Here is a 57,671-nt window from a genome sequence, read left to right as displayed (position 1 = left end):
TCAATTGAAAACCAGAAAGGTGGCTTTGGACGATCCTGAACTGCAATCCCAACTGGATATTATCAGGGAGCAGATTGATGATGTAGACAGGGAGATATTGGAGCTTCTCAGCCAAAGGATGAGTTTGGTTGAAAAAGTGGGCCAGTATAAAAAGCTCAACAATGTGGCCATCCTGCAAATGGAAAGATGGAATAAAGTCTTTCAGACGCGGCCCGAGTGGGCCAAGGCATTGAATCTAAAAGAGTCATTTGCCAAAGATCTTTTCAAGCTTATCCACACTGAATCTATTAAAAAGCAGACCGAGGTGATGGAGGGGAAATAAGCCTCCATTGCCCAGTTTTGAACAAAGTAGCTTTAAATCAATTTATAAGAAATGATGAAAGCGGTTATTTTTAAAATAAACAGCATACTTTTCCTAATCATTGCCTTAGCTGCGATTTTTTATCTGGGAGCGGGATTTCTCAAACCTCTGGTGTTTGCTTTCTTTTTTGCCACATTGATGAGACCGGTGGCTAATTTTATGGAAAGAAAAAGTCTGCCACGCATGCTTGCGGCGCTGTTATGTGTTTTGATTGTCTTCTTTACGATCTCAGGCCTAATAATTCTGATAGTAGCTCAATTGGGCCATTTTGCAGAAGGACTGCCTGAAATGGGTGAGCAACTGGAAGAACTCGTAGCTGCCCTACAGCAAAGTATCTCTAATATAACTGGCATATCTCCAGAAAGGCAATCCAGCTTATTTGAAGAAAGGTCAGACGGAATGGCCGAGGGTATACAGGCATGGGTGCAAAGCTTTTTGGCAGGCTTGTTCAATACTTTGGGTCACTTTTTTCTTACTATGGTTTATCTCTTCCTATTGCTGACTAACAGGGGCAGGATCCGAAAATTCATGTTGGAATACAGCGGTGATAATAAGGATACCACCCAAAGAGTGATAGAAAGGTCTGCTACGGTTTCCCATCATTATTTGTGGGGAAGGATCAAGGTGATGTCAATTTTGGGCGGCATGTACCTGATCACATTTTTGGCTTTTGACATCAGGTTTGCACTGCTATTTACAGTAGTCGGTGCACTGCTAACTATCATCCCATATATAGGCCCCCTGATGAGTGGGGTGATGCCGGTAGCATTTACCATGGTGGAAGGCGAAAGTACTTCCTTTATCCTGGCATTTGCGGCTGTAGTTTTAGTGATACAGCTTATCGAAAGCTACATACTTGAACCACTAATTATTGGAGACGAAGTAAATCTTGCTCCTTTGTATATCATCATCGCCATTGTCATCGGGGGCATGCTTTGGGGAATCTTGGGCATGATATTGTTTGTACCTCTATTTGCTATTTTCCGAATCGTGGCTGAGAACACCCCTAGGTTAAAGCCCATTGGAAGGTTAATTAGCAATAAGGAATAGGTAAGGCATTTCAAGTAATTATGCCCAATTTATCTTTTCAGGAAGTAATGGTAAATCTCGAACGCGAGACCCAGTAGCAGCGAAAACCGCATTGGCAATAGCAGCCGAAACAGGGCCTTGTGCAGCCTCCCCTGCCCCAAGGGGTTCTTCTTCGGGACGGTCGATGACATGGACTTCTATTTCGGGCACATGGGAAAAACGCATAATGGGATAGGAAGCCCAGGTGTTGCTCACAATTCCGTTGCTGTCATACTTCACTTCTTCAAATAAGGTCCAGCTTGCCGATTGGATCATCCCCCCTTCAGTTTGATTTTTCAAACCGTCAAGGTTAATTGTTTGCCCAGCATCGATCACCCCCACCATTTTCTTCACTTTAAAATCTTTGTTGCCAGGGTCGGCCTCCACCAAAGCAGCCACCGCAAAGTAGCTGGCTGCGTTTTTATACTTGGCAAAAGACAAACCCCAACCTTGATTGTTATTATTTTTGCGATTTGCCCAGTCAATTTTTTTAGCGAGTGTTTCCAACACCTCTTTGGCGCGATCATCGCCCAAATGCCTTAGCCTTATCTCCAAAGGATCGGTTCCGCTTTTATGGGCAAGCTCATCCATGAAGGATTCCAATGCAAAAATGTTCCCATATGCTCCCAGTCCCCTCATGGCGGAGGTTCTCAATGGTGTGGAAAAATCATGGTGCACAATTTCCCTGGCAAATCCATAAAGCGGAACGGCATTCCGGTAACTTCCCGCCGAAAATCCCCCAGCTTCAAATTTCTTTGGGTTTTCCAAAGTATTAGCGGCTATAAAATGACCCGCCTTTCCGCCAGGTCTGGCACTGTGGGCATCGGACCAAAGCTCGGTTTTCCAGGCTTCAATATTCCCTGAGTCGTCCACAATCCCTTTCATTTTGAAAGCCATGGCCGAGCCATAGGGCTCCCAACTGTGCTCATCCATCCGCATCCATTGAACTCGAATAGGTGGACCGGGATGTGCCGCGGCCAAAAGTGCGGCGTCGGCACCGGCATCGTCGGCCCCGTTGTGTCCATAGCAACCTGAACCAGGAACCCCGATCACACGAATATTGTCTTCACTCATTCCGAGCAGATCGGCAATAGTCCTTTTCATGGGATAAACTCCCTGGGTGTGGGACCAAATGGTAAGTTTTCCGTTGTCCATCTGGGCAATCGCACAAGAAGGTCCGATTGACCCGTGCATTTGGAAAGGGCGAGTATAAGCCGTTTCCAAAATCTCCCCCCGATCTTCCCAGCCCGAAGGAAGGCTATTCTCAATGCTATTCCCATTATCCTCCGCCCCAAACATCTTGTCAAACAACTCCTCTTGCGGTGGATCCAATACCTTTTCCTCCCATTGGGACCCCATTTGCAAGCGCTGCAATCCCTTGACAGCATCATATTCCCATTCGGCCAAAACGGCCAAAAAACTACCATCTCGGACAGTCTTGATTACGCCAGGCAATCCTTCTACCTCTTCTTTGGGAAAATTAATCAATTTAGCCCCATAAGATGGAGGACGCATTACTCTTGCGTGAATCATTCCCGGAAGGCGAAGATCCTGTACGTATAAGGTTTTTCCAGTAACCATGGCCAAAATATCTTCCCTGGGTTCTGGCCTACCAATTATTTTATAATCTTTTGGGTCTTTCTTGGGTGCCTCCCCGGTGATATTTCCCTCCAAGGATCTTCCCTGCAACACATCCCAATAGGACGCTGACTCCCCTCCATTTTGACTGATCCTCCCGTTAGAAACGGTTAAGTTATCAGGCGATGTCCCCCACTTTTCAGCCGCTTTATCTAATAATATCTTTCTTGCCTCAGCTGCGGCATTCCTTATCGTTTTGCCACTTCCCTCGATGGAATTGCTCCCTGCCGTATAGCGCTCATCTTGGGTTTTACCTGTATCGGCAATGATGATCTCCACCTTGTCCATTTCCACATCCAGTTCCTCGGCAGCTATCTGACGAAGGGCGGCCTTGATCCCCTGCCCTAGTTCCATCTTTCCTGTCAACACGGTCACCTTTCCATCAGGATTCAGCCGGATCCAAGAATCAACTGCATCCCTTCCTTTATCGACCCATTCAACCATTTCATTGGCTTGATTTGGGGTGCAAAAGGCAAGTGGGAGCAGATTAAACCCTACGAGGACCTGTCCGGATTGCTTAAGAAATTTGCGGCGGTTGATATCGGATAGTTTCATGAGGAAAAAATTATAGGGTGGAGGAATTCATTTTTTCAGAAGAAAGCTTCACGGCTTTGATGAATCTTGAATGAGTACCACATCGGCACAACACCCTTTGAAGAGCTTCTTTAATCTCTTCATCCGTTGGGTCGGGGTTTTGGTCCAAAAGTGCTTTTGCTGAAATGACCATCCCATTGACACAGTAACCGCATTGGGCAGCCTGGGTTTCGATGAAGGCCTGCTGAATGGGATGCAAATTTTCCCCATCAGCTAAAGATTCAATGGTTTGAATTTCCACTTCCTCTAGACTTCCGCAGGTTCTCATGCAACTGGGTTCGGCCTGACCATCCAGCAGTACCATACAGCTCCCGCACTGTTCGAGCCCGCAGCCATACTTTGCCCCGTTGAGTTCGAGTTCATTTCTTAAAGGATAAAGAAGTGGGGTGTTGGGGTCAATTTGAAGGGTGTGTTCCTTGCCGTTTACATTGAGGCGGATTTCCTTGATCATGGGGAGTGGTAGTTAATTGAAAAACAACAATATCCCCAAGGTAAAAAATTATGGGCAGAAAATTAAGGTGAAAAGTAAGAAGTGAGAGGTAAGAAGGTGACTTCTTACTTCTCACTTTTTACCTCTTATTTTACCTCTTACTATTTTCTTTCGAAAACCCGTTGCCCACCGATGTATGTCTCCTGTATTTTCAACTCCCTGAGAGACTCTTCTGGTGCTTCCATAAGGTCTTCGTTAAGGATGACGAAATCGGCCAGCTTACCGGGTTCGATGCTTCCTTTATAATCTTCCTCGAAGTTGGCAAAAGCTCCCCAGATAGTCATACCCCGCATGGCATCCTCACGGCTTAGCTTGTTGTCCATTTGGAAACCTTCCTCAGGCCAGTTCTCAGCATCTCTTCTGGCAACAGCCGAATGGAAACCGTACAAAGGATTGATGAATTCAACCGGGAAATCGCTTCCCAATGCCAATTTACCATTTTGATCAAGTAGATCCTGGAAAGTATAGGCAGTTTTGATTCTGTCGGGACCCAATCTGTCCTCTGCCCAATACATGTCAGATGTGGCGTGTGTAGGCTGCACGGAGGGGATGACGCTGTATTTGGCAAACTTGCCGATATCCTCACGGCTCACAATCTGTGCATGTTCAATTCTCCATCGCAAGTCATTTTCAGTTTTAAGCACTTTAGCATAAATATCAAGCAAAGTCCTGTTAGCCGAATCGCCAATACAGTGGGTGTTCATCTGAAAACCGTTCTCATGCATCTCGAAGGCCAGTTTTTCAAACTCCTCAGGGGTGTTGAGCAAAAAGCCCTGCTCATGGGGATCATCATGATAAGGCTCTAACAACGCCGCACCTCTAGAGCCTAATGCACCGTCGCCGTATATTTTAAAACTTCTTACTGTTAGGTGGTCATCTTGATAGGTCCCTTTTTCAAAATAATGCTTTCTGTTTTCCTCTGTTGGGTTGACCATGGCGTAAATCCTCATTTTAAGAGATCCATCCTTATGCATGTCATGCATCAGCTCGATGGTAGACCTGTCCAGTCCGGCGTCCACCACAGAGGTTAAACCTACCTCGAAGCAGTTTTCTTGGGCTGCTTTTAGGGCATCTCTGCTTTCTTGGTCAGTAGCTTCAGGAATATGCTTAGAGACAAGCCCGATAGCATTATCGATAAGGGTACCCGTTGGCTGGCCGTCTTTCAGGATCACTTTGCCTCCGAGAATTTCGGTATTTGCATCCACTCCACCAAGGTCCAAAGCCATTTGGTTGGCCAATGCGGCATGACCATCAACCCTAGTCAGAAGTACAGGCGTGTCAGGATAAAGTTCGTCCAGTTTTTCCTTGGATGGAAAGCTTTTGTCAGGCCAAAGGTTCTGGTCCCAACCTCTACCTAGTAGCCATTCTTGTTGCGGATGAGACTCGCGGTGGCTTTTTATCCTTTCCAACAGTTCCTCGAAGGTTTTCGCCCCGACAAGGTCCGCTACTTGCAACCCGGTACCATAGCGGTAAAAGTGAGCATGGCTATCAATCAAGCCTGGGTAAACGAATTTTCCTTCAAGGTCAGTCACTTTATCTGCTTGGAAGGCTTCCTGAATTTGGACCTTTGTGCCTACTCCGACAAACTTCCCATCTTTCACAGCAAAGGCTTCGGCCTTGCTAAAAGCTTCGTCCACGGTATAAATTTTACCGTTTAGGAAAATCTGGTCGGCCTTCTGCATCTGGGCCTGGGCGGCCGTGCCGATCCCAAAAGCTATGAGGGTATTGAGTATTATTTTATTCATATATATAGATTGTTTCTTTAAGTTTGCAAGATGATGGAACCCCAAATCAACTATTCCATGCCAGTCCTCAACCTGCCTCCCGTGGAGGTACAGGTGGATGAAATAGATGGTAAAATAAGCATTTTTGATTCACTACGAAAGAAGTATTTGGTTTTGACACCTGAGGAATGGGTGAGACAACACATTATTTTATATTTGGTACAATATAAGGAGTACCCCAGATCTCTTTTTGCTTTGGAAAAAGGACTTAAATACAACACCATGCAGAAAAGATTTGACGTGATGGTGATGGATCGGGATGGGAAACCTTTTCTTCTAGTTGAGTGTAAGGCTCCAGATGTGAAATTGACCCAGAAGACCGTGGAACAGGTAAGTGTGTACAACAAGATCCTCGGCGCCCCAAATCTTTGCATCAGCAATGGCCTTCAGCATATTTGCCTGGCTTGGGAGGAGGAAAAGGGGCAGTTTAGACAGTTATCGCAGTTCCCGGATTTCGGGTAAAAAAAGCTGCACCTCGAAAAAAAGTTTCACGCATCGCCGCAACGATAAAAACGCAAGGGCGCAGAGGCAATTGACTGAAAAATAATTTTTTATATAGATTCCATCCGACAGAACTAGAATAATTTCACGCGGCGGCGCAACGAAAAAAATCGCAAAGGGCGCAGAGATCTAGATTGAAAATCTTTCTAACCATTTAATAGTTAAAACCCTATTACTCGCTGCGGCCTTTGCGAATTTCGTTGCGAGCTTTGCGTGAAATCTTTTCAACGTAGAATTCACTCAAAACTCAAATAGGGTTTTAGCCTTTGCACCCAGTTGGGGTTGAGGATTTTGATGGCGAGGAGATCTTCGACTGATCGGTAAGGCCCGTGCTGCTCCCGGTAGGCGATAATAACTTTTGCTTGTCCGAAAGATATATAGGGGTGCTTTGACAACAAATCCACTGGGGCTGAATTGATGGGAAGTTTTTCAATTGATGTGGGCCGGAATTCAAAATGCTCCCAGATTCTGTCGTACACAGCTTCTTCAAGCCCATAAACTTCCAACAACTGCTCTTTAGAATGAAGCCCACCCATTGAATCCCTGAATTTGATGATCCTGGAAGCCATTGCCTTTCCTATTCCTGGCACAACCTGCAATGTAATGGAGTCGGTCTCAGCAAAGCCCAATTTTACATTTCCATAATCTACCTGCCTCCTTACGCTTTTAGGCAAGCTATCCTTCCCTGCCGTTAAAACCGCTAGATGACCCAAGCTTTCCCTGAATGTAGAATCTGAGTTCAAGGAAGCATTGAGGGTATCAGTAGTTTCCCAATTTGCATACCCGGCTTTTTCATCATGCAGGACTATCCGCTCATATAATATAGGAGTGGTGTAGAAAATAATAAGAAACGGAATAAGCAAAGCAAAGCCGCGAGCCTCACGCTTGCTAAACCCCAGATAAACCCTTAGGTAAAAATGTAACTTCTTAAACATCTGCCAAAAATTAAACCTTAACTGAAAAATGCCCATAGAGCAATAGGAGACATTTTTGTCTCCTATTGAAAAAACTTAGGACCAATAAGTTACGAAAAATTGGAATTATTTTCTAAAATTGTCGATTATTGTATCCGAATTCAGAACAATCCGCTTATTAGTTATTTAGACGGATTCCAAATTGAGATAAGATTGTCCAAAATATTCTTACTCTTATGTTTCTGAATTAAATTTGTGAAGCGAAACCTTTAATCCGTAATGCAAAACAAGTTTAGAGCTTTAAGTTTATCCTACAAAAGTGCACCAGTGGAAATCAGGGAATTAATTTCCTTGGACGACACTTCTATTCAGTCTCTTTTGATAAAACTTAAAGACTTTTTTAGCCTTACGGATACCTTGATCGTTTCCACTTGCAACAGGACAGAAGTCTATTACGCCCACGAACTAGATCTCAGTACCGAAATCATCAAATTGATAGGACTGGAAAAAGGCCTGGAGGATGTGGTTTCTTACATTGAATATTTTAACATTTTCAATAACGACAAGGAAGCCATTCAGCATCTCTTCAAGGTTTCCATGGGTCTAGAAGCCCAAGTAGTGGGTGACATGCAGATCTCCAATCAAATCAAACGCGCCTATCAGGCTGCTGCCGACCTTGACATGGCAGGTCCTTTTCTCCACAGGCTTATGCATACCATTTTCTTCACCAACAAAAGAGTGGTGCAGGAAACAGCCTTCCGTGATGGTGCGGCCTCGGTATCTTATGCGGCGGTGGAGCTCATCGAGGAACTTACCTCTAACACTTACCAGCCAAGAGTACTGCTGATCGGAGTGGGTGAGATCGGTGAAGATGTGGCTAAAAATATGGTTCACATTCCAGAGGCGAAAGTGACTATCACCAACAGGACCTATGAAAAAGCTCAGGCTTTAGCAGGGAACCTAGGTTATGAGGTCATCCCGTTTGAAAATTGCATTGAAGCCATGAAGGAGGCGGATGTGATCGTATCATCGATTACCAGATCCAAGCCTTTTATCACTAAGGAACTCGTAAAGACATTTGATATACAAAGCTACAAACTGTTTGTAGACCTTTCGGTACCAAGAAGCATCGAAACTTCTGTTGAGGATGTTCCTGGCGCCATGCTTTACAATGTGGATAATATCCGTAGCAAAGCTTCTGAAACCTTAGAAAGAAGATTGGCTTCCGTTCCCATGGTAGAGTCAATAATCGAGGAAAGTATCGAGGAGTTTTTCAATTGGAAAAAAGAAGCGATGGTATCCCCTACCATCAACAAGTTTAAGAACGCCTTGGAGCAAATCCGAAAAGAGGAGCTTGAAAGACATCTTAAAAATGCCGATCCAAAAGAATATGCCATCATTGACAAGATTACCAAAAGCATGATGCAGAAAATCATCAAGATCCCGGTAGTGCAGTTGAAGGCTGCCTGCAAAAGGGAAGAAGCCGATCACATGATCGATATTTTGTCAGATTTATTTGATCTGGACAAGGAATTTAGCAAAAAATAGTTATCAAATTGATTATTAAGCCTTTCAGTAAAACTGAAAGGCTTTTTTTATATCTAAACGCTGCAACTTTATTTACATTCCCACAATAAATAGCATGTTTTCATGACCCTTATTTAATACTGAAAACTTTAATTTTCCACTTAACAAAATTTCACAGTTATCGGTCGTTAAGCTTTTGAAATACAAGAGGAAAATCTTTATTTTACTATCGGATTTTAAAATAACCTAAATGTTAGTAGAAGTTTGCAAGAGGGGGGCCATGATGGCTGGATTGATTTTGGGAATACAGTCATTTTCATCGGCACAGACCTGGGAGGTTTATGACCATAACCTCAACATGACCAGGAAAATTGAGAACGACAACATCAAACTTTTGAGTGAATCGGTGAGGGTGAGTATTGTGGACCAAAAGCTGCAGCTGCTCAATCCTCAGTACAAGCCGTTTTACACCCTTAAAGGCAACAAAATATACCAGTTTCTCGAACCCTGGATAATTGTGTCAGAAGGTGAAAAATACGGTGTGTTTCACGAGTATGGCGAAGAAATACTAGCGCCTGACTTTGATGAGGTACAAACGTACTATAGCCAACTACTGGCCAAGAAGGGAAGTGCCTATTATTACTACGACCGTGGAGACAGGAAAGTACGGACCTTGGGTGCTTTTGATGAAGCGTTTTTCTCAGACAACGGGCAGATTATAGCCAAAACTCCTCAGGGATACTTTTTGCCACTCAGCAAAAACCCTAACAAAATTTACCAAAAACTTGAGGTAGTAAACGACAAAACCATCCTCGCTCAGGAAAGTACCGGCTTGGGTCTGATCAACAGGGAGGGAGAATATATCCTCGACCCTGTCATCGACAAGCTTGACCATGTGGAAGGTGATTTTTATTTCGGTTTTGATGCCCATCAATATATGCTTATCAAAGCGACAGAGCAGAAAGCAGATATCAAATACACCAGCTATCATAGGATAGCCATTGAAAATGATGTGATGCTGGAATATATTCACGGTAAGCTTCGCCGTGTAATGAAAAATGATGGAATCCTTCTTGACATCATCGGTATGGACTCGGTGCGTCGGATGGACAAAGAGCATTACAACGTTTATTTCAGAGACCATAAAGTAGGTTTATTAAATGCAGAGGGCAAATGGGACGTTTCCCCTTCAGAAAACATTACCAAAATTTTCCCAGGCAATGAGGGTCTTTATGCTGCTTTAATTGATGGTAAGTACGGCTTTGTGGACAAGGCAGGAAAATTAAGGATTGCCAACCGATACGACAGCGTGAGCAAATATACAGAGGGGCTAGCTCCCTTCAAGGTTGACAATCGCTGGGGATATTTGGACAAAAATGACCGAATCGCCATTCAGCCTCAATATGAGGAGGTGGGTGACTTCCATAGAGGTATTGCCATTGTCAAGAAAGGCGGAAAGTCTAACCTGATCGATAAAAACGGAAAAGAGTTATTGGGTAACTATTATAGAAGGATTTCTCTAACCGATGATAATTACTACCTGACTGAGGATGAAGAAATGTTTGGATTGGTCAATGCTTCAGGAAGCGAGATTTCCATACCAAAATTTGATGAAATCCGTCGGGAAAATTATGATCACATACTTGTCAAAAGAGGCAACAAATACGGATTGATGCGTGAATCAGGCGAATACAGCTTGCCGATATATTATAAAAACATCATCTATGACCGATCAAACGAACTGATTTTAGCTGAAGATGAATATATTCCGCCAGTTGTGGAGAACATAGAAGAAAGTAAGAAGAAAAAGAAAAAGGGAGCTTAAAGCTCCCTTTTTTTATGTTAATGGTTTATTTCCTATCACCTTTAGGTTTTGAACTGTCTTTACCTGTGTCAGAACCGGCAATTGAATCCCTCATGGAAGTGTCAGACTTAATGTTTTCCATCTTGTAGTAATCCATGATACCGAGTTGTCCGTTCCTGAAGGCTTCGGAAATTGCTTTTGGCACTTCCGCTTCGGCTTCGATTACTTTGGCTCTCATTTCTACGTTTCTAGCTTTCATTTCCTGTTCCAGGGCCACAGCCATGGCTCTTCTCTCTTCAGCTCTTGCCTCAGCCACTTTCAAGTCAGCAGATGCCTGATCTATCTGAAGTTTTGCACCGATGTTGGTTCCCACATCGATATCGGCGATATCAATAGATAAAATTTCAAACGCAGTACCCGCATCCAATCCTCTTTCAAGAACCAACTTAGAAATCTTATCCGGGTTTTCCAGCACGCTTTTGTGATTGTGGGCCGAACCGATGGAAGTCACGATCCCTTCCCCTACCCTTGCCAGGATGGTTTCTTCTCCAGCTCCACCGACCAATTGTGCGATGTTTGCTCTCACGGTCACCCTTGCCTTAGCGATCAACTGAATTCCATCAGCGGCAACAGCTGCCACATTGGGAGTATTGATAACTTTTGGGTTTACCGAAATCTGCACAGCTTCAAAAACATCCCTACCTGCAAGGTCGATCGCAGTGGCTTGTTTGAAGGTAATGCTGATGTTTGCCTTATCGGCAGAAATCAAAGCTCTAATTACATTGGGTACATTACCTCCCGCTAGATAATGTGTTTCCAAGTCATTTGTCGTAAGATCCAACCCGGCCTTAGTGGCCGTAATCAGGGAATTTACAATAATACTTGGTGGCACTTTTCTGATCCTCATCCCGATCAATTCACCGATCCCCACCTTCACATTGGAGAAAATGGCGGTAATCCAAAGGTTGACCGGCACAAAGTATAAGAAGATAAAAATCAATATCAGACCTGCGAAGGCCGATATCAAAATGAACATTGAATTGTCTATTTCCATAATTTATTGTTTAATAATAATTCTATTGCTTTCTAATTTAGTGATGATGACTTTGACATTTGGGGAAATAAAACCAGATTCTGACTTAACTTCATAAATTTTGTCCCCAAACTCTGCTTTGCCGTAGGGTTTAATGTCAGAAATAGTCCTTCCCTCCTGTCCTACCTCCAAGCCTAGTAGCCTATCGTCAAAACTCCGACTGGTCATCGAAGAGGTAAGGGCAAATTTACGCCAAACCCCCGAACGCAGTCCTAAAATCAAGACGAATAAATTTGCTAACAGGGCTATACCCAGAACCCAATACCCTGATTCGGTCCCCAAGTTAGCAAAGGCGTAAATTACACCTGCCGCGGTGAAGACCACTCCAAGAATCCCTACCACAGTAGTACCGGGTACAAAAATAATTTCTGTGAGGACTAGGATCAGTCCGACACTTAATAAGGTAACTAAAATCAACCAGGTCATGCGATTTACGACAATTACATGCTGAAAATAGAGCTTTTTTCCCAGTAATTAAAGTGTTGGGGGAATGAGAGAAGAAAATAATGTGAGGATGAATGATGTCGCGTGTCCGATGTGGGGTGTCCGATGTCCGATGACGGTGACAAATGGGACACAATGGGCACAAAGGAAAAAAAGGGCACGAAGCTTTGCGGTCGACAGAGGACTGTGGACTTTCGACTTACCCTGCCCGGCAAAATGGCTACTAACCAACCTCTGATGGTGGGAGTACTTTGTATCTTAGTACCCATTACTTGGTACCCGAATGAGAGGTGCAAAAAAAGAAAAGCGCGGGAAAAAAGTATCCTACCGCGCTTTTCTATATAGGGCCTAATCTATCAATATGCCTTGGCAAATAGAACTCGGCCTTGGGAAACACTCCCCGTCAGCACGCATTTGCCTTCTTCTTTTTTCTGGTCCAAAGGTATGCAGCGGATGGTAGCCTTGGTCAGTTCTTTGATCTTCTCTTCCGTTTCGGAAGTACCATCCCAATGGGCAGATACAAATCCACCTTTATTTTCCAGTACATCCTGAAACTCCTCCCATGTTTCAACATCGGTAGTCAGTTCAGCCTTAAAATCAAATGCCTTTTTATAGATGTTTTCTTGAATCTCCTTCAGCAATCCTTTGATTTTTTGATCTATTTCAACCTCGTTAAGATTGACGCTTTCTTTGGTCAGGGTATCTCTTCTGGCAAGTTCCACCGTATTGTTTGCCAAGTCCCTTGGTCCCAAGGCAATTCTTAAAGGCACTCCTTTAAGTTCGTATTCAGCAAATTTGAAACCAGGCTTATGTGTATCTCGGTTGTCGAATTTTACGGAAATCTCCAAAGCGCGGAGTTTTTTCATTATCTCTTTGGCCTTGACAGAAATGGCTTCCAATTCTTCTTCACTTCTGAAAATCGGAACAATCACCACTTGTATAGGGGCAAGTTTTGGAGGCAATACCAAGCCGTTGTCATCGGAGTGCGCCATGATCAATGCTCCCATCAATCGGGTGCTCACACCCCAGGAAGTACCCCATACGTAATCCAGACCACCTTCTTTGGTGGCAAATTTGACATCAAAGGCTTTGGCAAAATTTTGTCCCAAGAAATGAGAAGTCCCCGCTTGAAGGGCTTTCCCATCCTGCATCATGGCTTCGATACAGTAAGTTTCTTCAGCTCCCGCAAAACGCTCGTTGGCAGACTTGATACCTTTGACCACAGGCATAGCCATATAGTTCTCGGCAAATTCAGCATAGACGTCCAGCATTTGCTCTGTCTCCTCTATCGCTTCATTTTTAGTAGCGTGAGCTGTGTGGCCCTCCTGCCAAAGAAATTCAGCGGTACGCAAAAAAAGCCTGGTTCTCATTTCCCATCTCACCACATTTGCCCATTGGTTAACCAAAAGAGGCAGGTCACGGTAAGATTGGATCCAGTTTTTGTAGGTACTCCAAATGACTGTTTCTGAAGTAGGACGGACAATAAGTTCCTCCTCCAGTTTGGCTTCCGGGTCAACAATCACACTTTTGCCATCCTCGGAATTTTTTAGCCTGTAGTGAGTTACTACCGCGCATTCTTTAGCAAAGCCCTCCACGTGGCTGGCCTCCTTGGAAAGGTAGGACTTAGGGATGAAAAGCGGGAAATAGGCATTGCTGTGTCCTGTGTCTTTAAACATTTTATCCAGTTGGGCCTGCATCTTTTCCCAGATGGAATAGCCGTAAGGTTTAATGACCATACAGCCTCTGACGGCCGAATTTTCGGCCAGGTCAGCCCTTTTGACCAACTCGTTGTACCACAATGAATAATCTTCACTTCTTTTTGGAAGGCCCTTGCTCATTATTTTTATTTGTTAGTTTTAAAAAACTCTTTATATTCGTTACTCGGTTTGCGAGGGCAAATATAAATCAAAAATTTATAACCCTCTTGACCTCAACACGTATATAGTGTTAATAGTATTAAAACCAGATCCTTATGAAAAACCTAATTTCAGTTCGGTACCTTGGAGTGATAGCAGCACTTGGACTGGCCTCTTGTAGCCCGGGATACACAAGTATGTCCGGGGAATCGGATGACCTATATTTCATGGCATCCGATGCGGCAGTGGCCACTGAGTTTGCCGTGGAAGGCAATAGAGCGGACAACTTCCGGGAAATCCGTCAAGCTAACCCCGAGAACTTGGCTCAAGAGAACTTTTCGGCCAAGAATGTGAATCCAGAATATCTGGCTCGCTATCAACGCCAGGAACCAGAAGAAGAAGGATCTGTATACTTCGATGAAGCAGGTCAAGCTACGGATGGCCAAGAAGGCGACATTAATGTATATAATAATTTCCACGGAGGAGGCACCGCCCCTTATAGAGGAATGATGAACCCCTGGATGATGGGTGGCATGGGCATGATGAACCCTTGGATGGGTGGCATGGGCATGGGCATGATGAACCCAATGATGATGGGGATGTATGATCCTTGGATGATGGGCATGGGACCTATGGGCTTTGGACCAGGATTCGGCATGGGAATGGGATTCGGCATGGGTATGGGATTCGGTATGGGTTCCCGATTCGGCATGGGTTTCGGCAATCCTTGGATGATGGGCTCACGTTTCGGCATGGGAATGGGCTGGGGCATGGGTGGCTTTTATGATCCTTTCTGGGGACCATGGGGCATGAGACCAATGATGGGCATGGGCTTCGGCGGAATGTATGGAGGCGGCTGGGGTCGTCCGATATTCGTCGTTCCGGGCGGCGAATTTGGTTCCAGGCAAGCGGTGAGAGGCGCAAGACCTACAAGAGGTGCGGGCGTCGCTACTCCATCTACTAGAGCTACCGCTGCTTCACCACAAGCTTCCAGAGCTTCGGCGAGAAGAGACGCGGTAAGCAGAAATTCCACTCCTACTTCAAGAGCGGCAAGAACAAATGATTTCAGCAGATCTCAAAATGAATTATATAATGCTAGAGGCAGAACTGCTCCTGCAGCATCTGCTACACCAAGCAGAAGAGCAGCCAATTCTCCAGCAATGAACAGAGCTGGTAGCCCTACTAGCAGAAGTGCTTATACAGCTCCTAGAAACACTGGAAGAGTTGCCCCTACTAGAGGAGCTACTCCATCTAACAGAACTGTGGCACCAACCAGAGGTAGAACGTCTTCTCCAGCATATAACAGAGGCGGATCGCCATCTTATAGACAAGCACCTTCTAGAAGTGCATCTCCATCTTATAACAGAGGTGCTCAACCTTCTAGAAACACGTATAGTCCATCAAATAGGTCATCAAGTCCATCCTACTCACCTTCTAGAGGTGGTGGTAGTGTCGGAGGTTCCAGAGGCGGCGGTAGTGTCGGCGGAGGAGCATCCCGCGGTGGCGGAGGTAGAGGGGGGAGATAATTTCCCCTCTTTTTTTTTCATCTTTTTCCTCTCCCTTCCGTATAGTAAACTATCAAATTTTCAAAAGGCATAACATTTGTCATAAAATGGCATTGGGTTGCTATGTTAAAAATAAACCGATTTAGATGAAATCAATCAACAAGTGGATTTTAGGGATTGCTGCCTTGAGTTTGTTGGGAACAGAATCCTCTATGGCCCAAAGCGGGTATTATCAAGACGCCTTGAGGTTTAGCCAATTTACCTCCACTGGTTCTGCCCGGGTTATGGGCTTGGCAGGGACTCAGTATTCCCTAGGTGGAGATATTTCCAACATACATGGCAACGCAGCAGGCCTTGGCTTTTTCAGAAGGTCTGAATTCAGTATTTCCCCCTCTTATGGCGGATGGAATACAGATTCATACCTAGACAACGCCTCAGAGTTTGGGAACATCCCTACAACCAACTTTGCTTTGCCAAACCTCAGTTTAGTGATTGCCAATCCAAGAGACCCTCTCACGCCGGGTGCATTTAAAGGTGGAACGTTTGGTGTGAGCATCAACCGGACAGCTAATTTCAATAGTGAATTTGCCTTTAGAAACATAACGCCAACTTCTCTTACAGAATATTTTGCAGCAGATGCCTTTGGAGTTGCCGGTACAATTCTGGACCAAGAAAACAGCCTGAGAGGGTTAGCGTATAGTACAGCTCTGATAGCCCCTACCGTTATAGATGGAACTGAATATTTCCCAACCAACAATACTCAACCTCTTTTATATGAAGAAGTAGTGACTGAAGGTGGTATCACACAGGTAACCTTTGCCTATGGGGCCAATTTTGAACACAAGCTGTTTATAGGTGGATCCTTGGGAGTTTCCAGCATAAACTATTCTCAGTTCAAATATTTCACCGAAGACTTCGATACGCAGTTTGGTGATATGGTAGGCTATGATTTGAGAGAAAATCTCTTCATCAATGGTACAGGCGTGAATTTAAACTTGGGGGCAATTTACAAGCCTGTAGATGCTCTGAATCTTGGTTTGAATTTTCAAAGCCCTACCTGGTACAGGCTGAATGAAGAATATGATGCTAACATTATTTCTGAGTTTGTTAACCCGACTGAGACTTTTGACGCCCGCACCGATATCCTTTTAAGCACTTACAATTTACGCTCCCCGATGAAATTCAATGCCGGCGCAACCTATTTCTTAGGTAAAAATGGTTTCATCTCTGCTGACGTGGATTATGTGGATTACAGCACCATGTTCCTAAACTCAAGGGATTTCAATCCTCAATTGGACAATATGGCGATTCAGCAAACTTACGGTCAAACCTTCAACTTCAGAGGTGGTGGTGAATATCGATATGAGATGTTCCGAGTAAGGGCCGGTTATGCCTATTATGGAGATCCTTTTGATGATCCAAACTCTGAAAGGTTCCAGACCGTCATTAGTGGCGGTATAGGTGTAAGATTGCCAAAATTCTATATTGATTTGGGAATCAATCATACCCAGTTTGACCAAACCTACAGAAGCTATTCACTGATAGATGCAGCAGGTAGACAGCTAGGACCTGTTGCCGATATTCGGAATACGATCACTTCGGGAATTCTTACTGTCGGGTTTAATTTCTAAGAAAAGTGTCGGATGACGGATGACGGGATGACGGGATGACGGATGACGGGATGACGGGATGACGGGATGACGGGATGACGGGATGACGGAAAAAAAACTCAGCTTGAACGCTGAGTTTTTTTTTGCTCTATATTTTGCTGATTTGGGCCTTTAATTCCTCTTGGGATATGATCCCATTGTGTCTCCAAACTTCCTTTCCATCTTTGAATATCACAAAGACCGGAACTCCCTGAAGGTTGTAAGCCTTTCCTACCTCTTTACTGCGGTCCAGATCAATTCTTTTAACTATTGCTATTCCTTTTAAATCTTCTTCCACCTGATCAATCAAAGGGGCCATTTTACGGCAAGGAGCGCACCATACGGTATGGAAGTCAATCAAGATTGGCTTATCCGCAACCAACATGGCTTCAAACTCTTCCAAATTCCATTCCTCTATTTTATCATCCTTGGCAATGGCATCCCTGACTAGGTCGAAACCTTCATTCTCCCAATCCATAAGACCTCTCTCCAAGTGATAGATTTTATCAAAACCGTTTGATTTCAATAATTGAACGACTTCTATACTTCGGCCACCAGTGGCACAATAGACATATATCTCTTTGTTCTTGGTCAAGAGATTAATCTTATCATTGAAATCTTCATCGTAGAAATCCAAAAGGCTTGCATTCTGGATATAACCCTTCGATGCTACCTCCTCAGGCGTCCTCACGTCCAAGATAATTCCATCACCTTCCTCAATGGCTCTTTTAAATCGCTTGGCATTAACATCGTTAATATAGACAGTTGATGAAGCTTCCTGATTTTGGCTTGTGGACGGATTATGTTGGCAGGCACTGAAAATGACCGCAAGAGATAAAATGGCTAAATATAACTTCATAAGTAATTTAATTTAAGACAATATGATTATCCGCAATGATGCCAGCCTGCCTGGACGGCAAAGGCAGGTAGTCATTAATTCCTTGTTTTAAGCGACGGAAGACCGATGACCGATGACCGAAGTGGCCATGAATCTTGCCTTCAGCCATCCTTTCATTATTTGATAGTTTTTACTGGCAATAAAGCGGATATACATTTAAGGTAAAAATAGACCAGAAGCTTTTAGCTTACAAGGAAAAGTATGACACTCTACCTATTAGCAACCAAGTATTTCAGTCAATTGAACAGCAGAGATAGTATTTTCTATAACGAATTGAGCTTTTTGGTAAAATAGAAGTCTTTTTTTCAATAAGGACTCAAGTTTGGCCAATTTCTCATCTTGATCCAAACCTAAAAACATGGGCCTATTTTCTGCCTCTTCTATACGGGAAAGTAACACTTCAAGAGAAGGGTTAAGAAACACAGAAGTTCCAGCAGAATTAATTAACTCCATATTATTGTAAAAGCAGGGAGCCCCTCCCCCGGTGGCAAGTATTAACCCTTCTGGAAGACTAAGCACTTTTTCAAGTGCTGCTTTTTCCATTTCCCGAAAATACCCCTCACCGTGGTGATGGAAGATTTCGGGAATACTTAATCCGGCGGAAGCTTCAATTTCTTGGTCAAGATCAAAAAAAGAAAGCTGCAGCACTTCTGCCACAGCTTTCCCCAAAGTACTTTTGCCGGATCCAGGCATTCCTACTAAGATGATTTTATCATTACCCATATTTAGGAATTAATCATATTATTGTTGAACAGCTTTTCCACGTCTGAAACTTTAGGTGTGTTGTTGTGATGCCACTTTCCTTTGACCTTGCCGTTTTCAAGCACCATCAGCCCTGGATTGGACCTCACGATGGTTTTGACCACGGTTGCATCAGCTAGGAAATAATCAATTTCCCATCCGTAAAGTGCTAATATTGCTTGGGCTTCCTCCTCCGAAGAAGCCGATACAAAGACCACTTCAACTTCGGTGTTTTTGAAACCGCGGACCAATTCACCTATTTTGTCCATATTGCTCTCATTGATCTTACTGATGTTGCTAACCATGATCAGGACCTTGTTGCCAGTCAACATTTCCTCAGTAAAATCCCCTTGAGAATTCCAGATGGCAAAGTCAGAAATTTTAGGAAGGGCCTCCGGGTTCTTAATCGTCATTTCAACAAATTCGTACTCATCACCAGTTGGATAAGTGTCCATCACCACCCTTTCGCCGTTATGGTCCATTACGTAACTGTACTCGAGATTGGCTGAAGGCTGCATGGCCGCCGGTATGTCAGTGCCTTCTTTAAAAGCCCTAAAATCCAGGAATGGAAGGTTTTGAATAGCGTAAATGGCCAAACCTGTTGAGATAACCAGAGAAAAAACAGAAACCAGCATGGCTGGGAAACCGTTATTTGGCTTCAAGCTATTATTGAAAATGAGCAAGATGGCTATCAACACTACAAGAAACACATCCTTGAAGAAACTTTCCCAAGGGGTGAGTTTGATGGCGTCACCAAAGCAACCACAATCGGTCACTTTGTTGAAATAGGCAGAGTAAAAGGTTAAGAAAGTGAAGAATACTATTATCACTGCCAATGCCCAAGTAGTGAACTTTGGACGGTAATTGATAATCAGCATCACTCCCAATACTACCTCCACCACAACCAGAAAAACTGCAAGTGGTAGTGAGATAGCTTTTAGGCTGGCAAAGAAAGGGGCTATATCATAGCTGAATACATCGAAATACTCCTCAAACTTGATGGAGGTTCCTATGGGATCGTTGACCTTGATAAGGCCAGAGAAGATGAAAAGTCCGCCTACAATGAAGCGGACTATTAAAAGGAATATTTGCTTAATCATTTTTGTGAAATCCTAATTTAATCAAACAGAAGACGGAGTAATTGATCATGTCCTGATAGTTGGCCTCTATGCCCTCCGACACCAAAGTCTGTCCTTGGTTGTCCTCAATCTGCTTTACCCTATACAGTTTCATCAGAATAATATCGGTGATGGAAGGAATTCTCATATCCCTCCAGGCCTCACCGTAGTCATGGTTTTTGTTTTCCAACAGCGCCCGAGTAGCATTTGTCCACTTATCATAAAGTGGCTCCAATTTATTATACTCTATTTCCAACCTATCATCATCTTTCAATTCCAGCTGCATCAGTGCAATTATACAATAGTTAATGATCCCAATAAATTCATCTTGAATGGGGTCGTTCACCTTTTGGTTGCCGAGTTCTTGAATGGACCGTATGCGTTGTGCTTTGATGAAAATCTGGTCAGTAATAGAAGGAAGCCTCAAAATTCTCCAAGCAGTTCCATAATCTAAAGTTTTCTTCTTGAAAAGTTCTTTACAAAGGTGAATAACTTGATTATATTCGCTCACGGTTTCCGTTTTCAATGTATTTTTATTTAATGGTCGACAACTTTATTTCTTCTGGCATCGAAGATAATTTATTTCCCCCAAAAAAAATAACCCTTAATGTCAAAGGGAAGCTGTGGACCTTGGATAGGCCCTGGGTGATGGGGATTCTTAATGTAACTCCTGATTCTTTTTTCGCTGGAAGTAGAGCTGCTGACTCCCTACCGGAAACAGTGGATACACTTCTTGAGGAAGGAGCAGACATCATAGATATAGGGGGCTATAGCACGAGACCTGGTGCTACAGATATCAGTGAAGAGGAAGAAGCCGAACGTGTGCTTCAAGGTATAGAGGCTGTCAAAAATACAAACCAAAAGGTTTTGATCTCGGTGGACACCTTCAGGTCAGGCGTGGCAGAAAAAGCAGTAAATGCTGGTGCGGATATCGTGAACGATATATCAGGTGGAGACCTTGACCCCAACATGCTGATGACGGTGGGCAAATTAAGGACGCCCTATATCTGCATGCATATGAGGGGCAATCCCCAAGATATGGCTTCAAAAACAGATTATACCGACTTAATAGGAGAAATTTTCAGCCGTTTTCAACAAAAACTGAACCAATGTCATCAAGCTGGCATTAATGATGTAGTACTTGATCCAGGATTTGGTTTCGCGAAGACTTTAGAGCAAAACTTTCAATTGCTGCGGAATTTGGGTTATTTTAAATTTTTGAATACTCCCATATTAGTTGGTATATCCAGAAAGTCGATGATTTACAAGCTTTTGGAGACCAGCCCCGAGAATGCTCTCAATGGCACCACGGCACTACATATGGCCGCTTTGATAAATGGCGCAAACATTCTTCGGGTCCATGATGTGAAAGAAGCAAAAGAAACGATCCAATTATATAAACAACTTTACCCTTGAGTCTACTTTTCAGAATAGGATTTCTAGAAATCTCACTGGTTAATGTCCTAGACATTGCCCTGGTAAGTTTTCTTTTGTATCAGATCTACAAGCTGATGCGGGGTAGCGTTGCGATCAAGATTTTCTTGGGCTTCCTGTCCCTCTACCTTATTTATCTAGTGGTAAATGCGGCCCGCATGGAGCTTTTATCCATTATCCTGGGTCAGTTTATGGGTGTGGGTGTAATAGCAGCCATCATTCTCTTTGCCCCTGAAATTAGAAAATTCCTCCTCATTATAGGTCGGTCTTCCATCTTCTCCAATGAAAATGTATTCCGCGAGCTGCTGTTCTGGAAAAAAAGGGAAACCCAATCCTTCAACATCACCCCAATCCTGGAGGCTTCAAAATCGCTGGCAGGAACAAGTACGGGTGCCTTGATGGTAATTTCGAGAAATTCTGAACTTAAATTCTATGCGGAAAGTGGTGATTTGATTGATGCAGTGGTTTCTAAGAGACTTTTGATAAGCATTTTCAACAAATACAGTCCCTTACACGATGGAGGAGTGATTATCTATAACGGCCGAGTAAAAGCCGCAAGGTGTATCTTACCAGTTACTGAAAGGGAAATCCCCGCCCAGTTTGGACTTCGACACCGTGCGGCCATCGGGATGTCCGAAGCTACCGATTCGTTGATTCTTATCGTTTCGGAGGAAACTGGACAGGTTTCTCTAGCAAAAAACGGTAAGATCCTCCATAACCTCTCTTTTCAGGAAGTTCGTGAAATTCTCAATGAATATCTGACAGGAGTTGATGTAGATGATAAGTTTGAAGCGGTAAGTAGTTCAGAGAGAAAGAAAATTAGAAAAGCTAAGGAGTTGGAATGATGGGTGTTGGATGACCGATGATGGATGTTGGATGACGGATGTCGGATGTTGGATGACGGATGTTGGATGAGACGGGAGACGGAAGACGGGAGATGGAATAAAGAAAAGGCCATGCAGCGTTTGCTATATGGCCTTTTCTTTATGCGCATTATTCTATTCGAATATTAATCGATTACACCAAGCTCTTTCCCTACTTCAATAAACGCTTGGATAGCTTGATCTAGGTGTTGCTTTTCATGCCCGGCGGAGATTTGAACTCTGATTCGGGCCTCCCCTTTAGGAACTACCGGATAATAGAACCCGATCACATAGATACCTCTTTCCAAGAGCTTTTCAGCCATTTTCTGGGACAATGCCGCATCGTAAAGCATGATTGGAACGATGGCATGGGTACCCGGTTTGATATCAAAACCAGCTTCCTTGATCTTTTCTCGGAAGTAATTGGTATTTTCTTCCAGTTTATCTCTCAACTCGGTGGTCTCTGAAAGCAGATCAAATACCATTATGGAAGCACCGGTGATGGAAGGGGCAAGTGTGTTGCTGAACAAATATGGTCTCGAACGTTGTCTTAGCAAATCGATAATTTCCTTTCGTCCTGAAGTGAATCCACCAGATGCACCGCCTAAAGCTTTGCCCAAGGTGCCCGTGATGATATCCATCTTGCCCATTACACCTTTGAGTTCATGAACCCCTCTACCAGTTTTCCCCATGAAGCCGGTAGAATGGCATTCGTCAGACATAACCAAAGCCTTGTATTTCTCAGCAAGTTCAACAATTTTATCCAGTTGGGCGATTGTGCCGTCCATGGAGAACACCCCGTCGGTAACAATGATTTTTTGCTTGGCTCCTTTGGCGTCAGCATCTTTTAATTGAGCTTCCAAGTCCTCCATATCATTGTGTTTGAAGCGGTAGCGCATAGCCTTACAAAGTCTCACCCCGTCGATAATGGAAGCGTGATTGAGCGCATCAGAGATGATAGCGTCCTCTGGGCCCAAGATGGGTTCGAATACGCCACCATTGGCATCAAAAGCAGCAGCGTACAAAATAGTGTCCTCTGTGCCCAAGAATTCAGAAATCTTTCTCTCCAACTCTTTATGGATATCCTGGGTACCACAGATAAATCTTACGGAAGACATTCCAAAACCGTGGGTATCGATGGCTTTTTTGGCTGCCTCGATAACTTTCGGGTGGCTAGAAAGTCCCAGGTAATTATTGGCGCAGAAGTTCAAAACTTTTTTCCCGCCTTCCACCGTAATTTCGGCTGCCTGGGGGGAGGTGATTATTCTTTCTGTTTTATATAATCCGGCATCTTTGATGTCCTGAATTTCCTTTTCCAGTTTTGGCTTTAAGGTATCGTACATATTAAAGGGTTTTAATTGGTTATGGTTCTTAAAAATCGGAAAATGTTATCCTGAGAATCCCTCAATGGATTCATTGATTTTGTTAATTTTGTGCAACGAATACCCAAATATAATCAAAATTCCTGGAGCCTGATGGTTTATCCAGGCTTTGAAAAAGAGACAAAAATGGAGAAAATATTAATTATAGGAGCTGCAGGCCAGCTAGGTTCTGAACTTACCCTTTCCCTAAGCAACATGTATGGGGGTGAGCAGGTCATCGCCACGGATATAAATCAAGACGCTGGAGTTAAATTCGACTATTGCAGATTTGAAGTTCTTGACGTGATGGACAAGGCTAAATTGAGAAGTTTGGTCAAAGATGAAAAGGTGACTCAAATTTACCATTTGGCAGCTATCCTTTCCGCAACTGGAGAGAAAAACCCACTTTTTGCCTGGAACCTTAACATGGACAGCTTACTTCATGTGTTGGAGCTAGCAAAGGAGTTTAAGCTTAATAAAGTATATTGGCCTTCATCCATTGCAGTATTCGGACCAAACACCCCTATGCAAAACACACCTCAAAACTGTGTCATGGATCCAAATACGGTTTATGGTATCAGCAAGCAAGCAGGTGAGAGATGGTGTGAATATTACTTCCAAAAATACAATGTTGACGTCCGCAGTTTACGTTACCCTGGTCTGATTGGCTATAAGTCATTACCTGGGGGTGGGACGACCGATTATGCAGTGGATATCTTCCATAAAGCCATCGATGGTGAGAAGTTTGAATGTTTTCTTTCTGAAAACACCTACTTGCCTATGATGTATATGCCAGATGCCATCAAAGCTACTCTTGACTTAATGCATGCCCCGGCTGAACAGATTAAGGTAAGAAGCAGTTATAATCTTGCTGCTATCAGTTTTTCCCCAAAGGAAATTTTTGAAGCGATAAAAACTGAGTATCCGAGTTTTGAAATCAGTTATCAGCCAGATTTCAGACAAAAAATTGCGGATAGCTGGCCTGACAGCATTGACGACAGCGCAGCGAGAAAGGATTGGGGATGGCAGCATGAATACGATCTCCAAAAGATGACCGCAGATATTCTGGCCAATTTGCCAGAGTATATGGTCAATTTCAAATAGCCTATGAAAGCACCACTCTCTGCATTTGTAATCCTATGGGCCCTGTTGGCCTGCGAGTCAAAGGAAACCCACCATACCAATCCAGCCGATAGGCAAAGAGAGGAAGTTCTTCTCAGGGGGGCCGAGGAATCTAATTGGATAACTTATCAAGGATCAATCCCCTGTGCAGATTGTACGCGAATAGAAATGGAAATCAGGCTTGAGGATTTTGACCAGCAAAGAGGGGATGAGTTTGATATGTACGAAACTTATGTAGGAACGACTGATGGAGACAGAACGGTAGAAAGTTTTGGTAGCTATGAAATCCAAAGACTTCCTGGGTCGGAAGAACAAATGGTGGTGTTGAAAACTGAAAACAACCGTATGATTAGGCTGTCGATTGATGAATCAGGCAATCTTACCCTATTAGATCAACAAGGTGAGCGAATAGAATCTAATCTGAATTATACTTTAAACCGAAAATAATGAAGGGACCTTAGCGGGTCCCTTTAATTTTTTGAGGCAGGGAAGTATCATAGCCCGCAAGCCATTGGCCGTTTTCCAATTGGATAATTGGACGCTTGATCAAACTACTATTTTCCTGCAAGACAGAAATGGCAGAATTCTTTCCCTCTAAAGCCTCTTTTTGGGAATCATCCAGTTTGCGGAAAGTGGTGCCTCTCTTATTTATTACAACCGAAAGTCCAAGATTCCGGATCATTTCATCTAATAAATCCATTGAGGGAGCTTGTTTTTTATAGTCGTGAAAAACATACCCTATCTCTTCAGAATCCATCAATTTTAGAGTTTTTTTTATTGTGTCACAATTTTTGATCCCGTATATTTTTATCATATTAACTTTATTTAATAGAACAAAACTCCTAAAACAGGGTTTAATTTTGTATATTAGCGTTACACTAAATGAAAACTAAAACCCAAACTTATGATTAATTCAAAGTTATCGAAAATTTTCACTTTATCCTTCATCTTTTCTTTTGCGCTTATTTTGGGTGTTATGGCTCAGCAGCAAATGCCGCCACAACAGCAGCAGCAAGTGAATGATAACTTCACTGACGAAGAATATGAGAAGTTTGTGAAAATCAACAAAGAGATCATTCCTCTGCAGGAAGAAATGCAAGGTAAAATGATGAAAACCATTGAAGACTCCGGTTTGGATGTCGACAGATTCAATGAGTTGGCGCAGGCACAACAGGCAGGAAACATCAAAGAAGTTTCTCAAGACCCAGAGGAAATGGCTAAATTCAACGAAGCCGGTCAAAAAGTGGTCGAGATGAACCAAGAAATTGGTGAAGCGTATCAGAAAAAAATGACTGAGAACGATATGGATCAGCAAAAATTCCAAGAAATGATGATGGCTTACCAACAGAGCGAAAAGGTAAGAACCAAAATCGACAGCATGATGGACGACGAAAATTAATCCTTTCTAGGAAATCATAAAAAAGCTACCGATTAATCGGTAGCTTTTTTTTTGTGTCTAAGGTTTTAAATATCAGAAGTGGTAAATTCTATGTAGAGCATCTCATTCATAGTCTGGTCCTGCACGCGTTTGCCTATTTAATCTACGGGCTGGGGATCAGCATCATGACTTTTCACTTTGCTGATTTTGGAAATACCATATTTATTTGCTTTCTGCTAGTGACCCATATATGCCTATATATCGCTATTGAACTTACACGGGCAGGGTTGGCTCAAGACGCTGGTCAAGTTTAACATTTTGGGTCTGGTCTACTTAAACATTATAGGGATAGAGGTGCTTTTCAAGCTTTACATCTCTTTGCTCTTGTTTTAAAACACCAAAAGCTACCCGTATGGGCAGCTTTTAGATAATAGTCACAAGTAAGTTATTTTATAAAACCTCCCTTAAGGATTCTTCATTAGCTTCGATAATCCGATCCAGGTGCTCATCTGTGAGAGCGGTAGATAGGAACCAGCTTTCATACTGGGAAGGTGGCAAATAGATTCCTCTGTGCAGCATAGCTTGGAAATAACGTCCAAATAGTCCTGTGTCAGAGGTTTTGGCCGTTTCAAAATCATAAACCTCTTTGTCGGTAAAGAACAAGCTGAACATGCTACCCAAATGAGTCATCGTATAGTTCAAGCCTAACTTCTCCTGGGTAGCCTGAAAGCCTTTTAATATACGATTTCCACTTTCTTCAAGTGTGGAATAAACTGAAGGGTTATCATTTAAATACGTAAGCATGGCCATACCTGCTGCCATAGCTATAGGATTGCCTGACAATGTACCCGCTTGGTAAACAGGGCCCGCTGGGGACACATAGTCCATAATTTCCTTTTTCCCTCCATAAGCACCTACCGGCATGCCTCCTCCGATAATTTTACCCATGGTGGTGATATCAGGAGTAACACCAAAATATTCCTGCGCACCACCCCTTGAAAGTCTAAATCCAGTCATGACTTCATCAAAAATGAGTACTATACCCTCTTTGTCGCAGAGGTCTCTCAGTCCTTGTAAAAAGCCATCTTTAGGCAAAATACATCCCATGTTCCCGGCAACTGGCTCCAAGATAATAGCAGCCACTTCACCAGAATTCGCTTCCACCAACTTTCTCACTGCTTCAAGATCATTGTGAGGAGCTAGAAGGGTGTCTTTCGCTGTCCCTTTGGTCACCCCGGGACTGTCAGGCTGACCCATCGTAATGGCACCGGAACCTGCTGCAATCAGGAATGAATCTCCATGACCATGATAATTCCCTTCAAACTTTATGAATTTATCCCTTCCTGTAAATCCTCTGGCTAGGCGGATAGCGGACATGGTGGCCTCCGTTCCACTGTTTACCATTCTTACTTTTTCCACCGAAGGTACCATACTTGCAATTAGCTCTGCAATCTCGATTTCTCTTGCGGTAGGTGCCCCGAATGAGGTACCGGTTTCCACAGCTTTAAGAATTGCCTCCCTAATTTGTGGATGGTTGTGCCCCAAGATCATGGGACCCCAGCTGTTGATTAGTTCGATAAACCTATTGCCATCCTCATCAAAAAGGTAAGGCCCATCGGCTTTGTTGATAAAAAGTGGGTCTCCACCTACTGCCCTAAAGGCCCTAACGGGGGAGTTGACCCCACCGGGGATAGAATTTTGTGCCTTTGCGAAAAGGTCTTTGCTTCTTGAAATCTGCATTTTTCCTTTTATTCAATTTCCAATGCGCCCTGCTCTAATCGCATAATGGGCACATATTGATTAGCGCGTTCATTTGTAAAATCATAACCAAAGGTGAGCTTTCCTTTCTGGAAACCTGCTCTTCTTAGGTTTTGAGTAAAATCAAACCCTTTGTCTGGATTTAAGTTTTCCTGCACCCAGTATAATGTCTCATAACCCAAATGGGCAAAAATACCCGGAAAGGTCTGGTACTTATCAAAGAAGCTTTCTCTAAAGGTCTCCAGATCAGGAGACTCAAAATCTACAGTATTGTTGCCAATGAAACGGATGTTTTGATGCTCCATCATTTCGAAGCTTGCAAAATTGAAATATAGCCAGCTATCAGGCACCAAAATAGGCACCCTAGAATTGATGGATTCTATTACTCCAAATGTTGGGGATGCCACGTTTGGGTCGTCGCTCAAAACAACCACCATGTTTACTGTAGGGGAACCTCCCCTTTCAATGCCTAGGCTGGAAAAAAAGTCACGTGTATTGCGGCCTTCGATCTTTTCAGATTTGACGATCTGGAATCCTTTTCTTCTTGCATTTTCAGCAAGTTGCTTGGCTAGAAGTTCATCCTTGGCCGAAGCTGAGTAGGCTATTGCGATTTTCTTTTCTGTTGCTTTTCTTTGAGCATAATCCAATATACCCTTGCTCATAGATGTGGTGCTTGGCCGGAAAAGATAAGACTTTCCAGCTACTTCAAGATTGTCATCCAGATTGGAAAGTGGGTTTATCTGAGGTATTCCCTGACGCTCCGCAAAAAGCGAAACAAGGGAAACTTCCTCTGGATAGACGGGCCCAATTATAACATCCGCAAGTTTAAAAAATGGATCTTCCAAGATTTTTTCGGTTACCCCTACATTCCGTTCGGTGTCGAAAGTTCTAATTAGGACATCCACTCCTTCCTTCTTCGCCTCTTCCACTGCCAATTTCAGTCCCTGATAATACTCAAATACAAAGTTGTTGCCTTGAAGTCTGCTAACTCCAGATCCACCATTATAATTAAACGGTAGTACAACAGCGACCTCCAGGACTTGATTGATCTCTCTTTTTCGATCTGGCTTTTCTTCACCCTCAAGCCTAATATCCCTAACTTCATTGTAAACTCTTCTTTCTTCGGTACTCATCACAGTTTTTTCTTCCAACTGCTTTCTTAGCGCCAAAGCAAACCCTTTATTTTTCTCCCCAAAATTCCTTAAGTTCAACACCATCCAACTCAAGTTAGCATTTTGCAGAAAGTCATAAGTAGCCCTCTCAGCTTCCTGCCGAATTGCAGGATCTTTAATCTTTTCAATCTCATTAAGAGCATCTGAATTTTTGTTTTGGCTAAATAGAGCCAAAACCAATAAATACCTGGCCTCATCTTGATGTTCCCAAGCTCTGTTGTCCAGCAATGGTTCAAGGGTGCCTTTTGCCAATTCGTGCTGCTCATTTCCATAAGCCGCCCGGGCAAAGTGATAATGGGCGTAATTGGAAAGGCTTCCATATCTACGGTTGTCCAGATATGGCCGCAACACTTCCATGGCTTCCTCCCAGTTGCCATAGGAGACAAGTTGTTTTCCCCGGTTGTAGTTTTGCAAATCACGCTGCTCCTGGGCAAATAAGGCCGTGAAGGATATCAGGAAAACCGAGAGCAAGAAAAGTTTTTTCATAAATGTATTAATGTATGTAAGAGCCTCTGAAACGGCCCTGCGGTAAGGACAATAAGGAAATTCAAATATTATACCTCAATATGAAAGTCCACGAATTTAATGCATTTAATCGCATAAAAAAAGCCTGATGTTAACTATCAGGCTTTTCAAGCTTATTCCCATTCTATCGTCGCCGGCGGCTTGGAGCTGATGTCATACACCACTCTGTTTACCCCTTTGACCTTATTTATGATATCATTACTGATTTGTCCCAAGAATTCATACGGTAAGTGCACCCAGTCTGCGGTCATGCCATCTACTGAGGCTACTGCGCGGAGGGCCACTACTTTTTCGTATGTACGCTCATCACCCATTACTCCTACAGACTGTACTGGCAACAGAATCGCGCCTGCCTGCCAAACCTGGTCATAGAGCCCATGGTCTTTCAGTCCTTGAATGAAGATGTGGTCCACCTCTTGAAGAACTCTTACTTTTTCCGGAGTAATATCTCCAAGAATTCTAATGGCCAATCCGGGCCCTGGGAAAGGATGTCTTCCGACGATGTTTTCTGGAATCTCCAGCGCTCTACCCACTTCTCTTACACCATCTTTGAAAAGAGTGTTCAGTGGTTCAACTACCTGAAGTTTCATGAAATCAGGAAGTCCACCTACATTGTGGTGAGACTTGATTGTGGCTGATGGACCATTTACCGATACTGACTCGATCACATCAGGGTAGATAGTTCCTTGTCCTAACCATTTTACACCTTCAATCTTATGCGCCTCATCGTCAAAAACCTCAATAAAGGCTTTACCGATAGCTTTTCTTTTATCTTCAGGATCAGAAAGTCCGGCCAAAGCATCATAAAAACGCTGCTTGGCATCTACTCCGATCACATTCAATCCCATGTTTTCATAGGATTTCAATACTTCTTCATATTCATTTTTGCGAAGCAAACCGTTGTCTACAAAAACGCAGGTCAAGTTATCGCCAATCGCACGGTGGATCAAAGTTGCCGCCACTGAGGAGTCTACACCTCCCGAAAGTCCCATGACCACTTTGTCCTCTCCTATTTTTTGCTTCAGTTCATCAACGGTGATGTCAATAAACACATCAGAAGTCCAATCTTGGCTACAGTCACAGATCTGAACCACAAAGTTTCTAAGAAGGTTTTTACCCTCTAAAGAATGGGTTACCTCTGGATGGAATTGGATTCCGTAGGTTGCTTCGCCTTGGATTTTGTAAGCGGCAACTCGCACTGATGGAGTACTTGCAATGACATCAAAGCCGTCTGGAAGTTCTTTTATAGTGTCGCCATGAGACATCCACACTTGGGAGCCATGGGTAATTTCTTTGAATAAATCGATATGGGTATCAATATGATTGAGGTTTGCTCTACCATATTCCCTAATTTCTGAAGGGGAGATGGCTCCCCCATATTTGTGAGCCATTAGCTGGGCACCATAGCAAACGCCCAAAACCGGAAGTTTACCTCTAAACTGGTCCACATCAATATCAGGTGAGCCTTCATCTTTTACAGAGCATGGGCTGCCCGAAAGGATAATGCCTTTGATATCGGGAGTGATCTCCGGAATCTTATTAAATGGGTGAATTTCACAATAAACATTCAGTTCTCTAACTCGTCGGGCGATAAGTTGTGTGTACTGAGAACCAAAATCGAGGATCAAAATCTGTTCTGCCATGCGCAAAGTTAAACAAGCTTCTAGAAAGGAAAAAAATACTAAGCAAAAATTTCGGAATATTATTTGGACAAGTCTTCATGCGTGATGTCGATCTATATTCTAGGCTGGATCCCCTTTCCATGCATAAGCTAAGCCCTCGAATTGGGTTAAATGTGCCAGCGAATAATATCGGCATTCCAGTCACTGCTAATGCTATTGAAGCTCATATCGCACTTGTATTATTTCCATATTAAAACTAAACATGGTACGAAGATGCTATGGACGAAGTATGGACAAACTGTAAATTTGAGCTAACCGGCCATGGGAGGAGACCTAGCTCACCCCTAACTCAATATCCCTATAAGGTCTCTATAATGTCCCTATAAATTCCCTGTAAGGTCCCTATAGGATTCCTCAGCTGATTAACCCTATTTAGCTTGTTTGAATAAATTTCATGAATATCTTCAACAATCAGAGGAAAGTTGGCAACTCGCATCATTGCCGAGAATCTTAAAAATCATTCCATTAATTAACTAAAAAACCAAACCGGAGTCAAATTAACTATCCTCAAGGTTCGAATTCTCCCCTTCATAGAGTGTTTCCAGCTCAACAGCATCGATTCCCATTTCTTCCTCTAAATATTTGGCAAAAACAGCGGTGTTGCCGTGAGTCAAGAAAACTTTCTCGGCTTCGGTAGCTTGAATTGCCTGAATCAAGCCGTTCCAATCCGCATGATCGCTTAATACAAATCCAGCATCAGCAGCCTTTCTCCTACGTGTACCTCTAACATTCATCCAACCGGAACAAATGCCAGTTCGATACGGAGAAAACCTCCGCATCCAGGGTGTGCCCAATGCGGATGGGGGCGCTATAATTAAGGCTCCTTTGAATAAACTTTTCTCCATATCGGCCTCCACTCTTGGCACATCTACCACCTTGACTCCATTTGCGATCAATGCCTGATTCATGTTGTATATTGCGCCGTGACAGAAAACTTTCCCAATAGATAGGTCCAGGTTATTGATGATGCGCTGAGCCTTACCCAAGGAGTACCCTAGCAAAACAGAATTTCTTCCTTGAGAGGTATTTTTTCTCCACCAGTTGTTTATACCAGCAAAGATATCCGCCTGGCTTTCCCATTTGTAAATGGGAAGCCCAAAAGTACATTCGGAAATAAACTCATGGCATTTTACTGGCTCAAAGGGTTCGGAGAGCCCATCATCCTCCACTTTGTAATCTCCACTGGCCACAATTACTTTACCCTTGTATTCTAACCTGATTTGTGAGGAACCGGGAATATGGCCAGCGGGGTGAAAACTTATTTTTACGCCATTGATTGTAATCGGATCGTTATAACGGACGGTTTCTATGGAAATATCCTCCCCTAATCGGCGTTTCATTACCTCTTCGGAGTGGTGATGGGCCAGGTAATGCTTCATGCCCCATCGACTGTGGTCAGCATGGGCATGGGTGATCAGAGCCTTGTCCACAGGTTTCCAGGGGTCGATAAAAATATCGGCCTGAGGGCAATAAAGTCCAAATGGGGACAGCTCCAAAATTCCGCTCATTATAAACCTTTTATAGTGGACATCCCCCCATCTACATGCATGATCTGGCCAGTAACCCAGCCTGACTTGTCAGAGAGCAAAAATGCGACCGCCTCCGCAATATCTTCTGGTTTTCCATACCTGCCAAGAGGATGACGCTTGGCTGAAGCTTCTTTCTTTTCCTCGGTTGCAAGAAGTTGTTCGGCCAATTTGGTATCTGTCAGAGATGGCGCTACAGCGTTCACCCGTATGTTTGAGGACGCCCACTCTGCTGCCAGCGACCTGACCAACCCTTCCACGGCACCTTTTGCACTGGCTATACTGCTATGAAAGCCCATGCCTGTCTGTACAGCCACCGTACTGAAAAGGACCACGGAGGCATTTTTGGATTTCTTGAGACTTTTCAATGTGGCCTGAAGGACTTTTACCGCACCTAAAAAATTCAAATTCAGGTCCTCTTGAAAATCTTCCAGTGAAAATCTGTGGAAAGGTTTCAGCTGTATGGTTCCCGGGCAATAAACGAGTCCATGCACCTCTTCTGGCAAACCCTCAATTGATTCCCAGTCGCCTAATACATCCAGCTTTTCTCCTGATTCACCGGATCTGCTATAGGAAAAAATGTTCGCCCCCTGATCTTTTAGGATCTTGGCAACTGCCTTTCCTATGTCACTATTACCCCCGATGATGACTACATTCTTTTCTTCCATGCTTTTTAGATTGTTATTTCATCAATCTTTTGATTAAGGGGAATGTTTGAAAAGAAACAAAAAAAGCCGGGCATTTACGCCCGGCTTCTATTTTTATAAATCAATTCCAGAAACTATTTATCCAAAGAAAGATACTTGTAAAACTCATTTCTGGTTTGCTCGTCTTTTTCAAACTTCCCTCCATAGAAAGAAGTCACTGTATTACTGTTCACATCTTGGATGCCACGGGAAGAAACACACATGTGGTGAGCATCCAATATCACAGCCACATCTTCTGTCCCGAGGATTTCCTGAAAAGCTTTCCCAATCTGCATATTCAACCTCTCCTGAACCTGTGGTCTTTTGGCAAAGTACTGAACGATACGGTTAATTTTTGACAATCCGATTACATGACCGCTGGAAATATAGGCCACATGTGCTTTTCCAAAGATGGGCACGAAATGATGCTCGCAATGGGAATAAAAGGTAATGTCTTTTTCCACAAGCATCTGGTTATATTTGAACTTGTTTTCAAAAAGCTTGGCCTTCGGCATGTTTTTAGGATCAAGACCGCTAAAAACCTCTTTGATGTACATTTTGGCAACTCGGTGAGGGGTTCCTTTGAGACTATCATCGCTAAGATCCAATCCCATGATGTGCATGATTTCCTTGAAATGCTTTTCGATAAGCTCGATTTTAAGCTCATCGTCCATTTCAAAAGCATCTTCTCTTAAAGGAGTTTTTTGGGAGGAACCTGCGTGATCATCACCCATCTCGTCCATCTCTCGATCAAGATCCATTCCCGTCGTATTCAACAAAGTTTCTTTCTGTTTCATATAATCGAATAATTAACTCGTATTTCTTATCTATTTTTTCTCTCAGAATATTCCAAACAACCACTGCAATGTTTTCAGCGGAGGGGTTAAGATTTTTGAATTCATCTGTATCGAGGTTAAGGTTTCTATGGTCAAATTTCCTCAGCACGTGTTCCTTGATCAGGTCGCTGAGCTTTTTCATGTCGTATACATAGCCGGTCTGCGGATCGATCTCCCCCACTAGTTTCACTATAAGTTCATAGTTATGCCCATGATAATGGGGGTTGTTGCACTTTCCAAAGACTTCCTGATTTTTCTCATCGGACCAATCGGGATTATGTAATCTGTGAGCAGCATTAAAATGCTCCTTTCTATATACGGCTACTTTCATTTAAACTGGGTCAATCTCTCAAAACTTCGCAAAGCTAAACATTTTTTGAATCTACGTGGCTATAGGGAGCTTGTCTCCTATTTTTGCCACAATATTGTGCCATGGGCCAACGTTCCAAAATCATCGGTACAACACCGTTTTGCCTGATTTCGGTTCATTTCTACCAAAACTGTAGGCAGAACCGTTTGTAAAACCGCTTTGTTCAGTTTTTTCTACACCCTCAAAAAAAGGCCATGGAACCAAAACCACTTTTAAACCCTTGTAAGGGTATGATTAGAGCCCTTAGCATATTACTCGTCTTTACTATCGCCCCTATCTTCTCTTCCAATTCGTATAATTCACCCATGAGGGACAATGATGATTTGTTAGACAACAAGGCTTCAGAGGAAGAAATGTTGAGCAATATTATCTTAGAAAATCCTGAAAATTCGGAATTTACCCTGCCTCAGGGGCAAGTCCTGGACCATGCGGTGAAAGGTTACCACCAATTATTGGCTAATGGGGAAATTGAGCCTGGAAAAGTTCTGACCATTGTTGATTTCAGCATGCCCAGTACCGAAAAGAGAATGTGGGTAATCGATGTGGCGGATGGAAAAATCATTCACCAAACAGTGGTGTCCCATGGAAGAAATTCAGGAGACCTGATGGCGGAAACTTTTTCCAATGTAGAGTCTAGTTATATGAGTAGTTTAGGGTTTTATGTAACCGGTGAAACTTACCACGGTAAGCATGGTTTCAGTTTAAGGCTTGATGGCAAGGAAAAAGGCTTTAATGACCTAGCCAGACAGCGAGCAATCGTTATTCATGGAGCTGCTTATGCAAATGAAGAATTTATCACTCAAACGGGCAGACTGGGAAGAAGCTTAGGTTGCCCTGCTCTCCCGCTTGACTTGAGCGAAACGGTGATCAACCAGATTAAGGATAAAAGCTGTTTGTTTATCTATGGCAATGACGAAAACTATATCAAAAACTCACCTCTACTTTCCAAACAAAGCTGAACATAACGGCAAAAGGTAGTCCTCACGAACTACCTTTTGTTACCCAACTCGAAAAAAATTGGAGAGTTACAGCTTATTCCACAAAAAATGCCTTAGTCAAAAAATAACCCTCTCAGAGTCAAAAAATAAAAGTTTTCATCCACTCATTTTTCTACAAAAAGTCATTTGTAACCGGCAATCCCAATGCCTCTGCCAACTTTTTGTCACCTTCGTAAACATCTTCTCTCACCTGTACCCCCTTTTGGTCTTTCCAAATAGTGAGATACAAAATCCATACTTCAGGATTTTTCTTCAGATTTACATTCTTCTCATCCTCAAGCTTCATAGCCTTCGTAATTTCCTCTTCATCCCAGTGGGAGTCTTCCAAAAGCAAAGAGGCGAACTCAACGGGGTTTTCAATCCTTATACAGCCTGAACTATAGGTCCGCTCATCTTTTGAAAAATAAGAATCAGCGGGTGTATCGTGAATATAAATGCTATGATCGTTAGGAAACATGAATTTTACGCGTCCCAAGGAATTATGGTCACCGGATACTTGCTGAATTAGGTATGGAAATTCTTCCTTGCTTACATCATCCCAATTGACATCTTTCGGGTCAACTTGCTCACCATCTAGGGTCAATACCTGCATCCTATTTCTTTCCAAATAGCTTAAATCGTCTTGAATGGCTGGTATTGCATCCTCCCAGAGTATTGTTTGTGGCAAAGTCCAGGTTGGACTAAAAACCAAGTAGGACATTTTGGAATAAAAGACGGGAGTTTTACGGTATTCTTTTCCTACCACTACCTTTGACTGCAGTACAGTGTCTTCACCACTGAGATAATACAGAAAAAAATCGGGGATGTTAACAATGACTTTTTCATCCTTCCCGTCCACGAAATTGGGCAGCCATCTGAGACGTTCTAGGTTAACTTTGATTTTGGTCAAGTAGTCTTCATGCTGATAATTAATCGCTTGGAAAAAGTCCTGACCCAATATACCATCTGGGTTTAATCCATGTCTAGCCTGAAAATTTCTTATTCCATATTCTAATTCACTATCATAGAGTAGAGAATCTTCAGCATTATATTCTTCCAAGTCGGAAAACTGGATCATCCTGTTCCTGATCTTAGGAATGACCTCGTGCTGATCTCCAGGTTCAATTTTCCCAGAAAATGAAATTTTAGTATTTTTGTCGTTCTTTTTTTCAAGGGCTTCTTTTAAGAGGGCCTTGAGTTGGTTGTACCGAAAATTATCTGGACGAAGTTCATTCAGGCTTTTTTCTACCGATGTATTGTTGGAATTGAGGTCCAGCAATAGTGAATAATAGTCTGTTCTTTTAACTTCTGGATCAATTTTCCAATCAATGTTCAGGTTGGTTGGGTCGACTCTTCCCCGATCTAGATCTCTTGCCAAGCGCCAGTAGGCATTGCTCATCATCATGTCTAGCACGGCATGTAATTCTGGATCGGTGGTTTCTTTTATTTCTGTAACCAAAGATTCGATTTCATCATAGAGATAATCTTTTTTATCTAACCCTTCGAATTGGATCTCTTCTAAATAGGCCAAAAGCTCCTCTCCTTTATTGTTCACGCCTTGAGCCTTTACCCAAATAGGCTGAAAATCATTTTGGGAATAAACCTTTTGATATAGCGAATCCCTGTTGAAATCCCCTGACATTCCCTGCAACTGTTCAGAAATATCCTCATTTTTAGGATACTGACTACAGGAAAAGGCCAACAACACCAACAATCCAAATACGAGATACTTTAAGCTAGACATAAATCCAATGTTACTACATCTATCGGATGGCAAAGCTTATGCCGAAAAAATTTTTTGTGGAATTATTCCCCAGTAAACACAAAAATCCCCGTCATTTTTGACGGGGATTAAATATTTTTAAGATTTTATAATGTTTTAAACTGAAAAGTCTCCGTATTTTCTTCCTAAATCCCAGGATTCCTTCAACATTTCCAAAAAGCCTTCCATTTTGTCCAATGGTACCAAATTCGGACCGTCACTTAGTGCTTTTGAAGGTTCAGGATGGGTTTCGATGAAGAATCCATCTATCCCAGTGGCAGCTGCGGCTCTCGCCAAATAGGGTGCAAATTGACGTTGTCCCCCGCTACTGCCTCCTTGACCTCCTGGCTGTTGTACCGAATGGGTTACATCAAACACTACAGGTGCATATTGCCTCATAGTCGGAAGGGAACGCATGTCTACCACCAGGTTGTGATAACCCAGCGAGTATCCCCTTTCGGTAAGGCAAACATTGTCATTACCAGCAGCACGTACCTTACTCACCGCATATTGCATATCCTCTGGAGCCATAAACTGGCCCCTTTTAATTTTCACAGCCTTTCCTGTTTCCGCCGCAGCTAGCAACAAGTCCGTTTGACGACAGAGAAAAGCGGGAATTTGAAGTACATCTACTACTTCGGCTACTTCTTTAGCTTGGTAGCTTTCATGGATATCAGTCACCAATGGAACACCCAGTTCTTTTCCAACTCTTTGCAAAACCTCAAGTGATTTGTCCATTCCTATTGATCTAAATGAATTGGAACTGGTTCGGTTGGCTTTGTCAAAGGAGGCTTTAAATACATAAGAAAAGCCAAATCTCTCAGCCCATTCCTTTGTCTTGGTTCCGATTTCTAGACAAATATCAAAACTCTCAACAGCGCATGGGCCGGCAAAAAGCACTGGTTTTTCTTCTCCCAAAACCACCTTATCGGTGATTTTCATACTATTTGTAAACTTGTTCATTATCTCTTTTTAATTTTAATCAAGGGTTTTGGAGCTTCTGTGACGCAAGATTATGCACCACGCTTTCTAGTTTCCCCTGGCTTTCCAGTATAATATCGGCAACTTCTCTAAACACGCCTTCACCACCCTTATAAAAACTCACGTAATCTACTTTATCCTTTACATAAGGAATGGCATCATCAGGACAAGCTGAAAAACCCACATTTTTCAAAATCGGCAAATCAATGATATCATCACCGATATAGGCACATTCCTCTAAAGTCAAACCCAAAGCTTTCACCTGAGAAAGAAAAACTAGCGACTTTTCCTTGACTCCATGGAAGTGAAAGTCAAACTTGAGTTCCTCACACCTGTTTTTCACCACCACGCTGTTTCTTCCAGTAATGACTCCAATTTTGATGTCATGAGCCTTAAGAAACTGTACGATTTGCCCGTCCTTTACCTGAAATCGCTTGAATTCTGTCTTATGGTCATCATAGATCACACCACCGTCTGTCAACACTCCATCGACATCCGTGACCAGCAACTTAATTTTGGAGGCCTTTTCAAAAACTTCCTTAGCGACATGCCTAAAATATTCTCTCATGTTATTTATTTTTCTTCCAGTGAATGGAATATAGATCTAATCTTCTTTGCTCCAAGTTCCTAACACTTCCCGCCTTACGTAACTTTGTAAGCAGGTCAAGGTCCACATCTGCCACAATGGTAGTTTCGGTATTGAGTGAAGCCTCGGCAATTACCGCATCGTGTGGGAATGAGAAATCCGATGGAGAAAATATCGAGGCTTGGGAGTGCTGAATATCCATGTTTTCAACTCTTGGAAGGTTTCCCACCGAGCCTGTAATAGCAACATAACATTCATTTTCTACTGCACGAGCTTTGGCACAAGTACTTACACGGAGAAAAGCATTTTTAGTATCTGTCCAGAAAGGCACAAATAAAATGTCCATTTCCTGTTCGGCGAGGATTCTTCCAAGCTCAGGGAACTCTACATCATAACAGATCAAAATTCCGATTCGACCTGCGTCTGTATCAAAAACCTTGATGCCATTCCCACCTTGAAGACCCCAGTAAGCTTGTTCGTCAGGTGTGATGTGAAGTTTATATTGCTTGTCCACAGTACCGTCACGGCGGCAGAGGTAGGATACGTTTCTTAGTTTTTTGCCATCATATTCCGGCATACTGCCTGCGATAATGTTAACATTGTATGATAAGGCCAAATCCCTCATCCTGGTAACAATTTCCTCTGTGTAATCTGCAAGGTTACGGATGGCCTCAGAGGCATCCATATCATTGAATTCTGCCAAAAGCGGTGCGTTGAAAAACTCCGGCAAAAGGCAGAAATCAGATTTATACCCCGACACCGTATCCACGAAAAACTCCACCTGCTGCATCAGGTCATCCACGTTATTAAAACGTCGCATCTTCCACTGCACTAGGCCAAGCCTTACTATTGATTTTTTGTTGCCAATTAGCTTTTCCTCTTTCTCATAATAGATGTTGATCCATTCCAAAAGTGTCGCATAAGCGCGGCTATCGGTATCCTCGGGGAGATATTTGGTGATTACTTTTCTTACGTGAAACTCGTTTGCAATCTGAAAGGAGAGAACTGGGTCAAAAATCTCCTTGTTCTTGACCAAGTCTATATATTTCCTAGGGGTCATCTGGTCTGCATACTTACTGTAACCTGGAATCCTTCCTCCGGCGATGATAGACCGTAGATTCAGATTTTCACAAAGTTCCTTTCTGGCATCATAAAGCCTTCTTCCCAGTCTCATACCACGGTATTCTTTGTCCACAAACACGTCGGTACCATAAAGAGTATCCCCATCATCATCATGGGTATCAAATTTACCATATCCGGTAATCTGGTCATAAGTATGGTTATCCCCGAATTTGGAATAATCAACGATAAGACTAAGCGCTGCGGCTACGATCTTGCCGTTATCCTCTATACAAATCTGGCCTTCCGGAAAGGCCTTCAGCTGGTTTTTCAGTTCTTCCTTCGTCCATGCCCCACCCTGGTTTTTGTAGATGGAAGTCATGATGTCCCGGATATCGTTATAATCAGAAAGCTTAATATTTCGAAGCTTAAGCCTATGTTCTAATTCTTCTTTTTGCTTACTCATGGTTCAAAATTAAGTATTTCTTCAGGATTATTAGAAAAAATTAAAAAGGACCCTTCGGAAGTCCCGTTTTGACCAAAAATTATTCAATAACCCTGCCTTTCCATCAACTTATGTAATTTTTCAAATAATTTGCAAAATTTTCTCATTGTTAAGAGCTTTTAGTCCATTTTTGTTCATATTTTCGAGCAACTTTCGGAATAATATAATATCTTTAATAACAATTGTTTTTCATTGACTTGTGTGGAAATTTTGAAGAGAATGAAAAGGCCCTTAGCCATTTTTTTGTTGCTGCTTCCTCTCTGTTTACAGGATGCTTTTGGGCAAAGCCTTTACCGCTTCAAGTTTGAAGACCCATGGTCTATTGCCATCCACGCAGGCCCCACCCAATACTTCGGAGAGCTTTATTCCTTATGGAAATACAACGAGGGTATTCAGCCGGACTACAATGTGGCTGTGTCAGCTAAGTACACTTTCGGAACAAGGCTTCGGGCAAGATTTGACCTTACGTTTTACCAGATCTCCGGCGACGATAAAATGGCAGATCCTCGTAGTCAGCGCATCGACCGAAACCTTAATTTCAGGGCACGAAATTTTGAAGGAGCCGCCCTTATAGAATATTACCTCAAGCCCGTCAAATTATATAGCCACAATCGTTCTTTTCTTAACCCCTACATCTTTGCGGGGTTGGGGGTGAGCACCAATAATCCATATGGGTATTACAGAAACGAGTGGGTGGCCCTTCGCCCCCTTCGCACCGAAGGGCAGGCCTATCCGGGCGCAGTATTGACTTTCCCCATGGGAGTAGGCGTCAAATATAAAATCACACCTTGGGTAGATTTGTTTTTGGAGGCTAATTATAGATTCACCCTTACTGATTACTTGGATGATGTAAGTGCTTTCAATGTCAGTGATTTTTACGAGGAATTAATAACCGATTACCTGAATGCAGAGGAAGGCAACCAAATGCGGTTAAGAATGGCGATCCGAAACCCAAATTTCATGAACAGATTTGGTGATCCTGATATAGAAGCTATAGAGTCCAATGGTGGCCGGATAAGAAGAGGTAGCGGTCTAGAAAATAGATATGATGGTTTTATGACCTTTAATATTGGAATGGAAATTTACCTAACTCACGATATCTGGGACAACTGGCTGTTAAGGCACAGACGCCGAAGCTATAGGTATTGGTAAAAAGCAAAATAGGCTTTTCCGCAGTGGAAAAGCCTATTTAAGTTTAATGCAGTTCACAACTCCCGTCACAAGCTTTTTCCGGCTCTACGGGGATAGCGGTTTTTACTGTTTTGTTTTCGTTGGTTGACCAGTCTGCCATCATTTCTGGGGATGCCTTAGCATTAAGACCTTCCCCATATACGGTCGCTGTACCGTGGGTATAGAACACTTCCCAATCGACTCCCTGAGGGTCGGTAACCCAGGATTTCTGGGTTTTGGAATAACAGCAGGTACACTCCCCTTCCTCAAACACCTTCCCTTTGGCATTTTCCATATTTGCATAAACTTCCGCAAGTTCAGTTTCAGACTCAACCTGAAGCCCCAAATGCTCTATACCGTTTTCAGCATGTCCGTTGGATATTGCAAAATTAATCCTTGGATCCTCAAGCATCCACTTGGTGTAGTCTGGCTTGACTACCGTAGCTTCGGTATTGAATAAAGCATTATAAAAAGCTATGCTTTCGCTGAGGTTTTTCACTCTCACGTGAACGTGGAATCGTTTCATGGTCTTGATTTTTTTAGGTTTTAGATAATTTCTAAACCCAAGACGCCGAAGAGTAAAAAAAGACGCAAAGAATTTAAAAATAACTTCTCAAAAAATCTTTGCTGCCCAAAACATCTATTTTGGAAAAATAAAAGTCTCCCTGGTTTTCAGTTACAATAATCTTACACCCTGATTCGATTGCAGCATAATATTCAAGCCCATCCTCAAAGTCCTCCACGGATTTATCCTCTGATGCCTTTCTTACTGTATCCTGGTCGACAGGTGTAATTTTAATCTTGGAAGAAAGAAGCGAAATCTTTTTCTTGGCCACCACGGTCCCACTTTTCTTTTCTGCAAAATAAAAAGCAATGGCCAAGCAAATAGGAGACGTGTAAACTTGGAATTTGGGATGGTCAGTAAGGCTTAAGATTCGGGAAGAATAGCTGAACAGGGGATATTCCTGGTTCAACACCGACACCAGCACACAGGCATCTAAAAAGATTTTCATTTGCGGGACTTAAAGAAATCCTCCTTGAGGGATTTGCGACTGGATTTGGTGTGGTATTCAGCCTGACCTTCAGCCACGGCATGCACCCAATCAGACACGGGCAACTCATCGAGACTTTTGTAATCTCCACTGGTAATCTGAGCATACAAAAACTCTGTCAGTCTTGATAGGCTAATATTATGTGCCTCAGCAAATGCCTTAGCCTTCTCTATGGTATCTTTATCAAATGAAAGTGTGATTTTAGAATCCATGACCTTTAATTTTAAGTTATACTACAAATTTATATAATCTATACGTATTAATCAACACACTGATAATCAGACCTAAAAAAATTCACAGATTATGTTTGGCGTTTCTTTAACTCCTGTAAAGGCTTACAACTTTCTTTAACTGCAAATCCTATAAGATTCCCCTTTCTGTCTGTTTCCAAATGGCAGCAAGTCAAAAACTCCTCCCTGAGCATCTGCCTTGCACGCTGTATTCGACTCTTAGTCGTAGAAAGGTTAAGTCCTAACTTTTCGGCAATATCACTCTGCTTGATCCCATCAATGTCTGCCATCCTCAAAGGAATGGAATAAGCCTCCGGCAAATAGGCCTTCCTTGTGCTCCATCCACAATGCAGCCACATCACAGTTTGCCATCTCAGCGGATTTATTTATTGCCATAAGTGAAAATAGTTGGTGATCCAAATGCAATTAAAAATTCGATTTTACATTGAAATATAAACAGGCTTTGATTTAGCCCTCTGCTCTTTTCTTTATAGCCTGATTCATTTTGATAAAGTTATTATGGGTTTGTTCCCCAATTTTTTTCAAAATGATACCACTCAAAAGCCCTGAAAAATTTTCCCCATGGACAAGTTTAACTTGGCTTTCAGTTAGCTCCTCAATTTTAAAATAATGATGGCCATCAAAAAGGCCCTTTACCCAGAGCTTTCCTTTCCAATCAAAATATCTGTTTTCCTCTACTTTCAGAATCTGTGGTTTAAAAGTCAGAGTTCCGTCCCCATTCACCATGGTGTTGGTGAGAAAGCTGCCCTCCACCGCCCTTCCTTGGCTTTTAATTATGAATGGATTCCATTGATAGTATTTTTCAAAGTCAGTTAAAATTCCCCAAACCTTTTCCTTTGGGGCATTGATAGTGATTTCGGTTTTGATTTCCATAACATTCAAAAAAATTGAGTACCATACAAATTTAAGTGTAAGATCACTCAAATAAAAGCACTGTAAAAATCTATTTAACCCTTAAAATACCTAAGCGATAACACATTAAAACCAATGGATATTTGGAAAAAAACAAATTACAATCCTGACAATCTACTTTGTTGCTAAAATAACATACTTTCGCTAATTTAGTATATCTATTCATTTAGCCCATATGGAAAAGCCAAATTGCCCCAAATGTGAAAACCCAAAAGTTGTAAAAAGCGGCTTTTCAGGAGGAAGACAGCGCTATAAATGCAAAAAATGCAATTATCATTTTTCGGTCAACAAGATTGGGAAGTCAATTGACAAGTACTATGTAGTAAAAGCTCTGCAGCTTTACATTGAAGGAATCAGCTATCGAGAAATCGAAAGAATCTTGGGAGTAAGCCATGTTTCGGTCATGAACTGGGTGAAACAATATAAAATTAAAGCACCTGAAAATCTGGATTACCGGCCGACATACAAGGTGTTTAACCATAAAGAATTAGTCAATTTCATGAGCGAGAAGGCCAATCTAACAGATACCGGCATGTTGGTAACCGAGCTTGGGGACAAGTTTATGGTTATCAAGTGGGAAAGATTCAAAAACTAACTAACAGAAGATTCTTCTTTTAACTATATTTTTTTAACAAATATATACCTCCTGTTTTTCTTTCTTTTTACAACTTCTGAAATTAGTTCTCGCTAGTTGTTCGGGCCCGACCAATCAGTCGTAACAACAAACCCAAAATACCATGAACTCTTTCAAATACCTGCTTGGCGGCATGGTATTGCTGTTCGGACTGTGTCTGGACGGAATGGCTCAGGACACCATCCCCCTCCCCACGGAGGATATAAAATCCGGTGATTTTGTAGACCATACATATAAGCCGCTAACCTTAAAATTGAGCGACGACGGCTCGAAGTACATCAGGTTCCTTTTCTGGAACCAGATGTGGGCACGAGTGACTGAAAACAACCCAGGCACGACTTCGGTCGACGGAAGACCTTCGCGGCAATCCACCGACATAGGGATCCGCAGAGCAAGGGTACTGGCCTATGCGGAAATTTCCCCTAGGTTTTTGATTTTGACTCACTGGGGCATCAACAACCAGACTTTTATCAACGGCGGCGTGCCAGGAGGCGGGATGACTGGCAATCCGGGAAATGTAGCAGTGACCGTCAACCCCGAAACAGGCGAGGGCGCTGCAATCGGACTTTCCGCCAAAAAGCCTCAACTATTCTTCCATGATATTTGGACCGAATACAAAGTTACAGACCAGCTTTATATGGGCATGGGCCTACATTACTGGAATGGAATTTCCAGAATGACCAGCCAAAGTACCCTAAACTTCATGACAATTGATGCGCCAATTTTTAACTGGCCCTTGATAGAGCTTACCGACCAATTTGCTCGACAGTTCGGCTTCTACGCCAAAGGCCAAGTGGGCAAATGGGACTATAGGTTCGCTCTGAACAAACCATTTTCAGTTGGTCAAGGCGGAAGATATGACGAGGCTAGCCAGCGCCCTGTATCTGCAAATATAGTGAATGACAATTGGGCTACTCAAGGTTACGTTGCTTATCAATTTTTGGAAAAAGAGAACAACAAACTTCCATTCTTCGTCGGCACTTACTTAGGCACCAAAAAAGTTTTCAACATCGGAGCCGGCTGGCACCATCACCCCAAGGCTACCAGCTCGGCCAATGGCAGCGGAGAACAACAGCTTCACGATATTAGCCTAGCAAGCATTGATGCGTTTCTGGACCTGCCCCTATCAAGGGCCTCAGGCACGGCACTGACAGCCTATACAGTCTATTATAGATATGACTTCGGGCCAAATTACATGCGAAATGTGGGCATCATGAATGTTGGATATGGCGGCACGACCCAGAATGGGCCGGGAAACGCACAACCCACAATCGGCACAGGAAACATCTTTTACACAAATGCCGGACTTCTCCTGCCGTACCAAATCCTGGGCGATAAGGGCAAGCTCCAGCCATTTGGCGCCATTACCCATAAAAATTTCGAATACTTTGAAGACACCACTTGGCAGTACGACCTGGGTATGAATTATTACATCAATTCCCACCAAGCAAAAATAACCTTACAATACAGCCAAAGACCCATCTTTGAAAACTTCCGCAAATCCAGCACTGCCGGAGAGTGGATATTACAAACTCATATTTTCCTCTAATCCCAAAATAACATGACACCTAAAACAATCGAAAAAGAAAACCCAAAAGACCTTTCAGCAAAGGCATATTGGAAAAAGAATCTCAGAACCCTGCTTTACCTTTTGGTGGTCTGGTTCGTCGTCTCCTTTGGGTTCGGCATACTACTCGTCGAACCTCTTAACGAAATCAGAATGGGCGGATTCAAGCTCGGCTTCTGGTTTGCCCAACAAGGTTCCATTTACACATTTGTTGTCCTCATTTTCATCTATGTGTATCGTATGAATAAGCTAGACAAAGAGTTTGACGTGAATGAACAATAAGCAGGTTGAATTCTTAAAAAATTAATTCTCAAAACATCAAAACACCATGGAAATTTTAACTTGGACATACATATTGGTAGGCCTTTCGTTTGCCGTATACATTGGCATTGCCCTCTGGTCCCGTGCAGGGTCTACCAAAGAATTTTATATTGCCGGAGGTGGAGTCAGCCCTCTAGCCAATGGTATGGCAACCGCAGCTGACTGGATGTCGGCGGCCTCATTCATCTCAATGGCCGGCATCATCGCTTTTGTTGGATACGACGGCTCAGTATATCTCATGGGCTGGACTGGAGGCTATGTCCTCTTGGCCCTTTTGCTTGCTCCCTACTTAAGAAAATTCGGCAAATTCACCGTTCCTGATTTTGTTGGCGACCGCTATTATTCCAACAAAGCGCGAGTGGTGGCCGTAATCTGCGCACTTTTCATCTCCTTCACCTATGTGGCAGGACAGATGAGGGGCGTAGGCATCGTGTTTTCCAGATACCTTGAAGTGGACATCAACACAGGGGTGATTATCGGGATGTGTATTGTGTTCTTTTACGCTGTGCTCGGCGGGATGAAGGGCATCACATATACCCAGGTAGCCCAGTATTGCGTGCTGATATTTGCCTATATGGTGCCAGCAATTTTCGTCTCCATTCAGCTCACGGGCAACCCAATCCCGCAACTGGGTCTGGGAGACACTGTGGCAGATGGCACGCATTTGCTCGACAAACTTGATGGTGTGTTAACTGAACTAGGGTTCACCGCATATACAAGCGGACAGAAAGACATGACCGATATTTTTGCCATTACTTTGGCACTAATGGTAGGTACCGCTGGCTTGCCACACGTAATTGTCAGGTTTTTTACAGTTCCTAAGGTTAAGGACGCAAGGCTTTCGGCTGGTTATGCTTTGGTATTTATTGCTATCCTTTACACTACAGCCCCAGCGGTTGCCGCATTTGGCATCTATAACACTATTGAAACCGTTGCTAACAAACCTGTTGACGAGTTGCCCGCTTGGGTTGACACATGGAGCAAAACCAACCTAATCATGGTCAATGACAAAGATGGGGATGGAATTGTAAATTACACGGCTAACGCATTTGACAACGAACTGTACATAGATAAAGACATCATGGTTTTGGCTAATCCGGAAATCGCCAATCTTCCCAACTGGGTGGTGGGGCTGGTAGCCGCCGGTGGTATGGCTGCTGCATTGTCCACCGCTGCAGGTTTGCTACTGGTAATCAGCACTTCGGTTTCCCGTGACTTGTTCAGGACCTTCCGACCTGAAATGTCCGAGAAAAACGAACTTCGAATTGCGCGTGCGGCAGCTGCTGGAGCGGTATTGTTTGCGGGTTATTTCGGAGTTAACCCTCCTGGCTTTGTCGCAGAAGTGGTGGCCTTTGCCTTTGGTCTAGCTGCGGCATCATTCTTCCCTGTTATCATCATGGGTATTTTCTCCACGCGAATGAACAAGGAAGGTGCTATCGCAGGTATGATTTCAGGTTTGGTGTTCACCTTGGCTTACATTATCTATTTCAAATTTGGCCAAAACCTCTTCGGCCTGTCTGAAGCAGCGGTCAGTTCCGATAACTGGTGGTTTGGTATATCTCCTGAAGGAATAGGCAGTTTCGGCATGCTTATAAACTTTATAATGTGCTATGTGGTATCCAAAGCCACCCCTGCCCCGCCACAATCCGTGCAGGATATGATTCAGGAAATCAGAATTCCACGAGGAGCCGGCGGGGCTCACGACCATTAATCCCCCACAATTCTATTAAATGGGTATACCTCCGGTGATGTAATCCCCGGAGGTTGCCTATTCAAAATTCCGTACCTTAATCTTCGGCCTTAACTAGGTCAGAAAAATAGAATTACCAGCATATTTTAGGTAAATTAGGTTTGAGGTCAAAAGCAAAATGAAGAAATACAGAAAAAATCAGTTTTTAGGGATTCTATTCCTGTTAGGAATGGCTCTGTTGAATTACCCTATCCTTGCCATATACAATGTACAGGCTACAGTGATGGGAATTCCTGTGCTTTATCTGATGGTGTTTTTTAATTGGGTATTGTTGATTGGGTTGACTTTACTTATTGTAAGCCGTTATTCCACTAAGGATGTTTAGTAATGTGACCGTCATATTGTTCTCTTTTGGCTATCTGGCATTGCTTTTTGCGATTGCTTACTTGACGGAGCGCTCTTCTTTTAAAAACAAAAAACTCTCCTCTAATCCGGTAATCTACTCCCTTTCCCTGGCTGTTTACTGCACTGCCTGGACATACTATGGCTCAGTTGGTAGAGCGGCAAGCAACGGGCTGGAATTTCTCACCATCTACATAGGTCCAAGTCTGATAGCCCCACTTTGGTGGCTGGTGATGCGCAAAATCATCCGGATTTCAAAAGTCCAAAGAATTGCCTCTATTGCCGATTTCATTTCTAGCAGATATGGGAAGAACATTTCACTAGGCAGTATAGTAACTCTTTTCTGTCTTTTGGGAATCATCCCTTACATTTCCCTACAGATTAAGGCGGTGGCTCTTTCATTTGACATCTTGCAGTCCCCCTTAGCTGGGTTTCAGGAAAACGCTGCGCCATTTTTCCAGGACACGGCTTTCTATTTGGCCTTGGGGCTAGCTTTGTTTACTATTCTTTTCGGCACCAGAAACATTGAAGCTACCGCCCAGCATGAAGGCTTGGTGATGACCATTGCTTTCGAGTCGCTTTTCAAACTGTTGGCCTTTTTGGTGGTCGGAGTGTTTGTCAGCTATTTTATATTTGACGGAGTAGCCGAAATTTTCAGTCAGGCCGCGGAACGAGGTTTTGACAATTTATTTGTACTTCAAGGGGAACACGGGGTTTCCGAGTGGTTTTGGATGTCTATGCTTTCGATGATGGCTATTCTATTTTTACCTAGGCAGTTTCAGATGGGAGTGATCGAAAACACCCAAGAACGTCACCTCAATACCGCCATGTGGCTTTTCCCGCTGTACCTTTTACTGATCAACCTGTTTGTGTTGCCAATAGCGCTTGGTGGCTTGGTGACTTTCGGTTGGGGAAATGTGGATGCAGACACTTTTGTGTTGGCATTGCCCATCTCAGTAGGGCAGGATTGGCTGGCCATGTTGGTGTATTTGGGGGGATTTTCGGCGGCCACTTCCATGATTATCGTCGCCTCAATCGCCTTGAGCACTATGGTGAGCAACAACCTGGTCATGCCTTTATTATTGCTTAACCATAATTTTCAGAAAAGAAACCAACACCATTTCAGCAACATTTTAATCTGGTCGAGAAGATTTTCCATTTTAGCCATTATTCTATCCTCCTATATTTATTATAGAATAGTGGGTGCCCAATTTAGTCTCGTATCTATCGGTCTCATTTCTTTTGTAGCAATTGCCCAGTTGGCCCCAGCAATCTTAGGTGGCATCTATTGGAAAGAAGGTAGCCGTGTGGGAGCTTTGACGGGAATCTTGGTCGGTTTTGTACTTTGGTTTTACACATTGGTGGTGCCTACCATAATTTCTGCAGGTTACCTACCACATAGTATTATGACTGAGGGCCCGTTTGGGTTAAGTTTCCTTATACCTGTTTCTCTATTTGGTTTTAAGGAAATGAGCTACATCACTCACGGGCTATTTTTCAGCCTTTTGCCGAATTTTTTCTGTTACCTATTCATTTCAGCTATTAGTAAGCAAACCTCAAAAGAACATAATCAGGCAGCTGTTTTTGTAGATATTTTCAAATACAGCACGATTCTCGACTCTTCCATCATCTGGAAAGGGCAGGCCTATATCAGAGACTTAAAAAGCCTATTGGCTAATTTCCTTGGAGAGGTAAAAACACAGGAGGCCATGCAGCAGTATGTGGATGTCAGCGGTAAACGAGTGGATGACAAAATCAAAGCAGACCCTGAATTCGTAAATTACGCAGAGAGACTCTTAACAGGCATTATTGGATCAGCCTCTGCTCGTATCATGGTAGCATCGGTGGTGAAAGAGGAGGAAATTTCCATGACAGAAGTACTCGACATGCTCAAGGAAACTCAGGAACTCAAGCATCTCAACGAAGAGCTTCAGGAAAAAAGTGAGGCATTGAGGCAGGCCACAAATTCATTGCAGAAAATGAATCAAAGCCTCATTGAAAATGACAAACTTAAGGATGAGTTTATCTCCACTGTCACACATGAAATGAAAACTCCAATTACCTCTATTAGGGCGTTTTCGGAAATACTACAGGATGAAGACCTACCTGAGGAGGACCGAAATAGGTTTTTGGGTATCATCATTCAGGAAACCGACCGTATGACACGGATGATTGATCAAGTTTTGGACCTCGAAAGGTTTGACTCTGGCAAGCAAGAACTGGAATTTCAACCTGTAGACCTTAGCATCCTGCTTTTGGAAGCCTGCGATAGCATGGCACAGGTATTCAAGGACCGGAAAATCAAATTAGACATTGAGTTGGACCTCCATCATTCTTTGATCAATGCCCATGAAGATCGTGTAAAGCAGGTCATCCTTAATCTACTCAGCAATGCAGCCAAGTTTGCCTCAGCAGAGGTGTGTCTAAGAGCTTTTTTGGTAAATGGTCAGGTAATTGTGGAGGTTTTGGATGATGGCAAGGGCGTGCCTGAAGAGGATATTCCTTACATATTTGACAAGTTTTACCAAGCAAAAAACCAGACTAGCAAAAAGCCCATCGGCAGCGGTCTAGGTCTGGCCATATCAAAGAAAATAATGGATTACCATCAAGGGAGTATCAAAATGGAAAGAAAGGGCAACCATACCTGCTTCCAATTGATTTTTCCGGCCATAGAAAATAAAAGTTCTCATAATATCAATTCAGAAAATGAACAGAATACTCATAGTAGATGACGAACCCAACATCCTGCTCTCCTTAGAGTTTCTCTTCAAGAAAGAGGGGTTCCAAGTATTGATCGCCCGAGATGGTGAAGAGGCGCTGGAGCTGATCGAGCAGTCCACGCCTAAGGTCGTAATCTTGGACATCATGATGCCCAAGGTGGATGGATATGAAGTCTGTCAGCACCTCAAAAAGAACCACGAGGAAGTCAAGGTGATATTCCTCACTGCCAAGAGTAAGGAGCAGGATATTGAGAAGGGAAAAAACATTGGGGCTGACCTGTATTTGACCAAGCCCTTTTCCACCAAGAACCTGCTCAACCAAGTCAAAGCTTTAATCAATTAACCAAAATAAACTTTAGAAAAACTTATGAGTGATAGAATCCACACCCTTAGCGGATACTTCCATGAATATCAAAAATCAGTCACCGAGCCGGAAAAATTCTGGGCCAGGATAGCTGATTCTTTCCATTGGCAAAAAAGATGGGACAAGGTATTGGAGTGGGACTTTGAAGGTCCGGATGTCAAATGGTTTGTGAACGCCAAAGTAAACATCACCGAAAACATATTTGAAAAGCACCTTTATACCATCGGAGATCGCCCTGCAATCATTTGGGAGCCTAACGATCCCGAGGAGGAAAACCGCATCATTACTTATAGACAGCTTTATCATGATGTCTGCCGATTTTCTAACGCCATGAAAGCCAGAGGCATCAAAAAAGGTGACAGGGTCATTATTTACATGCCGATGGTACCTGAAGCAGCCGTGGCCATGTTGGCCTGTGCCCGTATTGGAGCCATCCACTCGGTGGTTTTTGCCGGCTTCAGTTCTTCAGCCCTTGCAGATCGTGTAAACGATTGTGGGGCCACAGCCATTTTAACTTCGGACGGCAATTTCAGGGGTAACAAAAAAATTGAGATAAAGAGCTTAGTTGACGAGGCGTTAGAAAAATCGTCTGTAGACACCGTTATTGTTTATCAGCGAACTGGCCAAGACATCTCCATGAAAGAAGGTCGCGATTATTGGTGGCATGAGGTTATAGAAGGGGAAGAGGATACTAACACGGCGGAGATAATGGACAGTGAGGACATGCTTTTTATCCTTTACACTTCAGGTTCTACAGGCAAGCCAAAAGGGGTGGTTCACACGATCGGTGGTTATATGGTTTACACCAAATATTCCTTTGAAAATGTGTTTCAATATTCCCCTGGGGATGTTTACTGGTGCACTGCGGATATTGGTTGGATCACGGGTCACTCCTACATCGTATATGGACCCTTATTGGCTGGAGCAACTTCAGTTATGTTTGAAGGAGTGCCAACATACCCGGATGCAGGACGCTTTTGGGCAGTATGTGAGAAATACAAGGTCAACCAGTTCTATACCGCCCCTACTGCCATACGGGCACTTCAAGCATATGGCACCGATCCTATTGAACCCTATGACCTCAGCAGCTTGAAAGTGCTAGGTTCTGTGGGTGAACCCATAAACGAGGAGGCATGGCACTGGTATCACACCCACGTGGGAAAAACCCGATGTCCTATTGTTGATACCTGGTGGCAAACCGAAACCGGTGGCATCATGGTGTCTTCTTTGGCGGGAATTACGCCTACCAAGCCTGCTTACGCCACATTACCCCTACCAGGCATCCAACTTTGCATAGTGGACACGGAAGGAAAGGTCATGACCGGAAATTCTGTGGAAGGCAATCTATGTATTTGTTTCCCTTGGCCAGGTATGTTGAGGACCACCTACGGTGACCACGAACGCTGCAAGCAAACCTATTTCTCTACCTACAAAGGTATGTACTTCACCGGTGATGGTGTCAAAAGAGACCATGACGGCTACTACAGAATTCTAGGCCGTGTGGATGATGTCATCAATGTTTCCGGCCACCGAATGGGTACCGCTGAGGTTGAAAATGCGATCAACGAACACCCTCTGGTAATCGAATCCGCTGTAGTGGGATATCCGCATGAAGTTAAAGGTCAAGGGATCTATGCATATGTGATTTCTGACATGAAAAACCGGACTGAGGAGAACTTGATCAACGAAATCAAGGACACGGTCAGCAAGATTATCGGACCAATTGCCAAACCCGACAAAATCCAGATCGTATCAGGCCTGCCTAAAACCCGCTCAGGAAAAATCATGAGACGGATACTGAGAAAGGTGGCTGAAGGAAGTACCGATAGCATGGGAGACACCTCCACTTTACTGGACCCAGATGTGGTAACCGAAATCATCGAAGGGCGAAAATAATTCACCACTAAGGCACACCAAAATGTTAGGTGTGCCTATTTTTTTTGCTTCAAACTTTCTTTAACTTCAACCATATGGCCAATGTAATTATAAACAGGGTCAGGGAATTCCTTCAGAGTTACCCGCCCTTTTCCTTTTTGGATGACCAAGCATTGGAGGTGGTGGCGACCTCGGTGGAAATCCGTTTTTTTGCCCAACACGAATATCTCTTTGAACAAGGTGAACCTGCCCAGGATTGTTTTTTCGTACTCAAGGAGGGCGAAATTCATCTCACCCAGAGCATTGATGGTCGTCAGGAAATTTATGAAAAATGTGACGAAGGGGATGTATTTGGGGTAATGGCACTAATGGGGAGGCGTCCCTATAGACTTAATGCGCAGGCTGCGGAAAACAGCCTTGTTTACGCAATACCCGTTCAAATATTTGAAAGCATCCTAAAAGAGAACAACCGAGTGGCTCTATATTTTGCAGCTGGGTTTGCATCCGGGCAAGTGGTCGTCCGCAATGACCTATCCAAATCCCAGCATGCCAGAAGCATATTGGGTTCTCCAACAAAAGATATCGGTTTGCTCCTATTTACTGGCCAATCAGACGTCCAAATCAAACAACAGGTATTGACTTGTCAAGTGGGAGAAAGTTGTCATACAGCCGCCCTTCAGATGGCTGAGCGGGGTGTAGGGTCTATCATCATTGTGGATGAATCCAAGCTGCCCTTAGGCATAATCACCGACAAGGATCTTCGCAACAGGCTGGTTGCAAAAAAACTGCCCTACGAAACCCCAGTCGAGCAGATAATGAGCAGCCCTCTAACAACAATGAAACCAAACGCCAATTTCCCAGACCTCTACCTGACCATGGTCAGACAAAAGCTACACCACCTTATTTTCACAGAAGATGGTACGGCAGAAACTCCAGTAGTAGGGATTATTTCCGATCATGATATTTTGTTAGCTCAAGGCAACAGCCCAGCAGTACTTACCCATGGCCTTATGAACACTTGGGAAGTGAAGGAAATGGCCAAAATCAGAAATCGGGCAGAAAGATTACTTAAATATTACCTTGAAAATGAGGTTTCTATGGATTTCGTATCCAATATAATCTCTGAGATAAATGACCTGATCATTCAAAGGGCAATCGAAATATCTAGGCGCGAACTTCAGGGAAAATATTCTGAAGAGGTCAAAAAGGTCAAATTTTGCTTTATTTCTCTTGGAAGTGAAGGCCGAGAGGAGCAATTGCTGCGCACAGATTTAGATAATGCCTTGGTGTATGAAGATTTGGATAAGGAAACCGAAGAATTGGTCAGACCATACCTTCTAGAACTCACTCAGTCCGTAATTGACATATTGCTCGCTTGCGGTTTTCATCCATGTCCGGCAGAGATGATGGCAAACAATTCAAAGTGGTGTCAGCCCCTTTCTCAATGGAAAAAGTATTTCACCGATTGGATTAGCAACCCAACCGAGGAATCCTTGATTCACTCTGCGATATTTTTCGATTTTAGACCCATCTATGGACAAAAAAAACTGTCTGAAGCTATGGCCAAGCATATATATCAAGAAATTGAGGGCAAATCTATTTTTCTAAATTTTCTTGCAAAGAATGCAATCATGAATCCGGCTCCCTTGGGTTTTTTTAGAAATTTCGTAGTTGAAAAATCAGGAGAGCATAGAGACAAGTTCGATATAAAAATGAGAGCCATGATGCCCTTAACCGATATTGGTAGATTACTGGTTTTGAGTCACAAAATGGTCGATGTCAATAATACATTTAAACGTTTTGAAAAATTAGCTGAAGTTGAACCTAGAAATAAAGAAATATTTTTGGAGGCAGCAAAGGCTTATGAAATCCTGATGAGGATACGTGCCATAGAGGGGTTAAAGTCTGATTCCACTGGCAGATATATAGAGCCATCCAAGTTAGGAAAACTACAAAGGCAATTATTAAAGAATGCTTTTTACCCTATCGATGAACTTCAGGCCTTGCTCAGAGTACGGTTTCAACTAGATTACTTTAAGGGATGAAAAATTGGTGGAAAAAAATATGGGAAGAAGAAATCACAAAAACAGCGTTTGTTCAGGAGTATGAAAATAAATTCAGATCCAAAACCAATCCCGACACTCCCATAAGCCAACTTACTTTTTGTGTTTTGGATACCGAGACTACTGGATTAAATGTTAATAAGGATTACATTTTATCTTTTGGAGCCCTAAAAGTCAAAAATTATCAGATCCAATTAAATAATTTATTAGAAATCTATGTGGAAGCCCCATTAGTAAAGAGTGAGGCGCTCTCTGTGCATGAAATTGTAAATAAAGAAGGTGCAAAGGAGCTTTCAAGTTTTGTCAAGCAATCCCTTAGCTATGTCGGAAATCATATTATTGTAGGCCATCATATTGGATTTGATTTACAAATGCTTCAAAAAACCTATAAACCCTTCGGTTTAAAGAAAATCTACAATAAAACTGTTGATACTTTAGAATTAGCTGTCAGGCTTGAAAAAGGATATCATTACAATCCATCCTTTATCAAAAGTGAAGAGTATAGTTTAGATACCCTTTGCCAAAGATACAATATCCCCTTACATGATAGACACACTGCTTCTGGTGATGCTATGTTGACAGCTTTACTATTTATGAAACTGCTTAAATCAGCTGAAAACAAAGGCATTACCAAGTATTCCCACCTTTAGTTTATTCTATAGTTTAGCGTTTAAATTAAGTTTTAAAAGCCATCATTTAAGCCATGGAAACTAGCTTTAAAATGGTTTTTATGATTTTTTAAAATATTTTTATTTATATAATTTGGTAAACTGAAATTAAATGAATTAATTAGAATATATTTTTAAAACCATTACAGACAATGAACACATTAGAAAAACTAAAAGAAATCACAGCTGATTTAGAAAGTGATGAAATGATGGCAGTTGATAGCCAAGGGAAAAAATACACCTTGGAACAAGCCAGCAAGTCAGGTGTAAATGTTACCCTTACTTCATCTAAAAACACTGCTATCGGTGCATTTAAAGACTCTTTCGGTATAGATTTATCAGACAATAAAGAGTTGAACCAACTAAACAAACTTCTAAACGCTATTACTGGTGGTAGTCCAGCAGCCGGCGGAAGAAGAAAAAGATTGACTGATGATGAAAAGCGTGACTTGATCAAAGACTGGCAGTCCAATCAAAACAAATACGCCAATAAAGCTGATTTCAGCAAAAAGAATCATGTTTCTTATCAGTCTTTCCTTCAGTGGGAAAAACAATTTGGCGAATAAAACCAATCAAACTCCTCCCGGGTCTATTATAGGCTCGGGATATTTTTTTTTATCCTATTTTATATTAAAACCCCATTACCCTTCAGAGATTCTATATTTTTTACGGTTAGATCATCCTCTATCTAGAAAATTTAAGATGGATGTGTATTAAAAAAAATACTTTTAAATAAAACATCAAGCTATTTATAAAAAAGAGGCCCCCACTTATTACTAAATGGAAGCCTCGGGCCTGGTCATTTTAATTGATCATTTTTTCCTCGCCATTATTGTAATTACAGCGGAAATGATTGCAGCTGTAGTACCTATTTTGATGGCTAATCTTTCAGGTTTAAGTCGCCACTCTGCTTTCCACCCCTTTTCTGCAAAAATATTTGGGATATATCCATTTTTTAAATCATCAACAATTCCCTCATACTCATTAACTCTATCGGCAAAAATCAAAGTAAGCCAGTGGGTATAAGTATTTTCGCTAAATTGGAAAGCAAATCTTCGGAGCTTGCCGCTTAAACCGGTAGGAGGCATGGATGTCCCAAATACTGCCGAAATATTCGGCCTTTCTATAGACCTTAACACTTCCATATTTACAAGTTGCTGTTTAGGCCGCTCCCAATTATAGCCTTTGTGTTCTTCATTGGTGCGATTCTTCAAGGGGTAAGTGGGGTCATTTTTTGGGTCTGCATCAATCCCCCAACCTTTTATATGCGAATAATCTCCTGTTTTCAGCGCTGGGACACCCAAGGCTAAAAACCGAATAAATCAGCCAATTTTCTTTGACTTTCGTTCAGGATTATTGTTTTAGAAACGGTCTGCTGGCTCGAAGGAATGGTTACTCTTACCGTGTAGATGCC

56 protein-coding genes (1 of these 56 running past the window's edge) are annotated in these 57,671 nt (G+C 42.8%); 26 read left to right on the top strand and 30 right to left on the bottom strand.

Annotated elements, in window-relative coordinates:
• Together FPL27_RS05355 and FPL27_RS05350 are read left to right on the top strand one after the other, a co-directional pair.
• Nucleotides 1–322: the final stretch of a bifunctional 3-deoxy-7-phosphoheptulonate synthase/chorismate mutase type II gene (locus FPL27_RS05355; RefSeq protein WP_143960108.1), read on the top strand. 767 nt of this gene lie to the left of the window's left edge; only the last 322 of its 1,089 coding nucleotides appear in the window; its start codon lies off the left edge, out of view; its stop codon occupies nt 320–322.
• Nucleotides 323–373: 51 nt separating this feature from the next.
• Nucleotides 374–1,411 carry an AI-2E family transporter gene (locus FPL27_RS05350; RefSeq protein WP_143960107.1) on the top strand — a complete coding sequence of 346 codons (1,038 nt, stop codon included), beginning with the start codon at nt 374–376 and terminating at the stop codon, nt 1,409–1,411.
• An 18-nt stretch (nt 1,412–1,429) separates the two neighbouring features.
• On the opposite strand, the gene FPL27_RS05345 is transcribed toward FPL27_RS05350, so the two are convergent.
• The 3 genes from FPL27_RS05345 to FPL27_RS05335 all read right to left on the bottom strand — a co-directional run bounded on the left by FPL27_RS05345 (nt 1,430) and on the right by FPL27_RS05335 (nt 5,896).
• Nucleotides 1,430–3,622, bottom strand: coding sequence for a xanthine dehydrogenase family protein molybdopterin-binding subunit (locus FPL27_RS05345; protein WP_143960106.1), 2,193 nt, complete (start codon nt 3,620–3,622; stop codon nt 1,430–1,432).
• A gap of 10 nt (nt 3,623–3,632) precedes the next feature.
• Nucleotides 3,633–4,112 (bottom strand): (2Fe-2S)-binding protein, encoded by a 480-nt coding sequence (locus FPL27_RS05340; protein WP_143960105.1) that lies wholly within the window; start codon nt 4,110–4,112, stop codon nt 3,633–3,635.
• 140 nt (nt 4,113–4,252) lie between these two features.
• Entirely contained in the window at nt 4,253–5,896 is a 1,644-nt protein-coding gene (locus FPL27_RS05335; RefSeq protein WP_143960104.1) for an amidohydrolase, read from the bottom strand.
• A gap of 30 nt (nt 5,897–5,926) precedes the next feature.
• Here FPL27_RS05335 and FPL27_RS05330 point away from each other — a divergent pair, with 30 nt between their 5' ends.
• A complete protein-coding gene (locus FPL27_RS05330; protein ID WP_317129427.1) occupies nt 5,927–6,397 on the top strand; it encodes a type I restriction enzyme HsdR N-terminal domain-containing protein in 471 nt (156 codons plus the stop codon).
• Nucleotides 6,398–6,672: 275 nt separating this feature from the next.
• Here the strand turns inward: FPL27_RS05330 and FPL27_RS05325 are convergent, their stop codons facing one another.
• Nucleotides 6,673–7,371: a ComEA family DNA-binding protein gene (locus tag FPL27_RS05325; RefSeq protein WP_143960103.1), complete on the bottom strand. Its 699-nt coding sequence runs from the start codon at nt 7,369–7,371 to the stop codon at nt 6,673–6,675.
• A gap of 258 nt (nt 7,372–7,629) precedes the next feature.
• Between FPL27_RS05325 and hemA the strand changes: the two genes are divergently transcribed.
• Complete coding sequence (gene hemA, locus FPL27_RS05320) at nt 7,630–8,898, top strand: glutamyl-tRNA reductase (protein ID WP_143960102.1); 1,269 nt, start codon at nt 7,630–7,632, stop codon at nt 8,896–8,898.
• Between the two features lie 229 nt (nt 8,899–9,127).
• The gene (locus FPL27_RS05315) at nt 9,128–10,702 is read left to right on the top strand and encodes a WG repeat-containing protein (protein WP_143960101.1); all 1,575 of its coding nucleotides are present in this window, start codon (nt 9,128–9,130) and stop codon (nt 10,700–10,702) included.
• A gap of 25 nt (nt 10,703–10,727) precedes the next feature.
• Here the strand turns inward: FPL27_RS05315 and floA are convergent, their stop codons facing one another.
• The 3 genes from floA to proS form a co-directional block, all read right to left on the bottom strand.
• Complete coding sequence (floA, locus tag FPL27_RS05310; protein WP_143960100.1) at nt 10,728–11,735, bottom strand: flotillin-like protein FloA; 1,008 nt, start codon at nt 11,733–11,735, stop codon at nt 10,728–10,730.
• A gap of 3 nt (nt 11,736–11,738) precedes the next feature.
• Complete coding sequence (locus FPL27_RS05305) at nt 11,739–12,200, bottom strand: NfeD family protein (protein ID WP_143960099.1); 462 nt, start codon at nt 12,198–12,200, stop codon at nt 11,739–11,741.
• A gap of 374 nt (nt 12,201–12,574) precedes the next feature.
• A complete protein-coding gene (gene proS / locus FPL27_RS05300; protein ID WP_143960098.1) occupies nt 12,575–14,056 on the bottom strand; it encodes a proline--tRNA ligase in 1,482 nt (493 codons plus the stop codon).
• A gap of 134 nt (nt 14,057–14,190) precedes the next feature.
• Here proS and FPL27_RS05295 point away from each other — a divergent pair, with 134 nt between their 5' ends.
• Nucleotides 14,191–15,600 carry a hypothetical protein gene (locus FPL27_RS05295; protein ID WP_143960097.1) on the top strand — a complete coding sequence of 470 codons (1,410 nt, stop codon included), beginning with the start codon at nt 14,191–14,193 and terminating at the stop codon, nt 15,598–15,600.
• A 125-nt stretch (nt 15,601–15,725) separates the two neighbouring features.
• Entirely contained in the window at nt 15,726–17,210 is a 1,485-nt protein-coding gene (locus tag FPL27_RS05290) for an OmpP1/FadL family transporter (RefSeq protein ID WP_143960096.1), read from the top strand.
• Between the two features lie 127 nt (nt 17,211–17,337).
• Here FPL27_RS05290 and FPL27_RS05285 read toward each other — a convergent pair whose 3' ends face one another.
• From FPL27_RS05285 to FPL27_RS05270, 4 genes are all read right to left on the bottom strand, one after another.
• Nucleotides 17,338–18,087 carry a thioredoxin domain-containing protein gene (locus FPL27_RS05285; protein WP_143960095.1) on the bottom strand — a complete coding sequence of 250 codons (750 nt, stop codon included), beginning with the start codon at nt 18,085–18,087 and terminating at the stop codon, nt 17,338–17,340.
• A gap of 255 nt (nt 18,088–18,342) precedes the next feature.
• Nucleotides 18,343–18,849: a shikimate kinase gene (locus tag FPL27_RS05280; RefSeq protein ID WP_143960094.1), complete on the bottom strand. Its 507-nt coding sequence runs from the start codon at nt 18,847–18,849 to the stop codon at nt 18,343–18,345.
• A gap of 2 nt (nt 18,850–18,851) precedes the next feature.
• Nucleotides 18,852–19,967: a BT_3928 family protein gene (locus FPL27_RS05275; RefSeq protein ID WP_143960093.1), complete on the bottom strand. Its 1,116-nt coding sequence runs from the start codon at nt 19,965–19,967 to the stop codon at nt 18,852–18,854.
• Entirely contained in the window at nt 19,960–20,511 is a 552-nt protein-coding gene (locus FPL27_RS05270; protein ID WP_143960092.1) for a DUF1599 domain-containing protein, read from the bottom strand. The genes FPL27_RS05275 and FPL27_RS05270 overlap by 8 nt, the downstream gene beginning before the upstream one ends.
• 14 nt (nt 20,512–20,525) lie before the next feature.
• On the opposite strand from FPL27_RS05270, the gene folP reads away from it, so the two are divergent.
• Nucleotides 20,526–21,401 carry a dihydropteroate synthase gene (gene folP, locus FPL27_RS05265; RefSeq protein ID WP_143960091.1) on the top strand — a complete coding sequence of 292 codons (876 nt, stop codon included), beginning with the start codon at nt 20,526–20,528 and terminating at the stop codon, nt 21,399–21,401.
• Nucleotides 21,398–22,264, top strand: a complete 867-nt coding sequence (gene cdaA, locus FPL27_RS05260) for a diadenylate cyclase CdaA (protein ID WP_143960090.1) — start codon at nt 21,398–21,400, stop codon at nt 22,262–22,264. Before folP ends, cdaA begins: the two co-directional genes overlap by 4 nt.
• Nucleotides 22,265–22,428: 164 nt before the next feature.
• On the opposite strand, the gene kbl is transcribed toward cdaA, so the two are convergent.
• Nucleotides 22,429–23,625 (bottom strand): glycine C-acetyltransferase, encoded by a 1,197-nt coding sequence (kbl, locus tag FPL27_RS05255; RefSeq protein WP_143960089.1) that lies wholly within the window; start codon nt 23,623–23,625, stop codon nt 22,429–22,431.
• Nucleotides 23,626–23,790: 165 nt separating this feature from the next.
• On the opposite strand from kbl, the gene FPL27_RS05250 reads away from it, so the two are divergent.
• The gene (locus FPL27_RS05250; protein WP_143960088.1) at nt 23,791–24,747 is read left to right on the top strand and encodes an NAD-dependent epimerase/dehydratase family protein; all 957 of its coding nucleotides are present in this window, start codon (nt 23,791–23,793) and stop codon (nt 24,745–24,747) included.
• 3 nt (nt 24,748–24,750) lie between these two features.
• The gene (locus FPL27_RS05245; protein ID WP_143960087.1) at nt 24,751–25,212 is read left to right on the top strand and encodes a copper resistance protein NlpE N-terminal domain-containing protein; all 462 of its coding nucleotides are present in this window, start codon (nt 24,751–24,753) and stop codon (nt 25,210–25,212) included.
• Nucleotides 25,213–25,222: 10 nt separating this feature from the next.
• Here the strand turns inward: FPL27_RS05245 and FPL27_RS05240 are convergent, their stop codons facing one another.
• Nucleotides 25,223–25,579, bottom strand: coding sequence for a Spx/MgsR family RNA polymerase-binding regulatory protein (locus tag FPL27_RS05240; RefSeq protein WP_143960086.1), 357 nt, complete (start codon nt 25,577–25,579; stop codon nt 25,223–25,225).
• A gap of 90 nt (nt 25,580–25,669) precedes the next feature.
• Here FPL27_RS05240 and FPL27_RS05235 point away from each other — a divergent pair, with 90 nt between their 5' ends.
• Entirely contained in the window at nt 25,670–26,164 is a 495-nt protein-coding gene (locus FPL27_RS05235; RefSeq protein WP_143960085.1) for a DUF4168 domain-containing protein, read from the top strand.
• Between the two features lie 53 nt (nt 26,165–26,217).
• Nucleotides 26,218–26,457 (top strand): hypothetical protein, encoded by a 240-nt coding sequence (locus FPL27_RS05230; protein WP_143960084.1) that lies wholly within the window; start codon nt 26,218–26,220, stop codon nt 26,455–26,457.
• 136 nt (nt 26,458–26,593) lie between these two features.
• Here FPL27_RS05230 and hemL read toward each other — a convergent pair whose 3' ends face one another.
• From hemL to FPL27_RS05195, 7 genes are all read right to left on the bottom strand, one after another.
• Nucleotides 26,594–27,883, bottom strand: coding sequence for a glutamate-1-semialdehyde 2,1-aminomutase (hemL, locus tag FPL27_RS05225; RefSeq protein WP_143960083.1), 1,290 nt, complete (start codon nt 27,881–27,883; stop codon nt 26,594–26,596).
• 8 nt (nt 27,884–27,891) lie between these two features.
• Nucleotides 27,892–29,559, bottom strand: a complete 1,668-nt coding sequence (locus FPL27_RS05220; protein WP_143960082.1) for an ABC transporter substrate-binding protein — start codon at nt 29,557–29,559, stop codon at nt 27,892–27,894.
• 152 nt (nt 29,560–29,711) lie between these two features.
• Nucleotides 29,712–31,241 (bottom strand): glutamine-hydrolyzing GMP synthase, encoded by a 1,530-nt coding sequence (guaA, locus tag FPL27_RS05215; protein WP_143960081.1) that lies wholly within the window; start codon nt 31,239–31,241, stop codon nt 29,712–29,714.
• 536 nt (nt 31,242–31,777) lie between these two features.
• Entirely contained in the window at nt 31,778–32,788 is a 1,011-nt protein-coding gene (locus FPL27_RS05210) for a ligase-associated DNA damage response exonuclease (protein ID WP_143960080.1), read from the bottom strand.
• Nucleotides 32,788–33,474, bottom strand: coding sequence for an SDR family NAD(P)-dependent oxidoreductase (locus FPL27_RS05205; RefSeq protein ID WP_143960079.1), 687 nt, complete (start codon nt 33,472–33,474; stop codon nt 32,788–32,790). The genes FPL27_RS05210 and FPL27_RS05205 overlap by 1 nt, the downstream gene beginning before the upstream one ends.
• Nucleotides 33,475–33,587: 113 nt before the next feature.
• Nucleotides 33,588–34,289: a GTP cyclohydrolase I FolE gene (gene folE, locus FPL27_RS05200; protein ID WP_143960078.1), complete on the bottom strand. Its 702-nt coding sequence runs from the start codon at nt 34,287–34,289 to the stop codon at nt 33,588–33,590.
• Entirely contained in the window at nt 34,243–34,659 is a 417-nt protein-coding gene (locus FPL27_RS05195) for a 6-pyruvoyl trahydropterin synthase family protein (protein WP_143960077.1), read from the bottom strand. Before FPL27_RS05195 ends, folE begins: the two co-directional genes overlap by 47 nt.
• Nucleotides 34,660–34,928: 269 nt before the next feature.
• On the opposite strand from FPL27_RS05195, the gene FPL27_RS05190 reads away from it, so the two are divergent.
• Entirely contained in the window at nt 34,929–35,657 is a 729-nt protein-coding gene (locus FPL27_RS05190) for a murein L,D-transpeptidase catalytic domain family protein (protein ID WP_143960076.1), read from the top strand.
• 151 nt (nt 35,658–35,808) lie between these two features.
• On the opposite strand, the gene FPL27_RS05185 is transcribed toward FPL27_RS05190, so the two are convergent.
• The 4 genes from FPL27_RS05185 to FPL27_RS05170 all read right to left on the bottom strand — a co-directional run bounded on the left by FPL27_RS05185 (nt 35,809) and on the right by FPL27_RS05170 (nt 40,529).
• Nucleotides 35,809–37,419: a L,D-transpeptidase family protein gene (locus FPL27_RS05185; RefSeq protein WP_143960075.1), complete on the bottom strand. Its 1,611-nt coding sequence runs from the start codon at nt 37,417–37,419 to the stop codon at nt 35,809–35,811.
• Nucleotides 37,420–37,554: 135 nt separating this feature from the next.
• The gene (kdsA, locus tag FPL27_RS05180) at nt 37,555–38,400 is read right to left on the bottom strand and encodes a 3-deoxy-8-phosphooctulonate synthase (RefSeq protein ID WP_143960074.1); all 846 of its coding nucleotides are present in this window, start codon (nt 38,398–38,400) and stop codon (nt 37,555–37,557) included.
• A gap of 19 nt (nt 38,401–38,419) precedes the next feature.
• Entirely contained in the window at nt 38,420–38,986 is a 567-nt protein-coding gene (locus tag FPL27_RS05175; protein ID WP_143960073.1) for a KdsC family phosphatase, read from the bottom strand.
• A gap of 1 nt (nt 38,987) precedes the next feature.
• Nucleotides 38,988–40,529 (bottom strand): bifunctional GNAT family N-acetyltransferase/carbon-nitrogen hydrolase family protein, encoded by a 1,542-nt coding sequence (locus tag FPL27_RS05170; RefSeq protein ID WP_143960072.1) that lies wholly within the window; start codon nt 40,527–40,529, stop codon nt 38,988–38,990.
• 258 nt (nt 40,530–40,787) lie between these two features.
• Here FPL27_RS05170 and FPL27_RS05165 point away from each other — a divergent pair, with 258 nt between their 5' ends.
• The gene (locus FPL27_RS05165; protein ID WP_143960071.1) at nt 40,788–41,720 is read left to right on the top strand and encodes a DUF6089 family protein; all 933 of its coding nucleotides are present in this window, start codon (nt 40,788–40,790) and stop codon (nt 41,718–41,720) included.
• Between the two features lie 43 nt (nt 41,721–41,763).
• On the opposite strand, the gene FPL27_RS05160 is transcribed toward FPL27_RS05165, so the two are convergent.
• From FPL27_RS05160 to FPL27_RS05140, 5 genes are all read right to left on the bottom strand, one after another.
• Nucleotides 41,764–42,264, bottom strand: a complete 501-nt coding sequence (locus FPL27_RS05160; protein ID WP_235893370.1) for an ArsI/CadI family heavy metal resistance metalloenzyme — start codon at nt 42,262–42,264, stop codon at nt 41,764–41,766.
• Nucleotides 42,265–42,337: 73 nt separating this feature from the next.
• The gene (locus FPL27_RS05155; RefSeq protein ID WP_143960070.1) at nt 42,338–42,751 is read right to left on the bottom strand and encodes a type II toxin-antitoxin system VapC family toxin; all 414 of its coding nucleotides are present in this window, start codon (nt 42,749–42,751) and stop codon (nt 42,338–42,340) included.
• Complete coding sequence (locus FPL27_RS05150) at nt 42,748–43,002, bottom strand: DUF6364 family protein (protein ID WP_143960069.1); 255 nt, start codon at nt 43,000–43,002, stop codon at nt 42,748–42,750. The genes FPL27_RS05155 and FPL27_RS05150 overlap by 4 nt, the downstream gene beginning before the upstream one ends.
• Before the next feature lie 89 nt (nt 43,003–43,091).
• Complete coding sequence (locus FPL27_RS05145; RefSeq protein WP_185974302.1) at nt 43,092–43,310, bottom strand: sigma factor-like helix-turn-helix DNA-binding protein; 219 nt, start codon at nt 43,308–43,310, stop codon at nt 43,092–43,094.
• A 178-nt stretch (nt 43,311–43,488) separates the two neighbouring features.
• Complete coding sequence (locus FPL27_RS05140; RefSeq protein ID WP_143960067.1) at nt 43,489–43,914, bottom strand: SRPBCC domain-containing protein; 426 nt, start codon at nt 43,912–43,914, stop codon at nt 43,489–43,491.
• 214 nt (nt 43,915–44,128) lie between these two features.
• Here FPL27_RS05140 and FPL27_RS05135 point away from each other — a divergent pair, with 214 nt between their 5' ends.
• From FPL27_RS05135 to FPL27_RS05085, 11 genes are all read left to right on the top strand, one after another.
• A complete protein-coding gene (locus FPL27_RS05135; RefSeq protein ID WP_143960066.1) occupies nt 44,129–44,548 on the top strand; it encodes an IS1/IS1595 family N-terminal zinc-binding domain-containing protein in 420 nt (139 codons plus the stop codon).
• Between the two features lie 142 nt (nt 44,549–44,690).
• Entirely contained in the window at nt 44,691–46,136 is a 1,446-nt protein-coding gene (locus FPL27_RS05130; protein WP_143960065.1) for a porin, read from the top strand.
• Nucleotides 46,137–46,148: 12 nt separating this feature from the next.
• Nucleotides 46,149–46,436, top strand: a complete 288-nt coding sequence (locus FPL27_RS05125; RefSeq protein WP_143960064.1) for a DUF4212 domain-containing protein — start codon at nt 46,149–46,151, stop codon at nt 46,434–46,436.
• 46 nt (nt 46,437–46,482) lie between these two features.
• Complete coding sequence (locus FPL27_RS05120; RefSeq protein ID WP_143960063.1) at nt 46,483–48,186, top strand: sodium:solute symporter family protein; 1,704 nt, start codon at nt 46,483–46,485, stop codon at nt 48,184–48,186.
• A 157-nt stretch (nt 48,187–48,343) separates the two neighbouring features.
• Complete coding sequence (locus tag FPL27_RS05115; protein ID WP_143960062.1) at nt 48,344–48,550, top strand: hypothetical protein; 207 nt, start codon at nt 48,344–48,346, stop codon at nt 48,548–48,550.
• Complete coding sequence (locus FPL27_RS05110; protein WP_143960061.1) at nt 48,543–51,299, top strand: sensor histidine kinase; 2,757 nt, start codon at nt 48,543–48,545, stop codon at nt 51,297–51,299. The genes FPL27_RS05115 and FPL27_RS05110 overlap by 8 nt, the downstream gene beginning before the upstream one ends.
• Nucleotides 51,274–51,630 carry a response regulator transcription factor gene (locus tag FPL27_RS05105; RefSeq protein WP_143960060.1) on the top strand — a complete coding sequence of 119 codons (357 nt, stop codon included), beginning with the start codon at nt 51,274–51,276 and terminating at the stop codon, nt 51,628–51,630. Before FPL27_RS05110 ends, FPL27_RS05105 begins: the two co-directional genes overlap by 26 nt.
• Before the next feature lie 24 nt (nt 51,631–51,654).
• On the top strand, nt 51,655–53,547 hold the full coding sequence (acs, locus tag FPL27_RS05100; protein ID WP_143960059.1) for an acetate--CoA ligase: 1,893 nt from the start codon (nt 51,655–51,657) through the stop codon (nt 53,545–53,547).
• 74 nt (nt 53,548–53,621) lie between these two features.
• Nucleotides 53,622–55,571, top strand: a complete 1,950-nt coding sequence (locus FPL27_RS05095) for a DUF294 nucleotidyltransferase-like domain-containing protein (protein WP_143960058.1) — start codon at nt 53,622–53,624, stop codon at nt 55,569–55,571.
• Nucleotides 55,568–56,239, top strand: coding sequence for a 3'-5' exonuclease (locus tag FPL27_RS05090; RefSeq protein ID WP_143960057.1), 672 nt, complete (start codon nt 55,568–55,570; stop codon nt 56,237–56,239). Before FPL27_RS05095 ends, FPL27_RS05090 begins: the two co-directional genes overlap by 4 nt.
• Before the next feature lie 170 nt (nt 56,240–56,409).
• Nucleotides 56,410–56,823, top strand: a complete 414-nt coding sequence (locus tag FPL27_RS05085) for a hypothetical protein (protein WP_143960056.1) — start codon at nt 56,410–56,412, stop codon at nt 56,821–56,823.
• Between the two features lie 246 nt (nt 56,824–57,069).
• On the opposite strand, the gene FPL27_RS05080 is transcribed toward FPL27_RS05085, so the two are convergent.
• Nucleotides 57,070–57,561 carry a hypothetical protein gene (locus FPL27_RS05080; RefSeq protein WP_143960055.1) on the bottom strand — a complete coding sequence of 164 codons (492 nt, stop codon included), beginning with the start codon at nt 57,559–57,561 and terminating at the stop codon, nt 57,070–57,072.
• Between the last annotated feature and the right edge of the window lie 110 nt (nt 57,562–57,671).

Origin of the sequence: Litoribacter populi (genome assembly GCF_007483685.1) — a bacterium.
GTDB lineage: Bacteria > Bacteroidota > Bacteroidia > Cytophagales > Cyclobacteriaceae > Litoribacter > Litoribacter populi.
This window is presented reverse-complemented; position numbering and strand designations above follow the sequence as displayed.

Coding starts and splice junctions, on each gene's coding strand:
- FPL27_RS05275 (WP_143960093.1), bottom strand. CDS start 19,967: ATGATTAAGCAAATATTCCTTTTAATAGTCCGCTTCATTGTAGGCGGA.
- FPL27_RS05175 (WP_143960073.1), bottom strand. CDS start 38,986: ATGAGAGAATATTTTAGGCATGTCGCTAAGGAAGTTTTTGAAAAGGCC.
- FPL27_RS05170 (WP_143960072.1), bottom strand. CDS start 40,529: ATGAGTAAGCAAAAAGAAGAATTAGAACATAGGCTTAAGCTTCGAAAT.
- FPL27_RS05130 (WP_143960065.1), top strand. CDS start 44,691: ATGAACTCTTTCAAATACCTGCTTGGCGGCATGGTATTGCTGTTCGGA.
- FPL27_RS05110 (WP_143960061.1), top strand. CDS start 48,543: ATGTTTAGTAATGTGACCGTCATATTGTTCTCTTTTGGCTATCTGGCA.
- kdsA (WP_143960074.1), bottom strand. CDS start 38,400: ATGAACAAGTTTACAAATAGTATGAAAATCACCGATAAGGTGGTTTTG.
- kbl (WP_143960089.1), bottom strand. CDS start 23,625: ATGTACGATACCTTAAAGCCAAAACTGGAAAAGGAAATTCAGGACATC.
- FPL27_RS05210 (WP_143960080.1), bottom strand. CDS start 32,788: ATGAGCGGAATTTTGGAGCTGTCCCCATTTGGACTTTATTGCCCTCAG.
- hemL (WP_143960083.1), bottom strand. CDS start 27,883: ATGCAGATTTCAAGAAGCAAAGACCTTTTCGCAAAGGCACAAAATTCT.
- FPL27_RS05105 (WP_143960060.1), top strand. CDS start 51,274: ATGAACAGAATACTCATAGTAGATGACGAACCCAACATCCTGCTCTCC.
- folP (WP_143960091.1), top strand. CDS start 20,526: ATGGTCGACAACTTTATTTCTTCTGGCATCGAAGATAATTTATTTCCC.
- FPL27_RS05315 (WP_143960101.1), top strand. CDS start 9,128: ATGTTAGTAGAAGTTTGCAAGAGGGGGGCCATGATGGCTGGATTGATT.
- FPL27_RS05305 (WP_143960099.1), bottom strand. CDS start 12,200: ATGACCTGGTTGATTTTAGTTACCTTATTAAGTGTCGGACTGATCCTA.
- folE (WP_143960078.1), bottom strand. CDS start 34,289: ATGAAACAGAAAGAAACTTTGTTGAATACGACGGGAATGGATCTTGAT.
- acs (WP_143960059.1), top strand. CDS start 51,655: ATGAGTGATAGAATCCACACCCTTAGCGGATACTTCCATGAATATCAA.
- FPL27_RS05295 (WP_143960097.1), top strand. CDS start 14,191: ATGAAAAACCTAATTTCAGTTCGGTACCTTGGAGTGATAGCAGCACTT.
- FPL27_RS05140 (WP_143960067.1), bottom strand. CDS start 43,914: ATGGAAATCAAAACCGAAATCACTATCAATGCCCCAAAGGAAAAGGTT.
- FPL27_RS05095 (WP_143960058.1), top strand. CDS start 53,622: ATGGCCAATGTAATTATAAACAGGGTCAGGGAATTCCTTCAGAGTTAC.
- FPL27_RS05165 (WP_143960071.1), top strand. CDS start 40,788: ATGAAAAGGCCCTTAGCCATTTTTTTGTTGCTGCTTCCTCTCTGTTTA.
- FPL27_RS05115 (WP_143960062.1), top strand. CDS start 48,344: ATGAAGAAATACAGAAAAAATCAGTTTTTAGGGATTCTATTCCTGTTA.
- guaA (WP_143960081.1), bottom strand. CDS start 31,241: ATGGCAGAACAGATTTTGATCCTCGATTTTGGTTCTCAGTACACACAA.
- FPL27_RS05235 (WP_143960085.1), top strand. CDS start 25,670: ATGATTAATTCAAAGTTATCGAAAATTTTCACTTTATCCTTCATCTTT.
- FPL27_RS05190 (WP_143960076.1), top strand. CDS start 34,929: ATGATTAGAGCCCTTAGCATATTACTCGTCTTTACTATCGCCCCTATC.
- FPL27_RS05240 (WP_143960086.1), bottom strand. CDS start 25,579: ATGATAAAAATATACGGGATCAAAAATTGTGACACAATAAAAAAAACT.
- FPL27_RS05155 (WP_143960070.1), bottom strand. CDS start 42,751: ATGAAAATCTTTTTAGATGCCTGTGTGCTGGTGTCGGTGTTGAACCAG.
- hemA (WP_143960102.1), top strand. CDS start 7,630: ATGCAAAACAAGTTTAGAGCTTTAAGTTTATCCTACAAAAGTGCACCA.
- FPL27_RS05330 (WP_317129427.1), top strand. CDS start 5,927: ATGATGGAACCCCAAATCAACTATTCCATGCCAGTCCTCAACCTGCCT.
- proS (WP_143960098.1), bottom strand. CDS start 14,056: ATGAGCAAGGGCCTTCCAAAAAGAAGTGAAGATTATTCATTGTGGTAC.
- FPL27_RS05285 (WP_143960095.1), bottom strand. CDS start 18,087: ATGAAGTTATATTTAGCCATTTTATCTCTTGCGGTCATTTTCAGTGCC.
- FPL27_RS05125 (WP_143960064.1), top strand. CDS start 46,149: ATGACACCTAAAACAATCGAAAAAGAAAACCCAAAAGACCTTTCAGCA.
- FPL27_RS05150 (WP_143960069.1), bottom strand. CDS start 43,002: ATGGATTCTAAAATCACACTTTCATTTGATAAAGATACCATAGAGAAG.
- FPL27_RS05250 (WP_143960088.1), top strand. CDS start 23,791: ATGGAGAAAATATTAATTATAGGAGCTGCAGGCCAGCTAGGTTCTGAA.
- FPL27_RS05120 (WP_143960063.1), top strand. CDS start 46,483: ATGGAAATTTTAACTTGGACATACATATTGGTAGGCCTTTCGTTTGCC.
- FPL27_RS05220 (WP_143960082.1), bottom strand. CDS start 29,559: ATGAAAAAACTTTTCTTGCTCTCGGTTTTCCTGATATCCTTCACGGCC.
- FPL27_RS05185 (WP_143960075.1), bottom strand. CDS start 37,419: ATGTCTAGCTTAAAGTATCTCGTATTTGGATTGTTGGTGTTGTTGGCC.
- FPL27_RS05205 (WP_143960079.1), bottom strand. CDS start 33,474: ATGGAAGAAAAGAATGTAGTCATCATCGGGGGTAATAGTGACATAGGA.
- FPL27_RS05090 (WP_143960057.1), top strand. CDS start 55,568: ATGAAAAATTGGTGGAAAAAAATATGGGAAGAAGAAATCACAAAAACA.
- FPL27_RS05135 (WP_143960066.1), top strand. CDS start 44,129: ATGGAAAAGCCAAATTGCCCCAAATGTGAAAACCCAAAAGTTGTAAAA.
- FPL27_RS05085 (WP_143960056.1), top strand. CDS start 56,410: ATGAACACATTAGAAAAACTAAAAGAAATCACAGCTGATTTAGAAAGT.
- FPL27_RS05335 (WP_143960104.1), bottom strand. CDS start 5,896: ATGAATAAAATAATACTCAATACCCTCATAGCTTTTGGGATCGGCACG.
- FPL27_RS05145 (WP_185974302.1), bottom strand. CDS start 43,310: ATGGCAGACATTGATGGGATCAAGCAGAGTGATATTGCCGAAAAGTTA.
- FPL27_RS05245 (WP_143960087.1), top strand. CDS start 24,751: ATGAAAGCACCACTCTCTGCATTTGTAATCCTATGGGCCCTGTTGGCC.
- FPL27_RS05160 (WP_235893370.1), bottom strand. CDS start 42,264: ATGAAACGATTCCACGTTCACGTGAGAGTGAAAAACCTCAGCGAAAGC.
- floA (WP_143960100.1), bottom strand. CDS start 11,735: ATGGAAATAGACAATTCAATGTTCATTTTGATATCGGCCTTCGCAGGT.
- FPL27_RS05345 (WP_143960106.1), bottom strand. CDS start 3,622: ATGAAACTATCCGATATCAACCGCCGCAAATTTCTTAAGCAATCCGGA.
- FPL27_RS05325 (WP_143960103.1), bottom strand. CDS start 7,371: ATGTTTAAGAAGTTACATTTTTACCTAAGGGTTTATCTGGGGTTTAGC.
- FPL27_RS05290 (WP_143960096.1), top strand. CDS start 15,726: ATGAAATCAATCAACAAGTGGATTTTAGGGATTGCTGCCTTGAGTTTG.
- FPL27_RS05350 (WP_143960107.1), top strand. CDS start 374: ATGATGAAAGCGGTTATTTTTAAAATAAACAGCATACTTTTCCTAATC.
- FPL27_RS05195 (WP_143960077.1), bottom strand. CDS start 34,659: ATGAAAGTAGCCGTATATAGAAAGGAGCATTTTAATGCTGCTCACAGA.
- FPL27_RS05280 (WP_143960094.1), bottom strand. CDS start 18,849: ATGGGTAATGATAAAATCATCTTAGTAGGAATGCCTGGATCCGGCAAA.
- FPL27_RS05340 (WP_143960105.1), bottom strand. CDS start 4,112: ATGATCAAGGAAATCCGCCTCAATGTAAACGGCAAGGAACACACCCTT.